General features: G+C 71.5%; 48 protein-coding genes (2 of these 48 only partly in view). 26 read left to right on the forward strand and 22 right to left on the reverse strand.

The window, feature by feature from the left end; translation table 11 throughout:
• The 8 genes from ACGFNI_RS10170 to glgB form a co-directional block, all read left to right on the forward strand.
• Positions 1–1069, forward strand: partial view of an ABC transporter transmembrane domain-containing protein gene (locus ACGFNI_RS10170; RefSeq protein ID WP_393682351.1) — the 3' portion only. The gene continues 734 nt to the left of window position 1, outside the view; only the last 1069 of its 1803 coding nucleotides appear in the window; its start codon lies off the left edge, out of view; its stop codon occupies positions 1067–1069.
• Entirely contained in the window at positions 1066–2955 is a 1890-nt protein-coding gene (locus ACGFNI_RS10175) for an ABC transporter ATP-binding protein (RefSeq protein ID WP_393682352.1), read from the forward strand. The genes ACGFNI_RS10170 and ACGFNI_RS10175 overlap by 4 nt, the downstream gene beginning before the upstream one ends.
• A 295-nt stretch (positions 2956–3250) precedes the next feature.
• Positions 3251–5275: a M4 family metallopeptidase gene (locus ACGFNI_RS10180; protein ID WP_393682354.1), complete on the forward strand. Its 2025-nt coding sequence runs from the start codon at positions 3251–3253 to the stop codon at positions 5273–5275.
• A gap of 286 nt (positions 5276–5561) precedes the next feature.
• Entirely contained in the window at positions 5562–7190 is a 1629-nt protein-coding gene (locus tag ACGFNI_RS10185) for a M4 family metallopeptidase (RefSeq protein WP_393682356.1), read from the forward strand.
• Between the two features lie 286 nt (positions 7191–7476).
• Positions 7477–9480 carry an alpha-1,4-glucan--maltose-1-phosphate maltosyltransferase gene (locus ACGFNI_RS10190; RefSeq protein WP_393682358.1) on the forward strand — a complete coding sequence of 668 codons (2004 nt, stop codon included), beginning with the start codon at positions 7477–7479 and terminating at the stop codon, positions 9478–9480.
• Entirely contained in the window at positions 9477–11195 is a 1719-nt protein-coding gene (gene treS / locus ACGFNI_RS10195) for a maltose alpha-D-glucosyltransferase (protein WP_393682359.1), read from the forward strand. The genes ACGFNI_RS10190 and treS overlap by 4 nt, the downstream gene beginning before the upstream one ends.
• Positions 11196–11482: 287 nt before the next feature.
• A complete protein-coding gene (locus ACGFNI_RS10200) occupies positions 11483–12955 on the forward strand; it encodes a maltokinase (RefSeq protein WP_393682360.1) in 1473 nt (490 codons plus the stop codon).
• Between the two features lie 376 nt (positions 12956–13331).
• Positions 13332–15590 carry a 1,4-alpha-glucan branching enzyme gene (gene glgB, locus ACGFNI_RS10205; protein WP_393683012.1) on the forward strand — a complete coding sequence of 753 codons (2259 nt, stop codon included), beginning with the start codon at positions 13332–13334 and terminating at the stop codon, positions 15588–15590.
• 114 nt (positions 15591–15704) lie between these two features.
• Here glgB and ACGFNI_RS10210 read toward each other — a convergent pair whose 3' ends face one another.
• Positions 15705–16121 (reverse strand): DUF4259 domain-containing protein, encoded by a 417-nt coding sequence (locus ACGFNI_RS10210; protein WP_393682362.1) that lies wholly within the window; start codon positions 16119–16121, stop codon positions 15705–15707.
• A 111-nt stretch (positions 16122–16232) separates the two neighbouring features.
• A complete protein-coding gene (locus tag ACGFNI_RS10215; protein WP_393682364.1) occupies positions 16233–17930 on the reverse strand; it encodes an MFS transporter in 1698 nt (565 codons plus the stop codon).
• Between the two features lie 109 nt (positions 17931–18039).
• On the opposite strand from ACGFNI_RS10215, the gene ACGFNI_RS10220 reads away from it, so the two are divergent.
• Positions 18040–18666, forward strand: a complete 627-nt coding sequence (locus tag ACGFNI_RS10220; RefSeq protein WP_393682365.1) for a TetR/AcrR family transcriptional regulator — start codon at positions 18040–18042, stop codon at positions 18664–18666.
• Positions 18667–19183: 517 nt separating this feature from the next.
• Here the strand turns inward: ACGFNI_RS10220 and ACGFNI_RS10225 are convergent.
• Positions 19184–20587 (reverse strand): cation:dicarboxylate symporter family transporter, encoded by a 1404-nt coding sequence (locus tag ACGFNI_RS10225; RefSeq protein WP_393682367.1) that lies wholly within the window; start codon positions 20585–20587, stop codon positions 19184–19186.
• 143 nt (positions 20588–20730) lie between these two features.
• Here ACGFNI_RS10225 and ACGFNI_RS10230 point away from each other — a divergent pair, with 143 nt between their 5' ends.
• From ACGFNI_RS10230 to ACGFNI_RS10250, 5 genes are all read left to right on the forward strand, one after another.
• Positions 20731–22422 carry an ATP-binding protein gene (locus ACGFNI_RS10230; protein WP_393682369.1) on the forward strand — a complete coding sequence of 564 codons (1692 nt, stop codon included), beginning with the start codon at positions 20731–20733 and terminating at the stop codon, positions 22420–22422.
• Between the two features lie 49 nt (positions 22423–22471).
• Complete coding sequence (locus ACGFNI_RS10235) at positions 22472–23152, forward strand: response regulator (protein ID WP_393682371.1); 681 nt, start codon at positions 22472–22474, stop codon at positions 23150–23152.
• A 161-nt stretch (positions 23153–23313) separates the two neighbouring features.
• Positions 23314–24027, forward strand: a complete 714-nt coding sequence (locus ACGFNI_RS10240) for a helix-turn-helix domain-containing protein (protein ID WP_393683014.1) — start codon at positions 23314–23316, stop codon at positions 24025–24027.
• A 165-nt stretch (positions 24028–24192) separates the two neighbouring features.
• Positions 24193–24972 (forward strand): ABC transporter ATP-binding protein, encoded by a 780-nt coding sequence (locus tag ACGFNI_RS10245; RefSeq protein WP_393682373.1) that lies wholly within the window; start codon positions 24193–24195, stop codon positions 24970–24972.
• Between the two features lie 61 nt (positions 24973–25033).
• Positions 25034–27595, forward strand: a complete 2562-nt coding sequence (locus ACGFNI_RS10250; RefSeq protein ID WP_393682374.1) for an ABC transporter permease — start codon at positions 25034–25036, stop codon at positions 27593–27595.
• Positions 27596–27671: 76 nt separating this feature from the next.
• Here the strand turns inward: ACGFNI_RS10250 and ACGFNI_RS10255 are convergent, their stop codons facing one another.
• Entirely contained in the window at positions 27672–28697 is a 1026-nt protein-coding gene (locus ACGFNI_RS10255; protein ID WP_393682376.1) for an ATP-dependent 6-phosphofructokinase, read from the reverse strand.
• Between the two features lie 229 nt (positions 28698–28926).
• Between ACGFNI_RS10255 and pta the strand changes: the two genes are divergently transcribed.
• The 3 genes from pta to pyk are packed head-to-tail and all read left to right on the forward strand — an operon-like array spanning position 28927 to position 33767.
• Positions 28927–31023, forward strand: a complete 2097-nt coding sequence (gene pta / locus ACGFNI_RS10260; RefSeq protein WP_393682377.1) for a phosphate acetyltransferase — start codon at positions 28927–28929, stop codon at positions 31021–31023.
• A 47-nt stretch (positions 31024–31070) separates the two neighbouring features.
• On the forward strand, positions 31071–32282 hold the full coding sequence (locus tag ACGFNI_RS10265) for an acetate kinase (protein WP_393682379.1): 1212 nt from the start codon (positions 31071–31073) through the stop codon (positions 32280–32282).
• Positions 32283–32342: 60 nt separating this feature from the next.
• Entirely contained in the window at positions 32343–33767 is a 1425-nt protein-coding gene (gene pyk / locus ACGFNI_RS10270; protein ID WP_393682381.1) for a pyruvate kinase, read from the forward strand.
• Between the two features lie 73 nt (positions 33768–33840).
• On the opposite strand, the gene ACGFNI_RS10275 is transcribed toward pyk, so the two are convergent.
• The 4 genes from ACGFNI_RS10275 to ACGFNI_RS10290 all read right to left on the reverse strand — a co-directional run bounded on the left by ACGFNI_RS10275 (position 33841) and on the right by ACGFNI_RS10290 (position 38057).
• Complete coding sequence (locus tag ACGFNI_RS10275) at positions 33841–35181, reverse strand: hypothetical protein (RefSeq protein WP_393682382.1); 1341 nt, start codon at positions 35179–35181, stop codon at positions 33841–33843.
• Positions 35171–35734 (reverse strand): DUF6114 domain-containing protein, encoded by a 564-nt coding sequence (locus ACGFNI_RS10280; protein ID WP_393682384.1) that lies wholly within the window; start codon positions 35732–35734, stop codon positions 35171–35173. The genes ACGFNI_RS10275 and ACGFNI_RS10280 overlap by 11 nt, the downstream gene beginning before the upstream one ends.
• 137 nt (positions 35735–35871) lie before the next feature.
• On the reverse strand, positions 35872–36489 hold the full coding sequence (locus ACGFNI_RS10285) for a DUF6230 family protein (protein ID WP_393682386.1): 618 nt from the start codon (positions 36487–36489) through the stop codon (positions 35872–35874).
• 593 nt (positions 36490–37082) lie between these two features.
• Positions 37083–38057 (reverse strand): tetratricopeptide repeat protein, encoded by a 975-nt coding sequence (locus ACGFNI_RS10290; protein ID WP_393682387.1) that lies wholly within the window; start codon positions 38055–38057, stop codon positions 37083–37085.
• 338 nt (positions 38058–38395) lie between these two features.
• Between ACGFNI_RS10290 and ACGFNI_RS10295 the strand changes: the two genes are divergently transcribed.
• A complete protein-coding gene (locus ACGFNI_RS10295) occupies positions 38396–39031 on the forward strand; it encodes a TetR/AcrR family transcriptional regulator (RefSeq protein WP_393682389.1) in 636 nt (211 codons plus the stop codon).
• 6 nt (positions 39032–39037) lie between these two features.
• On the opposite strand, the gene ACGFNI_RS10300 is transcribed toward ACGFNI_RS10295, so the two are convergent.
• Positions 39038–40072, reverse strand: a complete 1035-nt coding sequence (locus tag ACGFNI_RS10300) for a GDP-mannose 4,6-dehydratase (RefSeq protein WP_393682391.1) — start codon at positions 40070–40072, stop codon at positions 39038–39040.
• Between the two features lie 50 nt (positions 40073–40122).
• Entirely contained in the window at positions 40123–41286 is a 1164-nt protein-coding gene (locus ACGFNI_RS10305; RefSeq protein ID WP_393682392.1) for a glycosyltransferase, read from the reverse strand.
• 63 nt (positions 41287–41349) lie between these two features.
• Between ACGFNI_RS10305 and ACGFNI_RS10310 the strand changes: the two genes are divergently transcribed.
• The gene (locus tag ACGFNI_RS10310; RefSeq protein ID WP_393682394.1) at positions 41350–42141 is read left to right on the forward strand and encodes a response regulator transcription factor; all 792 of its coding nucleotides are present in this window, start codon (positions 41350–41352) and stop codon (positions 42139–42141) included.
• A complete protein-coding gene (locus tag ACGFNI_RS10315; protein ID WP_393682395.1) occupies positions 42138–43535 on the forward strand; it encodes a sensor histidine kinase in 1398 nt (465 codons plus the stop codon). The genes ACGFNI_RS10310 and ACGFNI_RS10315 overlap by 4 nt, the downstream gene beginning before the upstream one ends.
• Positions 43536–43560: 25 nt before the next feature.
• On the opposite strand, the gene ACGFNI_RS10320 is transcribed toward ACGFNI_RS10315, so the two are convergent.
• The 4 genes from ACGFNI_RS10320 to ACGFNI_RS10335 form a co-directional block, all read right to left on the reverse strand.
• Positions 43561–44652 carry an alpha/beta fold hydrolase gene (locus ACGFNI_RS10320; protein ID WP_393682396.1) on the reverse strand — a complete coding sequence of 364 codons (1092 nt, stop codon included), beginning with the start codon at positions 44650–44652 and terminating at the stop codon, positions 43561–43563.
• A gap of 155 nt (positions 44653–44807) precedes the next feature.
• Entirely contained in the window at positions 44808–45173 is a 366-nt protein-coding gene (locus ACGFNI_RS10325; RefSeq protein WP_393682398.1) for a hypothetical protein, read from the reverse strand.
• Positions 45174–45213: 40 nt separating this feature from the next.
• On the reverse strand, positions 45214–46368 hold the full coding sequence (locus ACGFNI_RS10330) for a hypothetical protein (protein WP_393682399.1): 1155 nt from the start codon (positions 46366–46368) through the stop codon (positions 45214–45216).
• Positions 46369–46447: 79 nt separating this feature from the next.
• The gene (locus ACGFNI_RS10335) at positions 46448–46786 is read right to left on the reverse strand and encodes a hypothetical protein (RefSeq protein ID WP_393682401.1); all 339 of its coding nucleotides are present in this window, start codon (positions 46784–46786) and stop codon (positions 46448–46450) included.
• A 256-nt stretch (positions 46787–47042) separates the two neighbouring features.
• Here ACGFNI_RS10335 and ACGFNI_RS10340 point away from each other — a divergent pair, with 256 nt between their 5' ends.
• The gene (locus ACGFNI_RS10340) at positions 47043–47582 is read left to right on the forward strand and encodes a hypothetical protein (RefSeq protein ID WP_393682402.1); all 540 of its coding nucleotides are present in this window, start codon (positions 47043–47045) and stop codon (positions 47580–47582) included.
• Positions 47583–47680: 98 nt separating this feature from the next.
• Here the strand turns inward: ACGFNI_RS10340 and ACGFNI_RS10345 are convergent, their stop codons facing one another.
• From ACGFNI_RS10345 to ACGFNI_RS10365, 5 genes are all read right to left on the reverse strand, one after another.
• Entirely contained in the window at positions 47681–49381 is a 1701-nt protein-coding gene (locus ACGFNI_RS10345) for a methylmalonyl-CoA mutase (protein WP_393682404.1), read from the reverse strand.
• Between the two features lie 166 nt (positions 49382–49547).
• Positions 49548–49880 carry a DUF3817 domain-containing protein gene (locus ACGFNI_RS10350; RefSeq protein ID WP_393682405.1) on the reverse strand — a complete coding sequence of 111 codons (333 nt, stop codon included), beginning with the start codon at positions 49878–49880 and terminating at the stop codon, positions 49548–49550.
• A 67-nt stretch (positions 49881–49947) separates the two neighbouring features.
• Positions 49948–50457 (reverse strand): MarR family winged helix-turn-helix transcriptional regulator, encoded by a 510-nt coding sequence (locus ACGFNI_RS10355; RefSeq protein ID WP_393682406.1) that lies wholly within the window; start codon positions 50455–50457, stop codon positions 49948–49950.
• A 102-nt stretch (positions 50458–50559) separates the two neighbouring features.
• Positions 50560–50880: an MTH1187 family thiamine-binding protein gene (locus tag ACGFNI_RS10360; protein WP_393682407.1), complete on the reverse strand. Its 321-nt coding sequence runs from the start codon at positions 50878–50880 to the stop codon at positions 50560–50562.
• Entirely contained in the window at positions 50877–51221 is a 345-nt protein-coding gene (locus ACGFNI_RS10365; RefSeq protein WP_227050474.1) for a DUF3817 domain-containing protein, read from the reverse strand. The genes ACGFNI_RS10360 and ACGFNI_RS10365 overlap by 4 nt, the downstream gene beginning before the upstream one ends.
• Positions 51222–51404: 183 nt before the next feature.
• On the opposite strand from ACGFNI_RS10365, the gene ACGFNI_RS10370 reads away from it, so the two are divergent.
• The 4 genes from ACGFNI_RS10370 to ACGFNI_RS10385 all read left to right on the forward strand — a co-directional run bounded on the left by ACGFNI_RS10370 (position 51405) and on the right by ACGFNI_RS10385 (position 54104).
• Complete coding sequence (locus ACGFNI_RS10370; RefSeq protein WP_393682408.1) at positions 51405–52043, forward strand: AIM24 family protein; 639 nt, start codon at positions 51405–51407, stop codon at positions 52041–52043.
• On the forward strand, positions 52043–52693 hold the full coding sequence (locus ACGFNI_RS10375; RefSeq protein ID WP_393682409.1) for an AIM24 family protein: 651 nt from the start codon (positions 52043–52045) through the stop codon (positions 52691–52693). Before ACGFNI_RS10370 ends, ACGFNI_RS10375 begins: the two co-directional genes overlap by 1 nt.
• Complete coding sequence (locus ACGFNI_RS10380; RefSeq protein WP_393682410.1) at positions 52690–53463, forward strand: AIM24 family protein; 774 nt, start codon at positions 52690–52692, stop codon at positions 53461–53463. The genes ACGFNI_RS10375 and ACGFNI_RS10380 overlap by 4 nt, the downstream gene beginning before the upstream one ends.
• Before the next feature lie 164 nt (positions 53464–53627).
• Positions 53628–54104 carry a MarR family winged helix-turn-helix transcriptional regulator gene (locus ACGFNI_RS10385; RefSeq protein ID WP_393682411.1) on the forward strand — a complete coding sequence of 159 codons (477 nt, stop codon included), beginning with the start codon at positions 53628–53630 and terminating at the stop codon, positions 54102–54104.
• Positions 54105–54144: 40 nt separating this feature from the next.
• Here the strand turns inward: ACGFNI_RS10385 and ACGFNI_RS10390 are convergent, their stop codons facing one another.
• Complete coding sequence (locus ACGFNI_RS10390; protein WP_393682412.1) at positions 54145–55572, reverse strand: ATP-binding protein; 1428 nt, start codon at positions 55570–55572, stop codon at positions 54145–54147.
• Positions 55565–56278 (reverse strand): response regulator transcription factor, encoded by a 714-nt coding sequence (locus tag ACGFNI_RS10395; protein WP_393682413.1) that lies wholly within the window; start codon positions 56276–56278, stop codon positions 55565–55567. The genes ACGFNI_RS10390 and ACGFNI_RS10395 overlap by 8 nt, the downstream gene beginning before the upstream one ends.
• A 111-nt stretch (positions 56279–56389) precedes the next feature.
• Between ACGFNI_RS10395 and ACGFNI_RS10400 the strand changes: the two genes are divergently transcribed.
• Positions 56390–57118, forward strand: a complete 729-nt coding sequence (locus ACGFNI_RS10400; RefSeq protein ID WP_393682414.1) for a PepSY domain-containing protein — start codon at positions 56390–56392, stop codon at positions 57116–57118.
• A 139-nt stretch (positions 57119–57257) separates the two neighbouring features.
• Here the strand turns inward: ACGFNI_RS10400 and meaB are convergent, their stop codons facing one another.
• Positions 57258–57671 carry the 3' end of a methylmalonyl Co-A mutase-associated GTPase MeaB gene (meaB, locus tag ACGFNI_RS10405; RefSeq protein ID WP_393682415.1) on the reverse strand. The gene runs 543 nt beyond the window's last position, so only the last 414 of its 957 coding nucleotides appear in the window; its start codon lies off the right edge, out of view — the gene reads right to left on this strand; its stop codon occupies positions 57258–57260.

Here is a 57671-nt window from a genome sequence, read left to right on the forward strand (position 1 = left end):
CGCCGCGCGGTACCGCCGGGAGTCGGACGCGCTGCGCGCCGAGGGGTACCGGGTCGGCGCGGTGACCAGCTGGATCCAGGCGCTCGGAGTGGGCCTGCCGACCCTGTTCCTCGCCGCCGTGACCTGGCTCGCGGCCCGGATGGCGGCCCAAGGCACGCTGAGCGTCGGCGAGTTGGTCGCCGTGTACGGCTATACGGCGGCGCTGGTGATCCCGGTGACGTTCTTCATCGAAGGGGGCTACGACCTCACCCGTGGCCTGGTCGCCGCCCGCCGGGTGACGCGTTTCCTGGACCTGGAACCGCCGGCCGACGGCGGGCCCGGCGGCGGCACGCCTGACGGTCCCGCGGTGCCGTCCGCGCTGCGCGATCCGGAGTCGGGTGTCGAGGTGGTGCCCGGGGAGCTGACCGTGCTGGCCGCGGCACGTCCCGCCGATTCGGCCGCGGTGATCGACCGGCTCGGCGGCTTCGCGGACTCGGCCGCCACGTGGGGCGCGGTACGCATCGACGGTGTCGGCCGCGCGCGGCTGCGCGAGCGGATCCTGGTCGCCGACAACGAGGCGGAGCTGTTCGCCGGCACGCTGCGCGAGGTGGTCTCGGGACGTCGCGGGCGGGACGCGGCGGCCGTGGCCGATGCCCTGCACTCCGCCGTCGCCGAAGACATCGTGCGCGGACTGCCGGACGGTCTGGACTCGCCGGTGGCGGCGGGCGGACGCAATCTCTCCGGTGGGCAGCGGCAGCGCATCCGGCTGGTGCGGGCGCTGCTGGCCGACCCCGAGGTGCTGCTCGCCGTGGAACCGGCGTCGGCCGTCGACGCGCACACCGAAGCGGCCATCGCCGCCCGGCTGCACGCCGCGAGGTCGGGCCGCACGACCGTCGTCACCAGCACGTCGCCGCTGCTGCTCGACCGCGCCGACACCGTGTACCACCTGGTCGGCGGCCGGGTCGCGGCGGTCGGCAGCCACCGTCAACTCCTCGCGTCGCAGCCGGAATACCGCAGGTTGGTGGCGCGCGGCGATGACGACGCCGGGGCCGCGGAACCGGACGGCGTACAGGTCGAGGAGGCCAGGTGAGCGGCGGCCAGGAGACCGCACCCGAGGGCGCGCTGCCGGTGGCGGGGCCGCGCAGGACCCGGCGCGCCGCGCTCGGACTCGTCCGCAGGGACGGCCGTGCCTTCGCCGCACTGCTCGCCCTCAACGCACTGGCGGCGGCGGCAGGTCTCGCCGGTCCCTGGCTGCTCGGCAGGATCGTCGACACCGTGCGGGCCGGTGGCGGAGTGGGCGTGGTGGACCGGCTGGCGCTGGTGCTCCTGGTCTGCGCGGTGGCCCAGTTGCTGCTGGCGCGGTATGCGCGCTACGTCGGCCACCGGTTCGGCGAGCGGACGCTGGACCGGGTGCGTACGGAGTTCGTCGACCGCGCGCTGGCGCTGCCCGCCGCGGTCGTGGAGCGGGCGGGTACCGGAGATCTGACGGCGCGCGGCACGACGGATGTCGCCACCGTCGGCAGGACGCTGCGCGACGCGGCGCCCGAGGTGTCGGTCGCCGCGGTCCAGGCGCTGTTCCTGCTCGGTGCCGTGGTGCTGCTCGATCCGCTGCTCGGCGCCTGCGGCCTTGGTCTGCTGGGCAGTTGGTTCGCCGTCCGCTGGTATCTGCGCCGGGCGCGGGAGGCGTATCTGGCGGAGGGCGCGGCCCAGTCGGCGCTGGCCGAGCTGCTGGCCGCGACGGCGGCCGGCGCCAGGACCGTCGAGGCGCTCGGCCTTCAGGAGCGCCGTGCGGCGGCCTGCCAGGAGGCGGTCGAGCGCTGCCGGCGCACCCGGCTGCGGACGCTGTTCCTGCGCAGCGTCCTGTTTCCCGCGGTGGACGCCTCGTACGCGGTACCGGTCGTGGGGGTGCTGCTGGCGGGCGGGGCGCTGCACGGCTCCGGGGTGGTGAGCCTGGGGGTGGTGGTGTCGGCCGCGCTGTATCTGCGGCAGGTGTCGGCGCCACTGGACACCGTCCTGCTCTGGGTGGAGCAACTGCAGAGCAGCGGCGCCGCGTTCGCGCGGGTCGAGGGTGTCGGCGCGGCCATGGAAGCCGCGGACGGCACGGCTTCCGGGAAGCCCGGCCCGTCCCGTACCGCCCGCCGTGCCCCGCAGGTCCCGTCGCCCTCGCCGGCCGACGGCCACCGCGACGGCCGCGACGGCCCGTACGGTTGTGCCGGGGCCGCCGACCGCATCGACGTCACCGGCGTGCGCTACGCCTACCCCGGCGGCTCCGGTGACGAGGTGCTGCGCGGCGTCGACCTGAGTGTGCGGCCGGGCGAACGGCTCGCGCTCGTCGGCCCTTCGGGCGCGGGCAAGTCCACGCTTGGCAGGCTGCTCGCCGGGGTGGACGCGCCGAGCGGCGGTTCGGTGACGGTCGGCGGGGTGCCGGTCGCCGGTCTTGCGCCCGAAGTCCTGCGGCGGCAGGTCGTCCTGGTGACCCAGGAGCACCATGTGTTCCTGGGGACGGTCCGGGACAATCTGCTGATCGGCGCCCCGGCCGCGGCCGACGCCGAGCTGCGCGCCGCGCTCGCCACCGTCGGCGCGGACTGGGCGGCGCGGCTGCCCGCGGGCCTGGACACCGAGCTGGGGGCCGGCGGTTTCCGCCCGGACGGCGCCCAGTCCCAGCAACTCGCGCTGGCGCGGGTGCTGCTGGCGGATCCGCACACGGTGATCCTGGACGAGGCGACGGCGCTGCTGGATCCGCGGACCGCCCGGCACGCCGAGCGTGCGCTGGCCGCCGTGCTGGAGGGCCGTACGGTCATCGCCATCGCGCACCGGCTGCACACCGCGCACGACGCGGACCGGGTGGCGGTCATGGAGGCGGGCCGGCTGGCCGAGCTGGGCACCCATGACGCGCTCGTGGCGGCCGAAGGTGCCTACGCGGCCCTGTGGCATTCCTGGCACGGGGACGGCGAGCTGCCGTCGCCGCGCGTCTGAGGAACCGGCTCCCCCGCCGCGTTTTCCCGCGATCTGTCCGTAATCCGGAGGTGAATTCCGAGCAACGGACGTTTTCCGGCCATTTAGTTGAAGAGACCCTGACAACGACGCCGGGACGGTGGGACTCTTCCCCGCAGCCGCCACGCGGACCCCACGGCTCACCCGCGCGGCAGTCGGCACCACGTCTCCCCCCACACGCTCCATGTGTTCTGCCTCGCTCTGCCCGGACGGCCTCCCGCCGCCCGGTCCCCCTCGGCAGCGGCCACTCCGCCGCAGCCCAGCAGAAGGAGTCAGCGTGAGACGCACCCCCCATCGGCGCGCCGTAGCGACCGGCGCACTGGTCGCCGTCACGGCGATGCTGGCCGTCGGCGTACAGGCCGGCACCGGCACGGCAGCCACCCCGCAGCCCGGCACCGAGCACGCCAAGCCGGCCCCTGGCGCCCTGCCCGCCCCGCTCTCCCCGTCCCAGCGCGGCAAGTTGATACGGGACGCCGGCGCCGCCACCTCGGCGACGGCGAAGCAGCTGAAGCTCGGCGCCCAGGAGAAACTGCTCGTCAAGGACGTCTCGAAGGACGCCGACGGCACCACCCACACCCGCTACGCACGCACCTGGGCCGGACTTCCGGTGCTCGGCGGCGACCTGGTCGTACACGAGAGCAAGGCCGGCGCGGTCAGGAGCGTCACCCAGCCGCTGCGCGCCAAGCTGACGGTCCCGACGACGACCGCGAAGGTCACGCCGTCCGCCGCCGCGTCCAAGGCCGTCAAGTCCGCGCAGGCGCAGGGCTCCGAGAAGACCAAGGCCGACCAGGCGCCGCGCAAGGTGGTCTGGGCCGCCGACGGCACCCCGCGGCTGGCGTACGAGACCGTGGTCGGCGGCCTCCAGGACGACGGCACGCCCAACGCGCTGCACGTCATCACCGACGCCACCACCGGCGCCCGGATCTTCCAGTACCAGGGCATCGAGAACGGCATCGGCAACAGCGAGTACAGCGGCAAGGTCACGCTGGGCACGTCAGGTTCGGGATCCTCGTACACGCTGACCGACAACGGGCGCGGCGGGCACAAGACCTACAACCTCAACCACGGTTCGTTCGGCACCGGCACCCTGTTCACCGACACGGACGACACCTGGGGCGACGGCACACCGCAGAACGCCCAGACCGCCGCCGTGGACGCCGCCTACGGCGCCCAGGAGACCTGGGACTACTACAAGAACGTGCACGGCCGCACCGGCATCCGCGGTGACGGCGTCGCGGCGTACTCCCGCGTCCACTACGGCAACAGCTACGTCAACGCCTTCTGGGACGACAGCTGCTTCTGCATGACGTACGGCGACGGCAGCGGCAACGCCAGCCCGCTGACGGCGCTGGACGTGGCGGGCCACGAGATGTCGCACGGCGTGACCGCGGCGACCGCGGGGCTCATCTACAGCGGTGAGTCCGGCGGCCTGAACGAGGCGACGTCCGACATCTTCGGTACGGCGGTGGAGTTCTACTCCAACACCGCCGAGGACCCGGGCGACTACCTCATCGGCGAGAAGATCGACATCAACGGCGACGGCACCCCGCTGCGCTACATGGACAAGCCCTCCAAGGACGGCGCGTCGGCCGACTACTGGTCGAGCAGCGTCGGCAACAAGGACGTCCACTACTCGTCAGGCGTCGCCAACCACTTCTTCTACCTGCTGTCCGAGGGCAGCGGCGCCAAGGACATCGGCGGCGTGCACTACGACAGCCCGACCTACGACAACAAGCCGGTTCCCGGCATCGGGCGGGCCAACGCCGAGAAGGTGTGGTTCAAGGCGCTCAGCCAGTACATGAGCGCCAGCACCAACTACGCGGCGGCCCGTACGGCCACCCTGAAGGCCGCGGCCGACCTGTTCGGCCAGGGCAGCGCGTCGTACAACACCGTCGCCAACACCTGGGCCGCGGTGAACGTCGGCTCCCGGGTCGGCGACGGCACCGACCCCGGCGGCGACAACGTCTACGAGAGCACCGGCGCGGTGCGGATCCCGGACGGCGGCGCGGCGGTGACCTCGCCGATCACGGTCAGCCGGGCGGGCAAGGCGCCCAGCGGCCTGAAGGTGTCGGTGGACATCACCCACTCCTACCGCGGTGACCTCGTCATCGACCTGATCGGTCCTGACGGTTCGAGCTACCGGCTGAAGAACGCGAGCACGTCGGACGGCGCCGCCGACGTCAAGCAGACCTACACCGTCAACGCCTCGGCGCAGGCCGCCACCGGCACCTGGAAGCTGAAGGTGCAGGATCTGTACCGCTACGACTCCGGCACGCTCAACGGCTGGAAGCTGACGTTCTGACGGTGCGACGGCACCGGGCGGCCACTTCGGTGTGGCAGTCCTGAGGCCCGACCGCCGGCACACCACAACTGAACTGCACGAACAGCGAGTTGGGCGCCGCTTCCGGAATGTCGGAGGCGGCGCCCGACTCCGTTATACGGACAGCGATCTTCTCTCTACGGACGATTTTCGGCCAACCTTGCCCGGCCCTCCTGACATGCACGCGTTCGAATGGCAGTCTTCCCGACGCACGTCACACCCGCATCGCTTTGCACCCCCACCACTTGGCAAAGTTGAAGGAGCACGCGTGACCCCCCGCATATCCCGTAAGACCCGCATTACCGGTACCGTCGTCGCCGCCGCGGCCCTGCTCGCCGCCGGCATCACCGCCGGCAGCGCAGGCGCATCGCCCGCGCAGACCGACCAGAGCGGTGCCCCCCTGAAGCTCACCGCTTCGCACCGCGCCGAGCTGCTCCGCGACGCGAGCGCGACCAAGGCGCAGACCGCCAAGGAACTGGGCCTGGGCTCGCAGGAGAAGCTGGTCGTCAAGGACGTCATCAAGGACGCCGACGGCACCACCCACACCCGCTTCGACCGCACCTACGCCGGACTCCCGGTGCTGGGCGGCGACATGGTCGTGCACACCGCCAAGGGCGGCGCCATCAAGAGCACCACCAAGTCGACGCAGAAGACCATCAAGGTCGCCTCCCTCACGCCGAAGATCGCCGCGTCCGCCGCCGCGAAGAGCGCGCACGGCACCGCCGCCAAGTCCATCAGCGCGAAGCAGACCGGCGCGCAGGCCGCGAAGAAGGTCGTCTGGGCCGCCTCCGGTTCGCCGGTCCTGGCGTACGACACGGTCGTCAAGGGCGTCCAGAAGGACGGCACCCCCAGCCGGCTGCACGTCATCACCGACGCCAACAGCGGCAAGAAGCTCTTCCAGTACGACGAGATCCACACCGGCAAGGGCGAGAGCGAGTTCAGCGGCAGCGTTGAGCTCGGCACCACCAAGGAGGGCAGCGGCTACACGCTGACCGACGGTGGGCGCGGTGGCCACAAGACCACCAACCTGGAGAACGCCGAGGACGGCGAGGGCAAGGCGTTCACGGACGACGACGACAACTGGGGCACCGGCAAGCCCGACGACCCGCAGACCGCGGCCGTCGACGCGCACTACGGCGCGGCCGAGACCTGGGACTACTACAAGGAGGTGCACGGCCGCACCGGCATCAAGGGCGACGGCAAGGGTGCCTCCTCGCGCGTCCACTACGGCGACAACTACGTCAACGCCTTCTGGGACGACAGCTGCTTCTGCATGACGTACGGCGACGGCGAGGGCAACAAGGCCCCGCTCACCGCCATCGACGTCGCGGCGCACGAGATGTCGCACGGTGTCACCTCCGCCACCGCCAACCTCACCTACAGCGGTGAGTCCGGCGGCCTCAACGAGGGCACATCGGACATCTTCGGCACCTCGGTCGAGTTCTACGCGAACAACAAGTCCGACCCGGGTGACTACCTCATCGGCGAGAAGATCGACATCAACGGTGACGGCACCCCGCTGCGCTACATGGACAAGCCCTCCAAGGACGGCCAGTCGCAGGACAACTGGGACTCCAGCACCGGTGGTCTCGACCCGCACTACTCGTCGGGTGTCGCCAACCACTTCTTCTACCTGCTGTCCGAGGGCAGCGGCGCCAAGGAGATCGGTGGCGTGAAGTACGACAGCCCGACGGCCGACGGCTCGAAGGTCGAGGGCATCGGCCGGGACAAGGCCGAGAAGATCTGGTTCAAGGCGCTCACCGAGTACATGACCTCGAACACCGACTACAAGGCCGCCCGCGAGGCGACCGTCAAGGCCGCCACCGACCTGTACAAGGCCGGCAGCGCCGAGGTCAAGGGTGTCGAGGCCGCGTGGAACGGCGTCGCCGTCAAGTAACGCCGCACACCACGGTGTTCGGAAGACCACCGGCCGCTCCGGAGCATCCGTGACGTGACCCGGAGCGTGGGCGGTGTCGGAATCCGGCGGACGGCCGGGGAGAGATCCCCGGCCGTCCGCCGTTTTCGGGCACCGCCCTTCGTCGTGCCCGCCGACGCAACGCCGCCCTCCGCCCGCCAACCGAGTGAAGGGCACCGGTCCCCCGATGCCCGCCTCCCGCCACATCCCGATGAACCGGATAGAAAGGACAAAATTCCCTAAAGCATGACAACTCTCTGGTGATCCCATGATCGGTCGCATCCCTGTCCTGGACATCCGCCCGCAGATCGACTGCGGTCGCCGCCCGGCCAAGGCGGTGGTCGGCGAGACCTTCGCCGTCTCGGCCACCGTCTTCCGCGAGGGCCACGACGCGGTCGCGGCGAACGTGGTCCTGCGCAACCCCGCGGGACGCTGCGGCCCCTGGACACCGATGCGCGAACACGGCCCCGGCACCGACCGCTGGAGCGCCGAGGTCACCCCGGACGTCGAGGGCCGCTGGACGTACACCGTGGAGGCGTGGTCGGACCCGGTCACCACCTGGCGCCGCACCGCCGCCGTCAAGATCCCGGCCGGCATCGACACCGAAACGGTCCTCGCCGAGGGCGCGGCCCTCCTGGAGCGGGCGGCGAACGATGTCCCCAAGAGCGAAGGCCGCGAGCCGGTGCTCGGCGCCGTCGACACCCTGCGCGACACCGCGCTGCCCGCCGCCACCCGCCTCGCCGCCGCCCTCTCCCCCGACGTCACCGACGCGCTCGACCGCCACCCGCTGCGCGAACTCCTCACCGTCTCCCGCCCGATGCCCCTGGTCGTCGAACGCCGCCGCGCGCTGTACGGCTCCTGGTACGAGCTGTTCCCGCGCTCCGAGGGCGCCACCACCGCGCCGGACGGCACCCTCGTCGGCGGCACCCTGCGCACCGCGGCCGAACGGCTGCCCGCCGTCACCGCGATGGGCTTCGACGTGGTCTACCTCCCGCCCGTGCACCCCATCGGCACCTCCTTCCGCAAGGGCCCCGACAACGCCCTGACCGCGGGCCCGCACGACGTCGGCTCCCCCTGGGCCATCGGCTCGCCCGACGGCGGCCACGACGCGCTCCACCCCGGCCTGGGCACCTTCGACGACTTCGACCACTTCGTCCGCACCGCCCGCGACCTGCGCCTGGAGGTCGCCCTCGACTTCGCGTTGCAGTGCTCGCCCGACCATCCCTGGGTCGAAAGGCACCCCGAGTGGTTCCACCACCGCGCGGACGGCACCATCGCCCACGCCGAGAACCCGCCGAAGAAGTACCAGGACATCTACCCGCTCGCCTTCGACACCGACTTCCGCGGCCTGGTCCGCGAGACCGCACGGCTGCTGCGCTTCTGGATGGCCAAGGGCGTCCGCATCTTCCGCGTCGACAATCCGCACACCAAACCGGTGCCGTTCTGGGAAAAGGTGCTCGGCGACATCGCCCGCACCGACCCCGACGTCCTCTTCCTCGCCGAGGCGTTCACCCGCCCGGCGATGCTGCACACCCTCGCCAAGATCGGCTTCCACCAGTCGTACACCTACTTCACCTGGCGCAACACCAAGCAGGAGCTGACCGACTACCTCACCGAGCTGTCCCGGGACAGCGCCGCGCACCTGCGGCCGAACTTCTTCGTCAACACCCCCGACATCCTGTCCGGTTACCTCCAGACCGGCGGGCGCACCGCCTTCGAGATCCGCGCGGTGCTCGCCGCCACCCTCTCCCCCACCTGGGGCGTCTACGCAGGCTACGAGCTGTGCGAGGCCACCCCCGCCGCGCCGGGCAGCGAGGAATACCTCCACTCCGAGAAGTACGAACTCCGGCCGCGCGACTGGGCCGCCGCGGCCCGCGGCACGGACAGCATCGCCCCGCTCCTCACCACCCTCAACCGCATCCGCCGCAGGCATCCCGCGCTCCAGCAACTACGGTCCCTGCACTTCCATCACACCGACCACGACGCGGTGCTCGCATTCTCCAAACGTGAAGGTCACGGCGGTGGAGCGGACACCGTCCTGACCGTGATCAACCTTGATCCACACCACACCCACGAGGCGACGGTGTCGTTGGACATGCCGGAACTCGGCCTCGGCAGGCACGAATCCCTCCCGGTGCGCGACGAGCTCACCGGCGACACCTACCACTGGGGCAGGGACAACTATGTACGCCTTGGTCCGGGCCGCTCGCCGGCGCCCGCCCATGTGCTGTCCCTGCGACCGTCCTCACCGATCGGAGGGTCACCCAATTGATCGTCAATGAGCCCGTTCACGACACATTCGAGGACACCCCGGAAAAGGACCGCGACCCCGACTGGTTCAAACGGGCCGTCTTCTACGAAGTCCTGGTGCGTTCCTTCCAGGACAGCAACGGCGACGGCGTCGGCGACCTCAAGGGCATCACGTCGAAACTCGACTACCTGCAATGGCTGGGAGTGGACTGCCTCTGGCTCCCGCCGTTCTTCACATCCCCCCTGCGGGACGGCGGCTATGACGTCGCCGACTACACAGCGGTACTCCCCGAATTCGGCGACCTGGCCGACTTCGTGGAATTCGTCGACGCCGCACACCACCGCGGCATGCGCGTCATCATCGACATGGTGATGAACCACACCAGCGACCAGCACCCGTGGTTCCAGGAGTCCCGCACGGACCCGGAAGGGCCGTACGGCGACTACTACGTCTGGGCCGACGACGACAAGCAGTACGCCGACGCACGCATCATCTTCGTCGACACCGAAGCCTCCAACTGGACCTTCGACCCGGTACGCAAGCAGTACTTCTGGCACCGCTTCTTCTCCCACCAGCCGGATCTCAACTACGAGAACCCGGTGGTCCAGGAGGAGATGATCTCCGCACTGCGCTTCTGGCTCGACCTCGGCATCGACGGCTTCCGGCTCGACGCGGTGCCGTACCTCTACGCCGAGGAAGGCACCAACTGCGAGAACCTGCCGCAATCGCACGGCTTCCTCAAGCGGGTGCGCGCCGAGATCGACGCGCACTACCCGGACACCGTGCTGCTGGCCGAGGCCAACCAATGGCCCGAGGACGTCGTCGACTACTTCGGCGACTACTCCGTCGGCGGCGACGAATGCCACATGGCGTTCCACTTCCCGGTCATGCCCCGCATCTTCATGGCGGTACGCCGCGAATCCCGCTATCCGGTATCGGAAATCCTCGCCAAGACCCCGGCGATCCCGTCCGGCTGCCAATGGGGCATCTTCCTGCGCAACCACGACGAGCTGACCCTCGAAATGGTGACCGACGAAGAGCGCGACTACATGTACGCGGAGTACGCCAAGGACCCGCGCATGCGGGCCAATATCGGTATCCGCAGGCGCCTCGCCCCGCTGCTCGACAACGACCGCAACCAGATCGAACTCTTCACGGCCCTGCTGCTCTCCCTGCCGGGATCGCCGATTCTCTATTACGGCGACGAAATCGGCATGGGCGACAACATCTGGCTGGGCGACCGCGACGCGGTCCGCACACCGATGCAGTGGACGCCGGACCGCAATGCCGGATTCTCGTCCTGCGACCCCGGCCGGCTCTCACTGCCGACCATCATGGATCCCGTCTACGGCTATCAGGTCACCAATGTCGAGGCCGCGATGAGTTCGCCGTCCTCGCTGCTGCACTGGACCCGCCGGATGATCGAGATCCGCAAGCAGAACCCGGCTTTCGGCCTCGGCAGTTACACCGAACTCCCCTCCACCAACCCGGCGGTGCTCGCCTTTCTCCGCGAGTCGCCCGGAGCCGGCGGCGCCGACGACGACCTGGTGCTGTGCGTGCACAACTTCTCGCGCTTCGCCCAGCCGACGGAGCTGGACCTCCAGCACTTCAGTGGCCGCCACCCGGTGGAGCTGATCGGCGGAGTCCACTTCCCGGCCATCGGACAGCTGCCGTACCTGCTGACCCTCGCGGGCCACGGCTTCTACTGGTTCCGGCTGCGCAAGAACGCCGGATAGGGCCTGATCCGAACGACAGGCCCTATCGCCCCGCCGGGCGCGGGACACCGGCACATCCGCCCGTACGCGGCCACCCGGCGCGTACGGGCGTCCCCTTTCCGGCGGCTTTCCACCCGTCACAGCAGGGGCCTGCCGTCCACAGGAGCAGCGGCCACCGCCCGCCCGCACACCGCCAGGCGCCCCGGACTCCGTCTGGGGGTACCCCCACCGCGCCGCCGCACAGACCAGGCCGCATTCCGGGACACTTTGCGCATCCTGTCGTGTGCCCGGGGAAAGGACGCGACGCCATGTCGGACACCGCCTCGACCCGTGCCACCGGAAATGCCGCCGACCGACCGCTCACCTCCGCCCCCGACCTGCTGCCCTCCCTGGCACCGCTGCTCGCCGACTGGGTGCCGCGGCAGCGCTGGTTCGCCGGCAAGGGACGGCGGATCACCGGCCTCACCCTGCTCTCCGCGACCGAACTGCTGCCGTGCGCCGCCGACGGCGACGAGCCCGGTCTGCTCCAACTCCTGGTACGCACCCGGCAGTCCGCGCCGCCTACGCCCGCGGCCGACAGTGACTGCTACCAGCTGCTGCTGGGAGTCCGCCCGGCGCTGCCGCCGCAGCTCACCCCCGCGCTGATCGGCCGGCCGGCCGGCGGCCCGCTCCGTGGCCGCGCGGTGTACGACGCGCTGCGGGACGGCCGGCTGTGCGGCCTGCTGCTGGAGCGCCTGCGGCTGCCGGGGCGGTTCGGGGCGCTGCACTTTTGCCGGGAGGCCGGCGCCGACATCCCCGCGGGACTGCCGGGACGGCCGCTCGCCGTGGAGCAGTCCAACACCTCGCTCGTCTTTGGAGATACGTTCATTCTCAAGGTGTTCCGGCAGATCACGCCGGGCATCAACCCGGATCTGGAGCTGCCCCGCGCGCTGGCGGACGCCAAGTGCCCGCGGGTGCCGGCGCCCGTCGCCTGGTACGAGGCCAGGCCCGCGGGGACCGGCGACGAGCCGACCACGCTCGGTGTGCTCCAGCCGTACCTGCCCGACGCGTCCGACGGCTGGCAGCTGGCACTCGCCGCGCTGGCCGTCCGCACCGACTTCACCCCCGCCGCGCGGGCCCTCGGCCACGCCACCGCCGAGGTGCACACCGCGCTGGCGCAGACGCTGCCCACCGCCGAACTTGGCCGCCCCCAACTGGAGTCGATCGCCGCCGGAATGAGCGAACGGCTGGACGTCACCGTCCGCGCGGTGCCCGCCCTGGAGCCCTACCGCACCCGGCTGCGCACCGCGTTCGACGCGCTGGCCGCCGTCGGACACGACGGGCGCGGCTGGGCCGCCCAGCGCATCCACGGCGATCTGCACCTGGGACAGACGCTGTGCTCGGCGGGCAACGGCCGCTGGTCGCTGATCGACTTCGAGGGCGAACCCGCCAGGCCGCTGGCCGAACGGCGCCGGCCGCAGCCCGCGGTGCGCGATGTCGCGGCGATACTGCGCTCCTTCGACTACGCGGCCCGCAGCGGCCCGTCCGGCGGCGACGCCTGGTCGCTGGAGTGGGCCCGCCGCACCCGCGACGCCTACTGCCGCGGATACGCCGAGGCCGGCGGGCTCGACCCGTGGTCGGCGCCCGAGTTGCTGCGCGCGTACGAGACCGACAAGGCGGTCTACGAAGTGCTCTACGAAGCCCGCCACCGCCCCGACTGGCTCCCCGTCCCGATGGCCGCCGTCCGCCGCCTGGCAGCGGGGGCCGGGCGGCCGGCGGACGGGGGCGGGCGGTGGGGGTGAACGGAGCGAAGGGGGTGAAGGGGGCGAAGAGAGCGGCGGGCGTGAAGGGGGTGGCGGGAGTGAGCGTGGTGGTGGGCGCGATAGGCGGCGGGGCGCTGCCCCCGCACCACCGGTGACCGTCCCGACCGTCCGACGCCCCGCCGAGGAGGCCCCCCACGTGACCGCCCGACCGCCGTCCCGCCGCCGCACCACCGCCCCGACCCCAGCCGCCCCTGCCGCAGCCGCACAGACCTCGGCCGCACAGACCGCGGCCACGGCGGAGGCGACCGCTCCCGCCCCGTCCGATGCCTCCGCCGCCCCTCCCGTCCCCTCCGTGTCTCCGGTGCGCGACGCGGTGCCGCCGCCGGATTCCGTGGTGGATCCGCCGGATTCCGTGGTGGCTCCGGCCGCTTCCCGGCCGGGGCGGACGGCTGCCGCCCGGCCCGAGGACGGCGGGCGCGGGGTACGGGCCGCCGAGCCGCTCTGTGACGAGGACCGCGACCGGCTGCTGGGCGGGGCACACCACGATCCGCACGGGCTGCTCGGCGCGCATCCCGTGCGCGGCGGGGTGCTCTTCCGGGTGCTGCGGCCGTACGCGACGGGCGTGACCGTCGTCGGCAAGGGGCTGCGCGCCGCGCTGCGCCCCGAGGGCGACGGGCTGTTCGCCGGCGTGCTGCCGCTGCGCGCCGTCCCGGACTACGCGTTGCAGATCACCTATCCGGACACCACCCTGACGGTGCCGGATCCGTACCACTTTCTGCCCGCGCTCGGGGAGCTCGATCTGCATCTGCTGAGCGAGGGCCGGCACGAGCAGCTCTGGCGGGCGCTCGGCGCCCGCGTCATGGAACACCAGGGCGAGACCGGCACCCGCTTCACGCTCTGGGCGCCCAACGCCCTCGGCGTGCAGGTCGTCGGGGACTTCAACCTCTGGGACGGCACCGCCTGCGCGATGCGCTCACTGGGCTCGTCGGGTGTCTGGGAGCTGTTCCTGCCCGGGATCGGCGCCGGCGAGCTGTACAAGTTCAAGATCACCCGGCCGGACGGTACGCCGACGGTACGCGCCGACCCGATGGCCCGCCGGGCGGAGTGCCCGCCCGCCAACGCCTCGGTCGTGGACGAGTCGGACCATGCGTGGCAGGACGCGGACTGGCTGGCCCGGCGCGGCGCACGGTCCGTCCACGAGGCGCCGTTCTCGGTCTACGAAGTGCACCTGCCCTCCTGGCGTCCCGGGCTGACCTACCGGCAACTGGCCACTCAACTCCCTTCCTACGTCAAGGATCTGGGCTTCACGCACGTCGAGCTGATGCCGGTCGCCGAGCATCCCTTCGGGGGGTCCTGGGGCTATCAGGTGACGGGGTTCTTCGCCCCGACCGCCCGGATGGGCACCCCTGACGACTTCCGGTTCCTGATCGACGCCCTGCACCGGGCCGGTATCGGCGTGCTGATGGACTGGGTGCCCGCGCACTTCCCCCGGGACGACTGGGCGCTGGCGGAGTTCGACGGGCGGCCGTTGTACGAGCCGGCGGATGCCTCGCGGGCCGCGCACCCGGACTGGGGCACGCTGGAGTTCGACTACGGGCGTACCGAGGTGCGCAACTTCCTCGTCGCCAACGCCGTGTACTGGTGCGAGGAGTTCCACATCGACGGCCTGCGGGTGGACGCCGTGGCCTCGATGCTCTACCTCGACTACTCGCGGACGGACGGGGAGTGGACACCCAACGAGCACGGTGGCCGGGAGAACCTGGACGCGGTGGCCTTCCTCCAGGAGATGAACGCGACCGTCTACCGCCGCTGCCCCGGGGTGGTCACCATTGCCGAGGAGTCCACGGCCTGGGACGGCGTCACCCGCGCCACGCATCACAAAGGGCCCGGGGGTGTCGGCGGGCTGGGTTTCGGCCTGAAGTGGAACATGGGCTGGATGCATGACTCCCTCGTCTACGTCTCCAAGGAGCCGGTGCACCGTAAGTACCACCACGGCGAGATGACCTTCTCCATGATCTACGCCTATTCCGAGAACTACGTGCTGCCGATCTCGCACGACGAGGTCGTGCACGGCAAGCGCTCGCTGGTGTCCAAGATGCCGGGCGACTGGTGGCAGCAGCGGGCCACCCACCGCGCGTACCTCGGCTACATGTGGGCCCACCCCGGCAAGCAACTCCTCTTCATGGGGCAGGAGTTCGCGCAGGGCGCGGAGTGGGCGGAGAGCCACGGCCCCGACTGGTGGCTGCTGGACCCTTCGTACGCGGCGGAGCCCGACCACCGGGGGGTGCGGGACCTCGTCCGCGACCTGAACCAGCGCTACGGCGACACCCCCGCGCTGTGGGAGCGGGACACCGACCCGGCGGGCTTCTCCTGGATCGATGCGCACGCCGGGGACGACAACGTCTTCGCCTTCCTCCGCTTCGCCACCGACGGATCCCCCCTCCTCGCCGTCAGCAATTTCTCGCCCGTGGTCCGGCACGCCTACCGCCTCGGCGTCCCCGATGACGTCCCGGCCTGGCGTGAGGTCCTGAACACCGACACTCCGTGCTACGGCGGCAGCGGCGTCGCCAACCCCGGCCTCCTGACACCCGAGCCCGTGCCCTGGCACGGCCGGGCCGCTTCCCTCACGCCCGCCCTGCCGCCGCTGGCCACCCTCTGGCTGCGGCCGGCCTGACGGGCGCGCCGGGGCGGCGCCGCGAAGTCCGCGGTGGCGCCGTCCCGTTGCCCGCGGTCCTGGTGCCTCTTGGCCCCGCCTCGAACCCGGCCCCGTCTCGGACCCGGCCCCGCCTCAGACCCGTTCTGCGGCGGGGCCGAGTGCCGCCCGCAGGCCGGCCACCGAGGCGCGCCACTCCTGACCGGCGTCGGACTCGTCCCAGAGTTCGGCCAGTTCGGAATCGGGCGCGAGGACCCGGTCCAGGGCGTGCACCGCCAGCCCGGCCAGTTCTTCGGACGGCTCCGGTATCGCCTGGCCGGGGCCGAGCGCCGGGGTGGAGGGGGCGGCGCCCGGCCTGGCGGCGGCGAGCAACGCGGCTGCGGCCACGGCGACTTCACCCTCCGGCGCCTCCAGGTAGCGCCGTTCCTCCGCCGCCTCGGTCAGCGCCGTACGGACCGCGAAGAGCCGGCGGCTCTCCGGCAGCCCCGCGAGACCCGCCGCGAAGTCCGCCGCGGCATCGCCGCCGAACGGATCCGTCCCCCATGTCCCCATGCCCCGCTCCTCGTTCGCCCCCGCCGCTGCCCGCGGCGGCCGGTGTTGCTCCGTCACATGCATGGTGCCAGCCGGCACTGACAATCCACGGGCGGCGGAGAACTCCGCAGGTCAGGGGCGCGGGCCGGAGGAAGGTACGGTGCCGGACGCCGCCTGGCGGGTACGTCGCGGCAGCAGGAAGGCCACCACGACGGTGCCGACGCCGAGCAGGACGGCGCCCACCATGCTGGTGTGCGCGACCGCGTCGGCGAACGCACCGCGCACCGCGTCGGCGACCGCGCCCGCCTGTTCCATGCCGAACGCCCTGGCCTGCTCGGCACCCATCTTGGGCGCCGCGCCCGCGGCTGCCTGCTTGCCGACCTCCTGGGCCACCGCGAGGCCGGCGCCGACCGAATCCTGTGCGGTCGACAGTGCGTCGGCCGGGAGCTTCGGGCCGCCCTTGGCCGCAGCGGCGGTGGCGCTGTCGGCGAGCCCGGACGAGTAGGTGCCGGCCAGGATGGAGCCGAGGATGGCGATGCCGAGGGAGCCGCCCAGTTCCAGCGAGGTGTCGTTGACGGCGCCGCCGATGCCGAGCTGGTCCTCGGGGAAGGCGCCCATGATCGCGTCGGTGCACGGGGAGAGCGCCAGGCCGATGGCGACGCCCAGGATGATCAGCGGGGCGACCAGGTCGGCGTAGGAGGACCCGGCGTCGATCCTGGTGAGCAGCGCGAGGGCGACGGTGCCGCCGACCATGCCGGCCGTGACGGTGACCTTCATGCCGAGCCGCGGGGTCAGGAACCCGGTCAGCGCCGCACCCACGAACACCGCGCCGGCCAGCGGCAGCATCCGGATACCGGTGTCCAGCGGCGAATAACCGAGGACGAACTGGAGGTGCTGGGTGAGGTAGTAGAACGCGCCGAACACGGCGAGGAAGAAGAGCGCGACGGCGAGGTTGGAGCCGGCGAAGGCGCGTCGCGCGAAGCGGCGGACGTCGAGCACCGGGCGGGGGTGGCGCAGCTCCCACAGGACGAAGCAGAGGAGTCCGACGGCCGCGACGATCGCCGCGGTGACGGCTTCGGTGCCCCAGCCGAAGTGCGGCCCCTGGATGATCATGTAGATCAGCGCGCCGGTCCACACGACGGAGAGCAGACCGCCGACGAGGTCGAGGCGCTCGCGGTGGCCCGCCTTGGACGCCGGGACCACCAGGAGCGCGCCGATGATGCCGAGCAGTGCGATCGGCACGTTGATCAGGAACGACGAGGACCAGGCGTGGTTTTCGAGCAGCGCGCCTGCGACCAGCGGGCCGACAGCGATGGCCAGGCCGGCGGTGGCGGTCCACACGGTGATGGCCAGGGCGCGTTCACGGCGCGGGAAGGTGGCGGCCAGCAGCGAGAGGGTGGCGGGCATGATCATGGCGGCGCCGACGCCCATCACCGCGCGGGAGGCGATCACGCCGCCCGAACTGTCCACGAGGGCACCGGACACCGAGCCGCCGGCGAACACCAGCAGGCCGAGGACGAGGGCTCCGCGGCGGCTGTACTTGTCGCCTATCGCGCCGAGCAGCAGCATCAGGGCCGCGTACGGGACGGTGTAGCCGTCGATGACCCACTGCAGGTCGGCGCTGCTGAGGTCGAGGTCGGCGGTCATGGCGGGCGCGGCGACGGTGAGCGAGGTGTTCGCCATCACGATGATCAGCAGGCTCAGGCACAGGACGGCCAGCGCCCACCAGCGCTTCGGATAGGGCGGCTGGGACTCCGCCCGTGCGGGCCCTGCCTCCTCGGGGGCCGGTCGGGCCGTGTCGACCGGCGTCCCGGTCCGCTTCATTCCCATGACACTCCACCTTGACGATCTTGCACAGTACTGTGCAATTACACAGGGCTGTGCAATTTACGTCATTGCACAGTGGCGTGCAAAATGGGGTGCCATCGAGGAGGAGCCCATGACGACCGGTCCGTCCAGCAGCCGCGCCTACGCCAATCGGCGGCGGATCATGGACATCGCGCTGACCGAACTCCTGCAGGACCCGGACGCGAGCATGGACCGCATCGCGCGGGCCGCGGGCGTGGTGCGGCGCACCGTCTACGGGCACTTCCCCAACCGGGAGGCGCTGGTCACCGCGCTGACCGACAGTGCGACCGCCGATGTCGCGGCGGCCTTCGACAGCGGTACGGATCCGGAGCTGCCCGCGGATCTCGCGCTGGCCCGCGCCACCGTCGCCGTCTGGCAGGTCGCCGACCGCTACCGGCTGCTGATCGCGCTCGCCCGGCGCAGCGTCACGGACGAAGGGATCCGGGCGCGACTGGAGCCGGTGCGGCGGGCCGCCGCCCAGCTGATCGCGCGGGGGCTGCGGGAGGGGTGTTTCCATACGGACCTGCCGCCGTTGGCGCTGGCGCATCTGCACGAGCACACGCTGTTCGGCATCACGCAGGCGGTGAATTACGGCGCGCTGCCGGCTCGGGAGGCGGGGGCTGCGGCGATTGCGGCGGTGCTGGCGACGGTGGGGGTGGGGGCGGAGCGGGCGGCGGAGTTGGCCTGTGTGGTGACGGGTGCGGGGGCGGGGGGCTGACGTTGCCGGGTGGGTCGGCTGGTCCGGCTGGTCCGGTGGGGCGGGGCTGGTGTCCGGTGGGTCGCCTGGTGTTTGTGGGTGGGGGTGGGGGGGGGGGGGGGGGGGGGGGGGGGGGGGGGGGGGGGGGGGGGGGGGGGGGGGGGGGGGGGGCACGCGGGGGGGGGGGGGGTGGGGGGGGGGGGGGGGGGGGGCGGGGCCGCACCGGGTCGTCTCCTCGACGCATGTGCCCTCGGCTACCAGTCAAGAGGCTGCCGGCGTTGGCACCTGTCGCTGCGGGGAGCGACCCGGTGCGGCCCCTCCGACCCACCCGGGCCTCGTACGCGGCTGACCGCCGGTGAGTCCCGTCTCCTGCGCCTCGCCCTTCGGGCATCGGTGGTCTTGGGCGGGGGCTGCCTCGTACGCGGCTGAGCAGCGGGCGGACCGGGTGCCCGGCGAGCGGCTGCGGTAGGGCGTGGATGCGCTCCAGGGGCGGGGCGCCGCATGCGCTCCGCCCCTGGAGGGTGTGGGTGTCGTCGTGTCAGACGCCGGCGGGTTGCTTCGCGTCGTCGCGCGGGCCGGGGGTGTCGGGGGACGGGGGTTCGGTGTGGGGGTCGGCGGTCAGGGATTTTTCGTCGAACGGGAGGCGGCCGGCCAGGACTTCGTCGACCCTGGACTTGTCGATCTCCTTGGTCCAGGTGCCCACCAGGACCGTGGCGACCGCGTTGCCCGCGAAGTTGGTGAGGGCGCGTGCCTCGCTCATGAAGCGGTCGATGCCGACGATGAGGCCGACGCCGTCGACGAGTTCGGGGCGGTGCGACTGGAGGCCGCCTGCCAGGGTGGCCAGGCCCGCGCCGGTGACGCCTGCCGCGCCCTTCGAGGCGATGATCATGAAGACCAGGAGGGAGATCTGCTGGCCGAGCGCCAGCGGTTCGCCCATGGCCTCGGCGACGAAGAGGGACGACATGGTGAGGTAGATGGCGGTGCCGTCGAGGTTGAAGCTGTAGCCGGTGGGGACGGTGATACCGACCACCGGCTTGCTGACGCCCAGGTGTTCCATCTTGGCGATCAGCCGGGGCAGCGCGGACTCCGACGAGGACGTGGAGAGGATCAGCAGGAACTCGCGCGCCAGGTATTTCAGGAGAAGGAAGATGTTGACGCCGGCGAACAGGCGCAGCAGGGCGCCGAGCACGACGATCACGAAGAGCAGGCAGGTCGTGTAGAAGCCGACCATGATGATGACCAGCGACTTCAGGGCGGCCACGCCGGTCTCGCCGACCACCGCGGCGATGGCTCCGAAGGCGCCGACCGGCGCCACCCACATGATCATCGAGAGCACCCGGAAGACCAGCTTCTGGAGGTGCCCGACGCCGCGCAGCACCGGCTCGCCCGCCTTGCCCAGGGACTGGAGGCCGAAGCCGACCAGCAGGGCCACCAGGAGCGTCTGGAGGACCTCGCCCTGGGTGAAGGCGGAGACCAGCGTCTTCGGGATCATGCCGAGCAGGAATTCCGACGTGCTCTCGCCGCCGCCCTCGGTCTGGGCCTGGCCCGCGTGCCGGACGGATTCGGTCAGGTGGAGCCCCGATCCCGGCTCCAGGATGTTGCCGACGACCAGGCCGATGGCGAGGGCGACGGTGGACATCACCATGAAGTAGCCGAGTGCCAGACCGCCGACGGCACCGACCTTGGCGGCCTTACGGACCGAACCGACGCCGAGGACGATGGTGCAGAAGATGACGGGCGAGATCATCATCTTGATGAGGTTCACGAACCCGGTGCCGAGCGGCTTCAGTTCGACGGCGACCCCGGGGGCCGCGAAGCCGACGGCGATGCCGAGCAGGACGGCGGCGATGACGGCGATGTAGAGGAAGTGGGTACGGTCCCGCTTCTTCTTCGGCACGGTCTTGCCGGTCGTCCCCTGGGACGGTGGGTTCTGTGCAGCCACGGCTGCCTCCTCGGTCTACGGCTGTGCGCTGATCTGCGGCTCCGGCGCACAACAAGTCCCGGCGACTATGCACGTCGGTTGTGGCGCCCGTCACCCTTGTGTACGTTTCGTTCATATAAAAGTGACCGGGCAGACTGTTACGTATGCGCCTCCCCCGTCCCTGTACACCGCGCCCGCTGCGCGGTCCGCGCAGCCTCGCCGGGCAGCTCTTCGCGATGCAGGTCCTGCTGGTGGCCGTGGTCGTCGCGGGGTGCGTGGTCTTCGCGTACGTCAGCGCGGGGCGCCAGGCGCAGGAGACGGCACGGCGGCAGACCACGGCGGTGACCCGCGCGGTGGCCGATTCGCCCGCGGTCGTGGCGGCGGCCCGCGGTGCGCATCCGACGGCCGCGCTCCAGCCGTACACCGAGCGGCTGCGCCGGGACGCGGGCGTCGACTTCGTCGTGGTCATGGCCACCGACGGCACCCGCTGGACGCATCCCGAACCGTCCGTGATCGGCAAGACCTACTACGGGCACACCGAACGGGCGCTGCGCGGCGAGACGTTCCACGAGACGTACCGGGGCGTGCTGGGCCCGTCGGTGCGCGTCATCGCCCCGGTACGCGACCCCGGGCACGGCAACCGCGTCACGGCGCTGGTCAGTTCGGGCATCACCGTCGAGTCCATCGGCGAGCAGCTGCGCGACCAGGTGCTCGCGCTGGTCGGGGTCGCGGCGGCTGCGCTGGCCATCGGAGGGCTCGGCACGTACGTCATCAACGCGCGGCTGCGGCGGCACACGCACGGGATGAACGCCGCCGAGCTGAGCCGGATGCACGACTACCACCAGGCGGCGCTGCACGCGGTGCGCGAGGGGCTGCTGATGCTGGACGGGCGGCGCAGGGTCGCGCTGATCAACGACGGCGGGCGGGAGTTGCTGGGGCTCACGGGCGAGGTGGTGGGGCGGCCGGTGGCGGAGCTGGGGCTGCCGGATCCGCTGACCGGTGCGCTGGCCGGCACCGAGCCGCGGGTCGACGAACTCCACCTCACCGCCGAGCGGGTGCTGGTCGTCAACTCCTCGCCGGTCTCGGGCGGTGAGCACCGCGGCACCGTCGTGACCCTGCGCGACCACACCGAACTCCAGGCGCTTTCCGGTGAGTTGGACTCGGTACGCGGGTTCGCCGAGGCGCTGCGCTCGCAGGCGCACGAGGCCGCGGGCCGGCTGCACACGGTCGTCTCGCTGATCGAACTCGGCCGCGCGGACGAGGCCGTGGAGTTCGCGACCGCCGAACTGGAGCTGGCCCAGGCACTGACCGACCAGGTCGTCGGCGCGGTCGCCGAACCGGTGCTCGCCGCGCTGCTGCTGGGCAAGGCGGCGCAGGCCAACGAGCACGGCGTGGAGCTGACGCTGACCCCCGACAGCCGGATCGACGACGGGCTGATCCCGCCCCGGCTGCCCGCCCGCGACCTGGTGACCGTGCTGGGCAACCTCATCGACAACGCCATCGACGCGGCGGCCCCGGACGCCGCGGCACCGCCCCGGCCGCCCGCCGACGGGCCGCCGCAGGTCCGCGTCACCGCCCGCGCGGACGGCGGCGAACTGCTGCTGTGCGTCGCGGACAACGGGCCGGGCGTCGCCGAGGAAGCGGCCGACGAGATCTTTCGGCGGGGCTGGAGCAGCAAGCCCCCGGCGCCCGGTGGGCCGGCCTGCGGCCGTGGCCTCGGTCTGGCCCTCGTGCGGCAGGCGGTGCGGCGCAACGGCGGCACCCTCACGCTCGGCACGGCGGCCGGCGGCGGCGCGCGGTTCACCGTGCGGCTGCCGCTGCGCGCCCTGCCCGGAGCGCGGGACGGCGTCTCATGAGCGGGCGGTGCGGCCCCGCCGGGTGCGGGGATGGGAGAAGGTGTCCGCGATGACCACAGCCGATATCCGGGTCCTCGTCGTCGAGGACGACCCGGTCGCCGCCGCCGCGCACGCCCTGTACACCGGGCGGGTACCGGGCTTCACGGTCTCCGGGACCGTGCACTCCGGCGCCGACGCGCGCCGCCACCTCGACCACCGCCCCGTCGATCTGCTGCTGCTCGACCTGTACCTGCCGGACGGGCACGGCCTCCAGCTGATGCGCAGCCTGCGCGCGGCGGGGCACGCGGCCGACATCATCGCGGTCACATCGGCCCGCGATCTGACGATGGTGCGCGAGGGCGTCTCGCTGGGCGTGGTGCAGTACGTGCTCAAGCCGTTCACCTTCGCCACCCTGCGCGACCGGCTGCTGCGCTACGCCGAGTTCCGCGCCACGGCGGGCGAGGCCAGCGGCCAGGACGAGGTGGACCGGGCGATCGCGGCGCTGCGCGCCCCGCGGCCCGCCGCGCTGCCCAAGGGGCTGACCTCCGCCACCCTGCGGGCGGTCACCGACGCGCTGCGCGCCGCCGATGACGGACTGTCGGCCACGGAGGCGGCGGCCGGGGTCGGCATCTCGCGGATCACGGCCCGCCGCTATCTGGAACATCTGGTGGAGGCCGGCCGGGCGGCGCGGGCCCCGCAGTACGGCCAGGTCGGCCGGCCCGAGCTGCGTTACCGCTGGTCGGGGCATTGACGTCGGCGGTCTGAGGGGCGGCGTGCGCGCCGTGCCAGAGCCGCCCGGTGGGCGCATCCGGCCGCGACCGCGTCCGAAAAGCCCCTTGCGCCGTACGTTCCTACGACTTTCACGCTTGGGCGTACGCACCATAGGTGCCGCGATCCGGTGTCACCTACCGTGTGCCGGTGACTACGCATGCCGCAGAGCCCCGCAGGCCCCCCTTCGACGCCGAGGCCGCCCGGCGGCTCCGCGAGGCGCTCGGCATGACCCCGGCGCACGTCGCGTACGGCATCCGGGCCGCCTTCGGCATCCCGGCCACGGCGGCCACCGTCGTCTCCTGGGAGCTGGCCGAGACCTCGCCCACCGAGGCCGAACTGAGCGCGCTGGCCGGGGCGTTGTGGTGTGCGCCCGCCGACCTGATCGGCGTCCCCTGCACGCTGCGCGAGTACCGCTTCGCGCGGGGCATGGCGGTCGCCGATCTGGCCCTGCGGACCGGCATGGACGCCGCCGCCTATCGGGAGCTGGAGGAGGGCGGGGCCTGGCACGGCAGTGACCGGCAGGCGACCGCGCTCGCCGACGCGCTGTCGCTGCCGCTGCCCGCCCTGCTCCGCTTCACGGGCCGCCAGGAGCGCCTGGCCGAGCTGCTGCACAGCGCGGTGACCGCCCGCTGGCAGCCGTACGTCCGGCCGGTCGGCAGGCTCGTGCCGCTGCCCAGGGAGCGGCTCCAGGAGGTGCTCCAGCACCTGCACGACGAGTACCAGTCGACGATGGTCGCGTCCCTCAACTGGGGCGGCGGGGGCAGCGCCACCTCGTCGGGGAAGGCCGGCCGTGCCTTCCTCGACGGCATCCTGGATCACTTCTGGGCGCGGGCGGGCGACGCCGGGGAGGGCTGACGCGCCGTCGGCCGCAGGACGGACCGCCGTCCCCCCAGGGGATGACGCGGGGGGCGCGCGTGGCACTTCCGGCCGGTCGGGCTTTCGGTCCTGCCGGGTGACGTGCGCGATGACGTGCACATTCAAGAATGGAGGCATCACCGTCCCCCCTCTCCAGGAGTCCCCGTGTCCTACGCGGCTGCCCCCACCCCCGCCCGCACCGCCTCGGCCGTCGCCGCCCGCGCGACGGACCTGAGCAAGGTCTACGGCCAGAACGACACCCGGGTGGTGGCGCTGGACTCGGTGTCCGTCGAGTTCGGCAAGGGCCGCTTCACCGCGATCATGGGCCCTTCGGGTTCCGGCAAGTCCACGCTGATGCACTGCATGGCGGGCCTGGACTCGGTCTCGTCCGGCTCGGCGCGGATCGGCGAAGCGGAGCTGGCGTCGCTCGGCGACAAGCAGCTCACGCGGCTGCGCAGGGACCGGATCGGCTTCATCTTCCAGGCGTTCAACCTGCTGCCGACGCTGACCGCCGAGGAGAACATCACGCTGCCGATGGACATCGCGGGCCGCAAGCCCGACCGGGAGTGGCTGCGCAACGTCATCGAGACCGTCGGCCTGTCCGGGCGGCTCGGGCACCGGCCGGCCCAGCTCTCCGGCGGGCAGCAGCAGCGGGTGGCCGTCGCGCGGGCGCTGGCCGCCCGGCCGGAGATCATCTTCGCGGACGAGCCGACCGGCAACCTCGACTCCCGCTCGGGCGCCGAAGTCCTCGGTTTCCTCCAGGAGTCGGTCCGTGCGATGGGCCAGACCGTGGTGATGGTCACCCACGACCCGGTCGCCGCCTCGTACGCGGACCGGGTCGTCTTCCTCGCCGACGGCCGGATCGTCGAGGAGCTGTACGAGCCGACCGCGGACGCCGTCCTGGACCGGATGCGGATGTTCGACTCCAAGAGCCGTACCAGCTGACCCCGCGCGGCGCCGCCGCACCCGCCCCATCCGCGCCACCGGACCCAGGACTGACACCACCATGTTCCGCACCGCACTGCGCAACGTCTTTGCGCACAAAGCCCGTTTGCTGATGACCGCGCTCGCGGTCCTGCTCGGCGTCGCCTTCGTCGCCGGCACCCTCGTCTTCAGCGACACCGTCGGCGAAGCCGTCAAGAACGCCTCGTCCAAGAACCTGAAGGACGTGGCGGTCTCCGTACAGGCCGTCACCCCCGACGACGCCGAACCGCCGGAAGACGGCAAGCGGTCCACCGCACTCGACAGCGCGCTGGCGAAGCGCATCGGCGCGCTGCCCGGCGTCGCGGCCGTACGGACCGACGTCACGGGTGAGGCGACCCTCGCCGACAAGGACAACAAGCCGATCGGCGACAGCTGGCAGAACCGCGCCGCCAACTACCAGCCGGGCAAGGACGGTCAGGACAGCCGCTACCCGCTGGTCAAGGGCCGCGGCCCGGCGAACGGGAGCGAGATCGCACTGGCCGAGTCCACCGCGAAGACGTCGGGCTACCGGATCGGCGACACCGTGCGCTTCGCCGTCGACGGGCCGGTGCAGACGAAGAAGCTGGTCGGCATCGTCGCGACCGACGACCCGAAGGTGACCGCGGGCGGCACCCTGGCGCTCCTCGACACGGCGACGGCCCAGAAGCTGTATCTGCACCCCGGCCAGTTCGAGGAGCTGGTGGTGGCGGCGGACCCCGGCACCGACCAGCAGGCGCTGACCGCGAAGATCCGCACGCTGCTGCCCAAGGACCGCGCCCAGGCCGTCAGCGGCACCCAACTCGCCGCGGACCAGGCCAAGAGGATCGCGTCGCAGAACGAGGCGCTGAGCACGACGCTGCTGACCTTCGCCGGTATCGCCCTGTTCGTCGGCATCTTCATCATCGCCAACACCTTCACCATGCTCATCTCCCAGCGCAGCCGCGAAATCGCGCTGCTGCGTGCGGTCGGTGCCTCCCGGCGTCAGGTCGTCCGCTCGGTGCTGATCGAGGCCGGTCTGCTGGGCCTGGTCTCGTCCGTCGTCGGCTTCGCCCTGGGCACCGGCATCGCGGTGGGCCTGCGCGCGGTGCTCAACGCCAACGGCGCCGGCCTCCCCGGCGGCCCGGTCATCGTCACCTCGACCAGCGTGATCGCCGCGCTGGGTGCGGGTGTCCTGGTGACCGTCCTGGCCGCCTGGCTGCCCTCCCGCAAGGCCGCGAAGATCGCCCCGGTGGAGGCGCTGAACAGCGTCGAGGCGGCGCCCGCGCCGCGCAGCCTGGTGATCCGTAACTCCATCGGCGCCGTCATCGGGGGCCTCGGCGTGGCGATCATGTGCTACGCCTCCACTCTGAAGACCACCGACGACATGCCGGTCGCCATGGCGGGCGGCATCCTCACCGTGACCGGCGCGATCGTCCTCGCCCCGCTGCTGTCCCGGCCGCTGGTGTCGCTGGCCGGTCTGGTCACCGTCCGGCTCTTCGGGATCGGCGGCAAGCTGGCGAAGGAGAACGCACTGCGCAACCCGCGGCGCACCGCCGCCACCGCGTCGGCGCTGATGATCGGTCTCGTCCTGATCACCGGCATGACGGTCCTCGGCAGCTCGGTGCAGCAGGCGATGGACGCCCAGGTCACCCGCGAGCTGAGTGCCGACTACAAGGTCACCACGTCGAACTTCGCCGGGCTGAAGATCGAGCCGTCCCTCAAGGTCGCACAGCTCCCCGGCGTCGAGGCGATGGCCCCGCTGCGCAAGACCGGCTTCCAGTCCGGGAACGGCTTCGCGAACGTGACCGGCACCGATCTCGCCGCCATCGGCAAGGTCGCCCGGCTGTCCTTCACCGACGGTTCGCTCACGGCGCTCCAGAACCTCGGCGCCCGGGGAATCGCTGTCTCTCGGACCACGGCCAAGGAGAACGGCTGGCACACCGGCGACACCCTGACGGCGACGTTCGATGAGCACAAGCCGAAGGCCCGGCTGAAGGTCGCCGGAGTCTACGAGGACAACGACACCGTCGGCGGGTCGCTGGCCGCCACGTCCCTGGTGGATCCCTACCTCTTCACCCAGCAGAACGACGAGTTGCTGGTCAAGGCCAAGGGCGGCAGGACCGAAGGGCTGGAGACGCAGATCCGCCACGCGCTCGGCGACAGCCCGCTGCTCAAGGTCCAGGACCCCGACGCGCTCCGCAAGGAGCAGGCCGGTCCGATCGCGATGCTCGTGAACATGGTCTACGGCCTGCTGGGAATGTCCGTGGTGATCGCGATCGTCGGTGTCGTCAACACCCTCGCCATGTCGGTCTTCGAGCGGACCCGCGAGATCGGGATGCTGCGGGCGATCGGGCTCTCCCGCAGCGGCATCAAGCAGATGGTGCGCCTGGAGTCGGTGGTCGTCGCCCTGTTCGGCGCCGTACTCGGCATCGGGGTCGGGATCTTCCTCTCCTGGGCCGTCGGCTCCATCATGAGCAACGGGCTCGCCGACTACACGCTCCGGCTGCCGTGGGACCGGCTCGGCCTGTTCCTTCTGCTGGCGCTTGCGGTCGGCGTCCTGGCCGCGCTGTGGCCGGCCCGCCGGGCGGCCAAGCTGAACATGCTGGAGGCGATCGGCGCGGAGTGACACCGGTACGCCGACGGCGGCACGCTCCCCTCACCGGGGGGCGCGCCGCCGTTTTCGGTACTGCGGGGCCGGGGCTCTAGAACACCGACTCGGCCTCCTGCATGCGGTGCGCGGGCACCCGCTTCAGTTCGGTGACCGCGTCGGCGAGCGGCACCATCGTGATGTCGGTGCCGCGCAGCGCGGTCATCTTGCCGAAGTCGCCGCGGTGGGCGGCCTCGACGGCGTGCCAGCCGAAGCGGGTGGCGAGCACCCGGTCGTAGGCGGTGGGGGTGCCGCCGCGCTGGACGTGGCCGAGGATGACCGGGCGGGCCTCCTTGCCGAGGCGCCTTTCCAGCTCGGCGGCGAGGGCGTTGCCGATGCCGGAGAACCGCTCGTGGCCGAACTGGTCGATGGCGCCCTTCTTGTAGTCCATGGTGCCCTCGGCCGGGTGCGCGCCTTCGGCGACGCAGACGACGGCGAACTTCTTGCCGCGGGCGAAGCGCTCCTCGACCATCGTGACCAGGTCGTTCACATCGAATCCGCGCTCCGGCAGGCAGATGCCGTGGGCGCCGCCCGCCATGCCGGACTCCAGCGCGATCCAGCCGGCGTGCCGGCCCATGACCTCGACGACCATGACCCGCTGATGCGATTCGGCGGTGGTCTTGAGCCGGTCGATGGCTTCCGTGGCGACGCCGACCGCGGTGTCGAAACCGAAGGTGCGGTCGGTGGAGGAGATGTCGTTGTCGATGGTCTTGGGGACGCCGACGACCGGCAGCCCGGCGTCCGACAGCATCCGGGCGGCGGTGAGGGTGCCCTCGCCGCCGATCGGGATGAGGACGTCGATGCCGTAGTCCTTGGAGTGGTCCTTGGCGTTCTCGCAGGCTTCGCGGAGCCGGGCGCGCTCCAGCCGGGACGAGCCGAGGATGGTGCCGCCGCGGGCGAGGATGCCGCTGACCGCGTCGAGGTCGAGCTTGCGGAAGCGGCCGTCGAGGAGCCCGGCGAACCCGTCCTCGAAACCTATGACCTCATCGTCGTGCCCCGTCAGGGCGCGGTGAACGACGGACCTGATCACAGCATTCAGGCCGGGGCAGTCGCCGCCTGCGGTGAGGACTCCGATACGCATCGTGCTGTGTCTCCTGTGCTCGCTGTCGGACGTGTGAGCCGGTCCGATTGTTTCACGGCGCCGTGGCACCCGTCCTCACTCGCCCGGTACCCCTGCGCTCTCCGGCACCGCGGTCCCGGGGAAACTGGGAGAGCGACGTATCCACAGCCGCGGGTATTGTCAAGAAGGCGAGCCCACCATAACGGCTGAATTTGACCATGCCAGCAACGGAATGGATCGGAGAGCACGCGTGACGCGCAGCGTGTACGTGACCGGTATCGACCGCGGCGACGGCCGCCAGGTCATCGAGCTGGGAGTCATGGAGCTCCTCACCCGCCACGTCGACCGGGTAGGTGTCTTCCGCCCGCTGGTCCACGACGGACCCGACCGGCTGTTCGACCTCCTGCGGGCGCGCTACCGGCTGACGCAGCCCGCCGAGACCGTCTACGGCATCGCGTACGACGAGGCCGCCGCCCTCCAGGCCGAGCAGGGCACCGACGAGCTGGTCTCCCGGCTCGTCGAGCGCTTCCACCGGGTGGCGCGGGAGTACGAGTACGTGCTGGTGCTCGGCTCGGACTACGCGGGCAGCAGCCTGCCGGACGAGCTGAGCCTCAACGCCCGCCTCGCCAACGAGTTCGGCGCCGCGGTGATCCCGGTCGTCGGCGGCCAGGGCCAGGAGGCCGAGTCCGTACGCGCCGAGGCCCGTAACGCCTACCGCGCCTACGACTCGCTGGGCTGCGACGTCGTCGCCCTGGTCGTCAACCGCGTCGCCCCCGGCCTGCGCGCCGCGGTCGCCGAGCGTCTCGCCGCCCGGCTCCCGGTGCCCTGCTACGCGCTCCCCGAGGACGGCGCGCTGTCCGCGCCGACCGTCGCCCAGATCGTGCACACGCTCGGCGCCGAGGTGCTGCTCGGCGACGATTCCGGGCTGGCCAGGGACGCCCGCGACTTCGTCTTCGGCGGCGCGATGCTGCCGACCTTCCTCAAGGCGCTGACCCCCGGCTGCCTGGTGGTGACCCCCGGGGACCGTGCCGACCTCGTCGTCGGCTCGCTCGCCGCGCACAGCGCGGGCGCCCCGCCCATCGCCGGTGTCGTCCTCACCCTCGACGAGCGCCCCGGGCCCGACATCATGGCGCTGGCGAGCCGGCTCGCCCCCGGCACCCCGGTCATCTCGGTGCCCGGCGGTTCCTTCCCCACCGCGGGCGAGCTGTTCGCCATCGAGGGCAAGCTCAACGCCGCGTCGCCGCGCAAGGCCGAGACCGCGCTCGGCCTGTTCGAGCGGCACGTGGACACCAGCGAGCTGACGAACCGTATCTCCGTCGCCCGCTCCGGACGGGTCACCCCGATGATGTTCGAGCACGAGCTGATCGAGCGCTCCCGCTCCGGCCGCCGCCGCGTGGTGCTGCCCGAGGGCGGCGAGGAGCGGGTGCTGCGCGCCGCCGATGTGCTGCTGCGCCGCGACGTCTGCGACCTGACGCTGCTCGGCGACGAGGAGGCGATCCGCAAGCGCGCCGCCGAGCTGTCCATGGACCTGGCGGGCGCCCAGATCATCGACCCGCAGTCCTCGCCGCTGCGCGAGCGGTTCGCCGAGCGGTACGCCGAGCTGCGCGCCCACAAGGGCGTCGGCTACGAGCTGGCCTTCGACGTGGTCGCCGACGTCTCGTACTTCGGCACGCTGATGGTGCAGGAGGGCCTGGCCGACGGCATGGTCTCCGGCGCCGTGCACTCCACCGCCGCGACCATCCGCCCCGCCTTCGAGATCATCAAGACGAAGCCGGGCGCCCAGATCGTGTCCTCGGTCTTCTTCATGTGCCTGGCCGACCGGGTCCTGGTCTACGGCGACTGCGCGGTCAACCCGGATCCGGACGCCGAGCAGCTCGCCGACATCGCCATCCAGTCGGCCGCCACCGCCGCCCAGTTCGGCGTCGAGCCGCGGATCGCGATGCTGTCGTACTCCACCGGCACCTCCGGCTCGGGCGCGGACGTCGACAAGGTGCGCAAGGCGACCGCGCTGGTCCGTGAGCGCCGTCCCGACCTGCTGGTCGAGGGGCCGATCCAGTACGACGCGGCGGTGGACGCGGCGGTCGCGCAGACCAAGCTCCCCGAGTCCGACGTGGCGGGCAAGGCCACCGTGCTGATCTTCCCTGACCTCAACACCGGCAACAACACCTACAAGGCCGTGCAGCGGTCGGCGGGCGCGGTCGCCGTCGGCCCGGTCCTCCAGGGCCTGCGCAAGCCCGTCAACGACCTCTCGCGCGGCGCGCTGGTCCAGGACATCGTCAACACCGTGGCCATCACGGCCATCCAGGCGCAGGGCGCGCAGCCCGGTGCCGGGCACACCGCCGACTGACGCCGCCCCTCCCCCACGATCCCCGCACCCCATCCGGAAAGCCCTCCATGACTGCCACCGCCTCCCGCGTCCTCGTCCTCAACTCCGGCTCCTCGTCGGTGAAGTACCAGTTGCTCGACATGACCGACGGCAGTCGCCTGGCGGCCGGGCTCGTCGAGCGCATCGGGGAGGAGACCTCGCGCCTGACCCACCACCCGCTGGCGAACGGCGGCGAGGCGCGCGAGACCGAGGGCCCGATAGCCGACCACGAGTCCGCGCTGAAGGCGGTGGCCGACGAGCTGTCCGCCGACGGTCTCGGCCTGGACTCGCCGGAGCTGGCCGCGATCGGGCACCGGGTGGTGCACGGCGGCCTGAAGTTCACCGTGCCGACGGTGATCGACGACGTGGTGCTCAAGGAAATCGAGCGTCTGATACCGGTCGCGCCGCTGCACAACCCGGCGAACATCACCGGCATCAGGACGGCCCAGCGGCTCCGCCCCGACCTGCCGCAGGTCGCCGTCTTCGACACCGCCTTCCACACGACCATGCCGGAGTACGCGGCCCGCTACGCCATCGATGTGGAGACCGCCGACGCGCACCGCATCCGCCGCTACGGCTTCCACGGCACCTCGCACGCGTACGTCTCGCGCAAGACCGCGGCGCTGCTCGGCAAGGACCCGTCCGAGGTCAATGTGATCGTGCTGCACCTGGGCAACGGCGCCTCGGCGTCCGCGGTGGCCGGCGGGCGCTGCGTGGACACCTCGATGGGGCTCACGCCGCTGGAGGGCCTGGTCATGGGCACCCGCTCGGGCGACATCGACCCGGCGGTGACCTTCCACCTCAAGCGGGTCGCCGGGATGTCGGCCGACGAGACCGACGAGCTGCTCAACAAGAAGAGCGGCCTGGTCGGGCTGTGCGGCGACAACGACATGCGGGAGATCCGGCGCCGCATCGACGCGGGCGACGCGCGCGCGAAGCTCGCGTTCGACATCTACATCCACCGTCTGAAGAAGTACATCGGCGCCTACTGCGCGGTGCTGGGCCGGGTGGACGCGGTGGCGTTCACCGCGGGTGTCGGCGAGAACGCCGCCCCGGTGCGGGAGGCCGCTGTCGCCGGCCTGGAGGAGATGGGCCTGGCCGTGGACGCCTCGCTCAACGCCGTGCGCTCCGCCGAGCCCCGGCTGATCTCGCCCGAATACGCCAGGGTCGCGGTCGCGGTGGTGCCGACCGACGAGGAGCTGGAGATCGCCCAGCAGACATACGCCCTGGTCAGCGCCTAGTCCTGGTGTTTCCCCCCGGGGGAATATTCCGCTCCGAAACAAACCGATAGGATTCAGCCCATGCGCCGTTCGAAAATCGTCTGCACCCTGGGCCCCGCCGTCGACTCCTACGATCAGCTCAAGACGCTGATCGAGGCCGGGATGAACGTGGCCCGCTTCAACATGAGCCACGGAACCCACTCGGAGCACGAGGAGCGGTACCACCGCGTCCGCAAGGCGTCCGAGGAGACCGGCCGCGCCGTCGGCGTGCTGGCCGACCTCCAGGGCCCCAAGATCCGCCTGGAGACCTTCGCCGACGGCCCCGTGGAGCTGGTGCGCGGCGACGAGTTCGTCATCACCACCGAGGACATTCCCGGCGACAGGACCATCTGCGGCACCACCTACAAGGGGCTGCCCGCCGACGTCTCCAAGGGCGACCCGGTCCTGATCAACGACGGCAACGTGGCCCTCCAGGTCGTCGAGGTCGACGGCCCGCGGGTGCGCACCATCGTCATCGAGGGCGGGGTCATCTCCGACCACAAGGGCATCAACCTCCCCGGCGCCGCGGTGAACGTCCCCGCGCTGTCCGAGAAGGACATCGAGGACCTCAAGTTCGCCCTGCACATGGGCTGCGACATGGTGGCGCTGTCCTTCGTCCGGGACGCCAAGGACGTCCAGGACGTGCACCGCGTCATGGACGAGGTGGGCCGCCGGGTTCCGGTGATCGCCAAGGTCGAGAAGCCGCAGGCGGTCAACAACATGGAAGAGGTCGTGATGGCGTTCGACGCCGTCATGGTCGCCCGTGGTGACCTGGCGGTGGAGTACCCGCTGGAGAAGGTCCCGATGGTGCAGAAGCGCCTGGTGGAGATGTGCCGCAGGAACGCCAAGCCGGTGATCGTGGCGACCCAGATGATGGAGTCGATGATCACCAACTCGCGGCCGACCCGCGCCGAGGCGTCCGACGTCGCCAACGCCATCCTCGACGGCGCCGACGCGGTCATGCTCTCCGCGGAGTCGTCGGTCGGCCAGTACCCGATCGAGACCGTCAAGACGATGTCGAAGATCGTCGAGGCGGCCGAGGAGGAGCTGCTGTCCAAGGGCCTCCAGCCGCTGGTGCCCGGCAAGAAGCCGCGTACGCAGGGCGGTGCGGTGGCCCGCGCGGCGTGCGAGATGGCGGACTTCCTCAACGGCAAGGCGCTGGTGGCCTTCACCAAGTCCGGTGACACGGCCCGCCGGCTCTCCCGTTACCGCGCCGCCCAGCCGATCCTGGCCTTCACCACCGACGCGGCCACCCGCAACCAGCTCGCGCTGAGCTGGGGCGTGGAGACCTTCGTCGTGCAGCACGTCGACAACACCGACGCGATGGTCGACCTGGTCGACGCTGAGCTGCTCAAGCTCCAGCGCTACAGCCAGGGCGACACCATGATCATCACGGCCGGTTCGCCCCCCGGCGTCCCCGGCACCACCAACATGGTGCGGGTGCACCACCTCGGCGGCGAGAGCTGACCGCCCGCCGAAGGCGCTGAAGCAACGGCGGTGGGCCGCCCCCTTCGAGGGGACGGCCCACCGCCGTTTTCGCTCAGTCGGTGATGTTCTGGTGCATGCCCGGGACGTGCAGGGTGCCGCCGAACTGTCCTGCCTGCGCGATCTTCACCTTGGTGAAGTACGCGAACGGGACGTTGATGGGCGGCGGGTGCTCCGGGTCGAAGACGATCGGGATCAGCCCGAAGAGGTTGCCCTCAAGGCGTTCCGTATACATCGTGACCTGGCCGTCGCGGATCGTCGACGTCGAGCCCTTGGCGGCCTGGACGTGGTACTTCTTGCCGTTCGGGCCCGCCACGATCTGGTGCAGATCGCCGATGTCGACGCTGCCGGCCGTGAACTTCAGGGCCTGCTTGGTCCGCCCGTCCGGCGTCTTGAGGTTGACCACGCCCTTGTAGTCCAGGTCGCGCAGGGTCAGCGCGCTGGACTCCAGCTGCCAGGGCTCGTTCGGGACGGTGCCGGGCGGCTGCTCGTCGCTGCCGTCCGACTTCTTCTCCACGACGCACGGGAACGGCTTCTTGCCGTCCGCGTCCGGCGCACCCGCCGACGGCGAGGGCAGCGCCTGATCGGCCTTCTCCTTGGCGTCCTTCGCCTCCTTGGCGAGCTTGTCCGCGGAGCCGGCCGCCTCATCGGCGGTCCTGCCGAGCTTGTCCACCGTGTCCTTGACCGGATCGGTGCCCTTGCCCGCGTGCGGGGCCGCGTCGTCCTTCGTGGCCGTGCCGTCCGTGGACTTCGGTGCCGTGGCGGAGCCGGACGGCGAGGCGCCGGGCGAGGCGGTGGCCCCGTCGTCGGCCTTCTCCTCGGCCCTCTCCTGCGCCTTCTTCGGATCGAGGGCGTCCTCGATCTTCTTGCCGACGCCCAACGGGTCGTACCAGGGGTTGTCCTCGTCCGCCGTCGCGGAGGGCGAGGCACTGTCCGACGGCTCGGCCGACGGCGTGGGGCTTTCGCTCTTGTCCTTCGACGCGGACGGCGAGGGCGAGGGCGACGTCCCGGCATCGCCGGACGGGGTGGCATCCGGCTCCTTGTCCCCTGACGCCTTCTTCTCCGCCGCTTCCTTCGCGGCCTCGGCTTCCTTCTTGGCCTTCTCGGCCTTCTCGGCCTTGGCGGCCTTCTTCGCCGCCTGCGCTTCCTGCTCCTGTGGGTCCGGAGCGCTCACGCACGGGCCGTCCTTGAAAGGGCTCTTGGGCGCCTGCTTGGCCATCGCCAGCTGGGGCGTCAGGCCCATGCCCATGAGTACGGCCGACGGCATCGCGGCGATGGCGATCGCCTTGCCCGCGGGCACGTGGAACCGCGTCAGCAGCGGCTTCCTCGGTGCCGCGTGCCTCGGCCCGGATCTCGCCCCGGCGGCTGCGTTCTCGTGCAGCTCGTCACCCGGCACGGTGCCTCCCGTTCGTTCCGTTGGTCGGGCTCGTTCCTGACAGGTCGTCCAGTGCGTTGCCCGATCCCGAACCGGCGCCGGCCGTGGCGGGTTCCGTGTCGCCCAGCGGTCCGACGGGCCGCCCGCGCGCGGGCGTACCGGCGTCGCCCCCGGCCGCCTTGGCGGGAGCCCAGGAGACCGCGAGCGCCCCGCCGATCAGCCCCAGCAGGAAGCCGATCAGGAAGGCGCCGAAGTTCGAGACGACCAGGGAGACGAGTGACAGCAGGATCGCCGCCACCCCCGCGAAGACGCGCGAGGCCGGCTGGAACCACATGGTCAGGCCGAGCACGACCAGCAGTACGCCGATGATCAGCGAACCGGCGCCGGCGGTGGTGGCCAGGCGGACGGTCAGGGAACCGATCGTGAGATTCGCGTAAGGGATGTACATGATCGGGATGCCGGCCAGCAGAGTCAGGAAGCCGCCCCAGAACGGGCGGTGTCCGCGCCACTCCCGGAACGAAATGCGCTTCCGGCCGATGGTCTCGATCAGCCGTGGTCGCGTGTCGGCGCTCATGTGGTACAGCTCCTCGGGACTGGCAAATCGGTGGTTCTGAGCGGAATGCGTACTGCACGGCACTGCCGTCGTACGGGCACGGGATGCACGGGGCACCGGCCTCGGGGTACGCACCCCGCGCCCGCACGCTCAGCGTGTCAGTAGCACTCGTTCTTGCCCTTGCTGACCTTCATCTGCAGGCCGCTGAGCTTGAACGTGCCGGCGGTGGTCGCCCACGCCGTCTGCCTGACGCCGGTCAGCGTGGCCGTGTCGGCTTCCTGGGCGAACGAACCGGGGTCGGCCTTGTCGCCCTTCTTCATGCCGGGGCCCTTGGACGTCGACCCCGCGGCAACACCGATGTTGATGTTCTTGAAGGTCGCGTCGGCGTCCAGCTGGTCCAGGTCGATGTAGAGGTTCTTCGCCTGGACCGGCGTGTCACCGCCACCGGCCATCAGCTTCATCGACACATCGCCGAACACCGGCACCGGCACGACGACCGACTGGCACAGGTTCTTGATCTTGGCGTCGGAGAACGCCGAGACCGCCACCGGAACCTGCTTGCCGTTCTTCTGGGCGTCGACCGCTCCGTACTGGACGAACCCGGTGCCGTCCAGCCGGTCGGTGCTGACCTTGAACTGCTGGCCGGACACGCTGAACGATGCCGCGAGCGCGCCCTGCGAGAGGGCGACGCCTATCGCGGCGGTCGCCGCGACACTCGGCACCATGACGACGGCGAACCGCTTCCATCTGGTCCCGCCACGAGCCAGGGACTCCATGACTTTCCTCCTTCTCGGACGTACATCTCCGGATACCGGCGGCCTCAGGGGGAGAACTGCCGTACCTGGGATGGGAGAAGTGCTACGTCCTCGGGAAGGAGAGCGCCCGTACTCGGAGGCGCTTGACGTTTCCGAATACCGGCGATCACCCCCGAGCGACAACCACTGGCCACGCTCTCGCGCAACCTCCGGACAGGCTCTGCCGGTTGGGCAAAGACCCCCCTGTCCACGGCCGGCAGCACTGCCGCCGGCCACTCGGTGGGGTTCCATGCGACCCGCGGCGCCGGCCGGATGCCGGACTGCGGGAATGGACCGAGCGTGGCCGATCGTGGTGCATTCCACGCCGCCGCACAAGGGGTTCGTTACTTGCGAGTAACGGACAGATAACCGGACTGCGACCGGCTGATATCGCACGGGTACGCAGGGTCGTCGCTCACAGCGAAGAAACATGGGGCAATTGCGGACACAGAACCGCGCAACACCCCAGGGGATTTACTCCAAGTAACAGCGGCCACGATTACCAAGATTTGGCAAAGCGTGGCCGCTGTTCCGTTTGCCTCCACGGCACACGGCGGGACGGGAGCGAGGGAGCGTCAGAAGAGCACCCGGGCCAGCGCGGTACGCGCCGACGTCACCCGCGGGTCGTCCGTCCCGATCACCTCGAACAGTTCGAGCAGCCGCACCCGGGCCGCCTCGCGGTCGTCACCGAAGGACCGCTTCACCGCGTCGACCAGCCGCCCGAAGGCGTCCTCGACGTGCCCGCCGACCAGATCGAGGTCGGCCGCCCGGATCTGCGCCCGCACATCGGCCGGGTTCTCCGCGGCCTCCTTACGGACCTCGGCGGGGACCAGATCCTGCACCCGGCGCAGCAGTTCGGCCTGCGCCAGGCCGAGCTTCGCCTCGGGGTTGGCCGGGTCGTCGGACAGCACGTTCTTGTACGCCTGGACCGCACCGCCCAGATCGCCGGAATCCAGCGCCTGGTTGGCCGCCTCCAGCGCGGCGTCGTACGGGCCGACGGGCACCGGCGCCTCGTCCGGCGCGTCCTGAACACCCGCGGCCTGCGGGTCGACGGGCGCGCCCACGATGCCGAATTGCTGCTCGGCGGCCTGCACCAGCTGGTCGAGCACCTGGCGGATCTGCGACTCGGGCGCCGCGCCCTGGAACAGCGGGATCGGCTGGCCGGCGACCACCGCGAAGACCGCGGGGATGCCCTGCACACCGAACTGCTGGAAAAGCATCTGGTTCGCGTCGACGTCGATCTTGGCGAGCACGAACTTGCCGGCGTACTCGGCCGCCAGGCGCTCCAGCAGCGGACTCAGCTGCTTGCACGGCTCGCACCACTCGGCCCAGAAGTCGATGACGACCGGAACCTCTGTGGAGCGCTGCAGGACGTCCAGCTGGAACCCTGCTTCGTCGACGTCGAACACCAACGGGGCACCGCTCACGGGCGCCTCGCCCGTACGGGCCGCGTCGGCGCGCGCCTGCTCCGCCTTCTGCTTCGCTTCCCCGGCCGCCTTCACCGCTGCGAGGTCGACGACTCCACTCATGGACATGTTGCGTGGCTGCATGGGTCCATCCTCCCCCCTGCGCGGTCCGTTCCGGAAAGCGATGCGGAAAATCCGGCCCGCCCGGCGGTCCCGGATCCTCTCCCGGGCTCCCCGGCCGTCCGTACGCTCCGCCGGAATGCCGGCGTACGTCCGGGCCCGGTGCCCGATACGGCCCCCGAAAGGGCCGCCCCTGCACGGCCGTAGGTCCCCACCCAGGCCAGTGATCGTCGCTCTTACGCTACGACCCGTAGCGTAACTGTTCGGGGTCCTGGCCCGGCACCCCCCTCAGGACCAGCGGGCCGTGATCTGTCTCACGAGCAGCGCCTTCCGGCCGCCTACTGGCCGGTATGGTCGCCCGCATGCCGCACTCCGCCCGCCCGCACAAGGCACGCACCGGCCGCCCCCGCAGCGCCGAGACCGACCGCGCGATCCTCGACGCGACCCGTGCCGCCCTCGTCGACCTGGGGTGGGGCAAGCTCAGCATGGGCGATGTGGCGGCCCGTGCCAAGGTGGCCAAGACGACGCTCTACCGGCGCTGGGCCAACAAGAACGAACTGGTCGTGGACGCGGTCGCAGTCCTCTTCGACGAACTCGAACTCCCCGACAGCGGCTGCCTCCAGGCCGACATCAAGGACGTCGCCCTGCAATTCGGGGCGCTCCTGGAACGTCCCGAGACCAAGACCGCGCTGATGGCCGTGGTCGCCGAGTCGACGACGGACGCGGCGCTGCGCGAGCGGATCCGCGCCGCCATCGTCGACCGGCAGATGCGCCTGGTGATCCTGGGCCGCGAGCGCGCCCAGGCCCGCGGCGAACTGCCGCCCGACGCCCCGGGGCCCGAGGGCGCACGGGCCGCGGCGGACGCGGTGGGCCTGATCTTCGACGTCATCGCCGGCGCGATCGTGCACCGCACCCTGGTCAGCGCCGAGCCGGTGGACGACGCCTGGGCCCACCGGCTCGCGACCGTGCTGCTGCTGGGGCTGACGGGTCTCGGCTGACGGCCGTCAGACCTGGTAGCGGTCCGCCCGGAACAGCCCCAGGTTCGCGGCAACCCAATCCGACGTCCGCTCCAGGCCCTCCTCCAGGGACACCTCGGGCCGCCAGCCGGCCCACTCGCGGGCCCGGGAGTTGTCCGACAACAGCCGCTCGACCTCGCTGCCCGAGGGGCGCAGCCGCCCGGCGTCCACCACTACCTCCGCCTGCCTGCCGGACGCCGCGATCAGCGCTTCGGCGAGCGCGCCGATGGCGATCTCCCGGCCGGTGCCGAGGTTGACGACGTGCCCCAGCGCCCGGTCGCAGTCGGCCAGCGCCAAGAAGCCCGCCGCGGTGTCCGTGACGAAGGTGAAGTCCCGGGTCGGGGTGAGCGAACCGAGCTTGATCTGCCGTGCGCCGGAGTGCAGTTGGGCCAGGATCGTGGGGATCACGGCACGGGCCGACTGCCGGGGCCCGTAGGTGTTGAAGGGGCGGACGACCGTCACCGGCAGCTCGAACGCGTGCCGGTGCGAGAGCGCCAGCATGTCCGCGCCGATCTTCGAAGCGGAGTAGGGCGACTGCGGCTGGAGCGGGTGGTCCTCGGAGATCGGCGCGGTCAGCGCGGTCCCGTAGACCTCGCTGGTGGAGGTGTGCACCAGGCGCCGCACCCCGTGCCGGCGGCACGCCTCGGCGACGTTCTCGGTGCCGACGACGTTCGTCTGGACGTAGGCACCGGGCGAGTCGTAGCTGTACGGGATCCCGATCAGCGCGGCCAGATGGAAGACCGTGTCGCAGCCGGCCACCGCGTCCATCACCCGGCCCGCGTCCCGCACATCGCCCGCCAGCATCTCGACGGCGCCACCCGGCGCCAGGTGGTGGGCGAGATGTCCCTTCTCCGCATACGGCTTGTAATGCACCAGGGCACGCACCTGTGCGCCCCGCTCGACGAGCAGATCCACCAGCGTCGAGCCGATGAACCCCTCGGCGCCGGTGACCAGCACCTTCCGGCCCTGCCACGGCCCGGCGCCGTGGGTGCTGTCGCTGTTGCTGTTGCTGTCGCTGTTCATGCTGACTCCTTCATGTTCCTGGGTGGCATCGGACGCATCGGACGCCGGATTCATCGGACGGATATCGGGTGGGTGAGGAACTGCGGCTGCGGGTGACCGGCCAGGGCCAGGGCCTTGGCGGCCAGCAGGTCGGCGGCGCTGCTGTGGGTGCCGGGGTCGGCGGCGGCGCCCATCGCCGCGAGCCGGTCCTGATCGGCCAGCAGCGGGGCGGTCAGCGCGTCGAGACGCTCCGCCGAGGTCTCCGCGTCGGCGAGCAGCAGCGCAGCCCCGGCGTCCGAGAGCACCCGCGCGTTGTGCGTCTGGTGGTCGCCCGGCGCGTGCGGATAGGGCACCAGGACGGCGGGCATGCCGATGGTGGCCAGCTCCGCGACGGTCGCGGAGCCCGCCCGGCACACCACCAGATCGGCGGCGGCGTAGGCGAGATCCATCCGGTCCAGGTACGGCACCGCATCGGCCACCGCCGCGCCGCCGTTCGCGGCCAGCCGCGCCCGCGTCTCCTCCAGCGCCGCGGGCCCCGTCTTGATCAGCAGCCGCAGGTCCTTGCGGGCACGGTGCCTGGCGGCAAGGCCCACCGCGGCATCGGTGAGCCGGGCGGCGCCCAGGCTGCCGCCGTTGACCAGCAGCAGCCGCACCCCGTCCGGGACACCCAGCTCCCGGCGGGCGGTCGGCCGCAGCGCCTCCCGGTCCAGGTCGGCCAGCGGCCCGACCAGCGGCATCCCGACCGTCTCCGCCCGCTCGCCGCCCGCGAGATACGGGCGGCTGCGGTCGAAGGCGAGGGCGAGGTGCGGGGTGAGGCGGGCGGCGAACCTGTTGGCCCGGCCAGGCACCGCGTTGGACTCGTGGACCAGGCTCGGCAGCCCGGCCAGACGCGCCCCGACGATGACCGGCGCGCTCGGGTAGCCGCCCATGCCGACGGCGACCTGGGCACCCTGCTCCTTGAGGATCGCGCGGCACTGGGCGCCCGATTTCAGCAGCGCGGCCGGCAGCAGGTAGCGCCTGGCACCCAGCGAGGGGTCGAAGGGGATCATGTCGACGGTGTGCAGCCGGTATCCGGCCTGCGGGATCAGCCGCGTCTCCAGACCGCGCTCGGTGCCGACGAAGGAGATCACCGCGTCGGGTACGGCCCGGCGGAGCGCGTCGGCGAGGGCGAGTCCGGGGTAGATGTGGCCGCCGGTGCCGCCCGCACCGATCACGACGGAAAGTGGTGTGCGCATGGCCGCCACGCTCGCGATACGCCCTAAGAAGCTTCTAAGAGCACGGTTTGGCAGCCTGGTCCCATGCCGTCAACGCCGTCCCCGCAGCCCGCGCCGCACCGCCCTGCCCGCCCGCCGTCCGCCGCGGAGCCCGCCGCCGCGCCGTCCGGGGCCGCCGGTCCCGGCGCGGCCGGCGGGCCACGGATCCTCGTCGTCGACGACCAGCCGGAGGTACGCGCCGCCGTCGAGGACGGTCTCGCCGTCGAGGGGTACACGGTGCGCGGCGCGTCCGACGGCCTCGCGGCGCTCTCCGAGGTCGCCGCCTGGCAGCCGGACGCGCTGGTCCTGGACGTGATGATGCCGGTCCTGGACGGCCTCGCGGTCTGCCGCAGGCTGCGCGCGCTGGACGACCGGACGCCGATCCTGGTGCTGACCGCGCTGGACTCGGTCAGCGAGCGGGTGGACGGCCTGGACGCCGGCGCGGACGACTACCTCGTCAAACCCTTCGCGCTGGACGAACTGGTCGCCCGGGTACGGGCGTTGCTGCGCCGGGCCGCCTCCGGGAGCGCCGAGGACACGACCCTGTCCTTCGCCGACCTGGTCGTCGACCCGGTCACCCGCACCGGACACCGCGCGGGCCGCCCCCTGGAGTTCAGCCGCACCGAATGGGCGCTGCTGGAGCTGCTGTTGCTGCACCCGGGGCAGGTGATGCCGCGCGAGGTGATCCTGGAGCGGGTGTGGGGCCGCGACTTCGGCCCCGACTCCAACTCGCTGGCCGTCTACGTCGGTTACCTGCGCCGCAAGCTGGAGGCCGGCGGCGAGCCCCGGCTCGTGCACACCGTGCACGGCGTCGGCTACCGCCTGGACCGGGTGTGAGCGGCAGTCGCGGCCTCGGCGCCCGCTGGCGGCGGCGCCGGCCGCTGCGGGCACGTCTCGCACTGGCCGCATCGGCCGCCGTGGCACTGGTCGCCGTCGGTGTCTGCGCCGCCGCCTTCCTCATCATCCGCGTCCAGATGACCCGCCAGCTCGACCTGAACCTGTCGCAGACGGCCGGCCAGGTCAGCAAGGAACGGCGCAACTGGGGGCCGACGGCGAGCGACGACTCCTGCCGCTACCAGGCCGTGCCGTGCGTCCAGATCGTGCCGTCCGACCCGGCCCGCGACCCGCGCGGGCGCTACGGCCTGCCGGTCGGCGAGGCCACCCGGCAGGTCGCGGCCGGGCACCACGCCGCGTACTACAGCAAGCTCACGGTCGGCGGGCACCCGGTCCGGATGTTCACCACCCGCCTGCCGGGCACACAGGAGGCGCTTCAGGTCGCGCTGCGCTCGGACACCGTGGAGCGGGGCGTGCGGCAGGCCGCGTGGGCGCTGTCCCTGGTCGGCGCCACCGGTGTGCTGCTGGCCGCCGCGCTCGGCTACTGGGTCTCCCGCACCGGGCTCGCGCCGGTCGCCCGGCTGACGGCGACCGCCGAACGGATCGCGGCCACCCGCGACGCCGGGCACCGCATCGAACTGCCCACCGGACCGGCCGGACGCGAGGACGAGGTGACCCGGCTCGCCGCCAGCTTCAACGTCATGCTGGGCGAGCTGGAGCAGTCCGTCGCCGCACAGCGCCGGCTGGTCGCGGACGCCTCGCACGAGCTGCGCACCCCGCTCACCGCGCTCCGCACCAACGCCGAACTCCTGGCCCGCTCGGGCCGGTTGACCGAGGCGCAGCGCGAGCGGGCGTCCGCGGCCCTGGGCCGGCAGCTGCGCGAGGTCACCACCCTCGTCAACGACCTGATCGAGCTGGCACGCGACGAGGAGCCGCAGCCGCTGGTGGAGCAGGTGCGGCCGGCGGCGCTGCTGGCGCACGCGGTCGGTGTGGCCCGCGAGCACTGGCCGGAGATCGCCTTCGCACTGCACACCGACCCGGCGGCCGACGACCTCACCGTTCCCGGCGTGCCGGCCCGCCTGGCGCGGCTGCTGTCCAACCTCCTGGACAACGCGGCGAAGTTCTCCCCGCCCGGCGGCCCGGTGGCGGCCGGTCTCGCCGTCGTACCGGGCGGCGTGGAGCTGACCGTCCGCGACCACGGCCCCGGCATCGCCGCCGCCGACCTCCCGCACGTCTTCGACCGCTTCTACCGCGCCGACGCGGCCCGCGCCCTGCCGGGGTCGGGCCTCGGCCTGGCCATGGCCCGGCAGATCGCCCGCGCGCACGGCGCCGTCCTCACCGCGGAGGCGGCACCGGGCGGCGGGGCGTGCTTCCGGCTACGCATCCCGGTCCCGTAGGCCAGGCGCGCCCCATCGTTCTCCGCTACTTCCGCCAGGCACAACTCCCCGGCGTGGCCCGCCCGTCCGCGACCATCCGGTCCGCCGCGGCGGCCGGGACCATGCCGCTGTGGCCACGGCGGCAGACCACCGTACGGTCTCCGTACCCGGCGAGGTCGACCAGGATCTGGTCCCAGTGCCGGTACTGCACGTCGTGCCCGGAATCGGCATAGCTGCGGACCTTCGGCGTGCCCGGCAGATGTGCCTTCCAGGTCGCGAGGGTGCTGGGCGGCACGGTGGTGTCCTTCTTGCCGCTGTAGAGGTACACCGGCGCGGTCAGCCGTGACAGGTCGGGGCCCGGGCGCCCGCAGTAGAGCTTCTGCTCGTGCACCTGCGGCGCCGGGTCGGCCTTCTGACCGCGCTGGTTGTAGGTCCTGGCGCCCTCTTCGTACGCGGTGTCGGCGAAACCGGGGATCTGCCGCGTCGGACTGTCGTCCGGGAAGGCCCACCACTTGCGCGGGTCGGCGATCTGGCCTTCGACCTCCTTGGCGAGCGCGTCGTCGCTCACCCCGCAGTAGTCCGGCTTCGCGCCGTACGGCGGCAGCGCGGCGGCCAGGTGCAGCGCCCGGATCCGGCCGGGCGCCCGCGCCGCCAGCTCCGCCGCGTACGGGCCGCCGCCGGAGATGGCGACCACGGTGACCTTGCCGACCCCGATGCGGTCCAGGACCTGAAGCGCGTCATCGGCGAAGTCGGCCTTGCCCAGCTTCGGGTCGTACGCCGTGTCGCCGAAGCCGTTGCGTTCGACGGATAGCAGCCGCAGCCGCAGCGATTCGCGGGTGCTGCGGAAGAAGTCGGTCATGTGGGCGGCCCGCGCGCTGGTGCCGGTCCCGCCGATGAACAGCACCGGGCGGCCGTCCCGCGGCCCCTCGTCGATGTAGTGGGCGGTACGCCCCGAGTCCAGCCGCGCGGCCCGGACCTCGGGCCCGAGCGAGTCGAACTCGTCCTGAACGCGGGGCCGCTGAGCCTCCGCGGCGTGCGGGACGGACGACGGCGCCGCACCGGCGACGGACCCGCCGAGCAGCACCGCCGCAAGGGCGGCTGCGGACGTCGCGAGCGCGGTACGGGCTGATCTCTTCACAGGTACTCCCGGACATTCGAGGCGGCAGGACGGCGTCCGCCTACCCCGAACTCCCGGGAAAACGCCTGGTGGAGGGGGAGGGGTGGGGCGGGGTGGCGGTTTGGGGCGGCCGGTTGGCGCCTTCGACCGTGCCATTGGCAGGGCTCTGCGGCAGGTCACCCGCCGGGGGTGCGGCGGGGCTGCTCATCGGGGTCCTGGGCCGCCTGCGCCGCCCTCTCCTCGACCTCCGCACGCACCGCCTGGCGGTCCTGCGGGGACATGGACCGCCAACTGTCCCGCATCCCCGCGGTGCCGTCGGTGAGCGCGCGGTACCCGGACGGATCGTCCAGGACATCCTTCAGTTCGAGCCGCCCGCCGAGCATCTTGCGTGCGAGGTCCTGGAGGGCGGGCGGGGCGGCGGGGTTGCCGCGCACGGCCCGCAGCGCAGTGGTGAGGTGCGCGTTCTGCTCATCGGAGAGGTCCTTCTCCTCGATGGGGTAGTCGCGGTCGCCGGGGCCGGTGACGTCGTTCCTGGTGTTCATGGGGTGGGTTCCTCTCAGCAGCGGCCGGTCGGCGTCAGCATCAGCCGAAGGTGTTACGGACGCGCGCGGTCTCGTCGTTGCCGTCCGTGGCAGCGGCCTCGTTGTCGGGAATGCCGTCCGCGAGCCGGGACCGCGTGCCGCTCGCCGGTGTGGCGGGCGACGGGCCCGGAGCTTCGGAGGGGGACGGTGAACGCGTCCCGCCTTCGGGCGAGTGGGCGCCGGATTCCGGGGAGTTGGAGCCGCCGTCGGCCGAGCCGCCGTCACCGGCGCCCTCACCGCCCCCCTCGGCGGGCGCCTCCTTGTCCTTGTGCCGGATGTCGTAGACGTTCTTGACGCCCTCGGCCCACTCCTGCTCCCCCTTCGCAAACTGCTTGCCGCCCTCGGCGAAGTCACCCTCCATGATCTTGCCGGCGCCCTCGGCCGCGTGGAAGGCGCCGGTGCCGACCTTGCCGACGTCCTTGACCTTGTCGCCGGCGCCCGTGACGTCCCAGCTGCCTTCCTTCTCGTCGAACGCCACCAGGGGCTTCGCCCCCGCCTTCACCACGTCCTCGCCCGAGAACTCCTTCGCCCCGAAGTAGCTCTGGATGCCCTGCGAGGCGATGTTCTGCCCGGCGCCCTTGAGCATGTCCTTGCCGATGTCCTTGCCCAGGTCCTTCAGGAGTTCCGAGGCGGACTTGACCACCTTCTTCTCCAGGGCTTCCTTGACGGCCTGGACGATCTTCGTCTTCGCCTCGCTGATGATCCGGCGGACGACCACCCTGGTGGTCGCCGTGGCGGCAGCCGCCCCGGCCTCGGAGGCCCCCAGCGTGACCGGAGCGGCGGCCTGGGCCATCGCGAGCTCGACCAGCAGCGCGAGGAGCTGCACGATCACCGCGATTTTCATGACCATCACGATCGTGGCCACCACCTGGAGCACCACGGCAAGCACCTCGGCCGCCTCCGCGACATCGTCGAGATGGCCGTCGCTGAGCTTCCTCCACTTGTCACCGAACGCGTCGATCGCCTCACCGGAGTTGGCGCCCTGCACCGCGTTCGCGGCGGTGGCGCCCTGCTGCTGGTACTGGCGAACGGCGGCGGCGAAGCTGCTCCACGCCTCGGCCGCGTCCCGCATCTTGTCCTCGTCGACATTGGGCCACTGGAAGCCCAGCAGGTCCAGGACCCAGTCGACCTCGACAGGAAGCATGATGGTGGCCACGGTGAGTCACTCCCCGGGAAGCGCAAGTTCGTTGATGTGGTGGAGAGGCGCGGAACGGGCGATCCGGCCCGATACGGCGTCAGTTCGCGAATTTCGGGCGATCCGCCGCATATTTGGCGAGGTGATCGTGCTGCTCCTGCTCGGTGGAGTCGTACTGCGCGCCCATCGCCGTGAGCTTGTCGCCGATCGTGGAGATCTCCGCACCGAGGTGCGGCATCGACTTGGCGATTCCTTCGCTCACCGGCTTGTAGAAGTCATTGAACATTTTGACGAATTCGTCGCTGCCCCACTCTTCAGCCTCTTTGAGTGTGGCTTCCAACTTCTTTGCGGCCTCACCGAAATCGGAACCGATGTCCTTGAATGCACCGCCCTGCGCCTTGAGGACGGCCGGGTCCACGTCGTAGCCGGAGCCTGCCACGAGCCCTCCTTGATCTGCGTGACTACGGACCGGATAAATCCGATGGCATACGGTATCGGATGTCCGCGACCACCAGGCAGCAGAGCGTGAAGGTCAACTTCACACCTGGCGCACCGAGTTCTCACGCAAGAGCACTGCCGGTCAACGGCTCCCCTGGCCTCCACGAGCGAATAGAGACGGAAATACCGCCATGTCATATTCCGCACGGCTGGCAGACGTAAAGAGAGCATGGGGGCGCTGCATCCCCTGGCTCAGCATGGCGCTCATCTTGGTGCTCGGCGGTGGGCTTGCCTATATGGGACTGCTCCAGACAGGCACCATCGGCCGCCACGGAACGTTCACAGTCGAAGAGTGCCACCTTGAGTTCACCCACCACCACGGCTCCGGCAAAAAGGGCTCCAGCAGCACTTCCACATCCGAAAATCACCGATGCACCGGGACATTCCGCTCGGACGACGGCAAAACCATGCTCGACAATGCCGGCATGAATTTCGGGAAGGAGGAGACCTACACCAAAGGGCACACCTTCACGGTTCAGCAGAGCAGCGGTGACCTCACGCCCCTCAGCCCCGGCGGGGCAACGACGACATTCCGCCTTGCCTTCGTGTGCCTCCTGGTGATCGCCGTGGTGCTGTTCTGGACCCGCACGCGCCTCGACAAGAACGGCATGAACCTGAAGGACACCTGGCGTTCGACGAAGGGCACGGCGACCCGCGCGAGCGTGGTCACCCTCGCGGCGACGGCCGTCGTCGGCGCGGCGCTCAGCCCCGTACTCACCTCCGCCCTGATCGGCTGAGCCGACGGCCCTCACCCCACCCGCCACCCCACAACAACGGCGGCGCACCCCAACGATGCGCCGCCACCAACCAACCGCCCCCTACCGGACGTTCAGGCTCAGAAGCCCGCCGGCTCCGTGTAAACGCCCCACTCGTCCCGCAGCACCCCGCAGATCTCGCCGAGCGTCGCCTCGGCCCGTACGGCCTCCAGCATCGGCTCGATCATGTTGCTGCCGTCCCGGGCCGTGGCGAGCATCGCCTGGAGTGCGGACCGCACCCGGGTGTCGTCCCGGGCCGCCTTGCGGTCGGTGAGGGCCTGTACCTGGTCCCGTTCGACTTCGTGGCTGACCCGCAGGATCTCCAGGTCGCCGGTGACCGAGCCGTGGTGGCAGTTGACGCCGACGACCCGCTTGTCGCCCTTCTCCAGGGACTGCTGGTAGCGGAAGGCGGATTCGGCGATCTCGCCGGTGAACCAGCCGTCCGCGATGCCGCGCAGGATGCCGGAGGTGATCGGGCCGATCGGGTGCCGGCCGTCGGTCACCGCCCGCGCCCCGCGCTCCTTGATCTGCTCGAAGATCTTCTCGGCGTCCGCCTCGATCCGGTCGGTCAGCGCCTCGATGAACCACGAACCGCCCAGCGGGTCGGCGACGTTGGCGACGCCGGTCTCCTCCATCAGCACCTGCTGGGTGCGCAGCGCGATCTCGGCGGCCTGCTCACTGGGGAGCGCCAGGGTCTCGTCGAGGGCGTTGGTGTGCAGGGAGTTGGTGCCGCCGAGTACGGCCGCGAGCGCCTCCACCGCTGTGCGGACGACGTTGTTGTACGGCTGCTGGGCGGTCAGCGAGACGCCCGCGGTCTGGGTGTGGAACCGCAGCCACTGCGCCTTCTCGCTGCTCGCGCCGTACACGTCGCGCATCCAGCGGGCCCAGATCCGGCGCGCCGCACGGAACTTGGCGATCTCCTCGAAGAAGTCGAGGTGCGCGTCGAAGAAGAAGGACAGGCCGGGCGCGAAGGTGTTGACGTCAAGGCCGCGGGAGAGCCCCAGCTCGACGTAGCCGAAGCCGTCGGCGAGGGTGTACGCCAGCTCCTGCGCGGCCGTCGCCCCGGCCTCGCGGATGTGGTAGCCGGAGACCGAGAGCGGCTTGTACGCGGGGATGCCCTGCGCACAGTGCTCCATGAGGTCGCCGATCAGCCGCAGATGGGGTTCGGGCTGGAACAGCCACTCCTTCTGGGCGATGTACTCCTTGAAGATGTCCGTCTGGAGGGTGCCGTTGAGTACACCCGGGTCGACGCCCTGCCGCTCGGCGGCGACCAGGTACATGCAGAAGACGGGCACGGCGGGACCGCTGATCGTCATCGATGTCGTGACGTCGCCCAGCGGGATGTCCCGGAACAGCACCTCCATGTCGGCGGCCGAGTCGATGGCGACGCCGCAGTGGCCGACCTCGCCGAGCGAGCGCGGGTCGTCGGAGTCCCGCCCCATCAGCGTCGGCATGTCGAACGCGACGGAGAGGCCGCCGCCACCCGCCTCCAGGATCATTTTGTAGCGCTCGTTGGTCTGCTCGGCGTTGCCGAAGCCGGCGAACTGGCGGATGGTCCAGGTCCTGCCGCGGTAGCCGGTCGGGTACAGGCCGCGGGTGAAGGGGTACTCGCCCGGCCACCCGATCCGCTCGAAGCCGTCGACGGTGTCCCCGGGGCGCGGCCCGTAGACCGGCTCCACCGGATCGCCCGAGAGCGTGCTGAAGTCCGCGTCGCGCGTGCGGGCGGAGTCGTACCGGGCCTGCCAGCGACGGCGGCCTTCTTCGATCGCGTCGGCGTCCATACCCACGAATTTACTAGGACGTCCTAGTAATTGTCGATGGCTGGAGGCGGTGCCGTGCGGCATCGTCGCCGCCCTCAGCCGCAAGGAAGGCCGCAGAACCGCCCCTGAACAGCACGAACGCGCCCGCCCCCGGGAGGGGAAGGGCGCGTGGCGGGAGTGGCTGCCGTCAGACCTTGACCGGCTGCGGAGCGGCGTCGGCGAGCAGCGGCTCGACCTCGCGGACGACCTTGCGCTCGACGAAGAACGCGGCGGTCGGGATGGTGCCGGCGATCAGCACCCACAGCAGCTTGCCGAACTTCCACTTCGCCTTGGAGCCCAGGTCGAAGGCGAAAACCAGGTAAATGATGTAGAGCACGCCGTGGATCTGGGAGACGACGAGGGTCAGATCCTTGCCCGTGTCGAAGCCGTACTTGGCCACCATGCAGGCGCACAGGATGAGGAGCATGACGGCGGTGACGTAGGCCATCACCCGGTAGCGGGACACGACGCTTCGCTTCATGCCCCCGAGCGTAACCGCATGTTCCGGGGCGATCTTCGCCGCCCCCGCCGTGTGGCTGACGACGGGCTCAGCCCTCGTCGAAGTCCCCGGCGGCCACCCGCAGCGGCCTGAGCATCGCGAAGATCTCCCCGCACTCCTCGGCGTCGTACGCGCCCAGCCCGAAGTCCATCGCCATCAGGTCGTGGGTGGCCGCGTCGCACATCTCGCGCCCCTTGTCGGTGATGGACGCGAGGGTGCCACGGCCGTCGTTCGGGTTCGGCCGCTTGGCCACCAGGCCGGACCGCACCAGCCGGTCGACGGTGTTCGTCACCGAGGTCGGGTGCACCATCAGCCGCTCGCCGATCTTCGACATCGGCAGCTCGCCGGCCTTCGAGAAGGTGAGCAGCACCAGTGCCTCGTAGCGCGCGAACGTCAGCCCGTACGGCTTGACCACCGCGTCCACTTCGGACAGCAGGATCTGGTGGGCCCGCATGACCGAGGTGATCGCGGCCATCGACGGCACTGCGCCCCAGCGCTGCTGCCACAACTCGTCGGCGCGGGCGATGGGATCAAAGGCAAGACTGAGCGGCTTCGACACGCAGCCGACCCTACCCGGCGGTCATATGGCGGTCAGCCACGTCTCGGAATCCGGGCAGGGGCGGCATCGCGCCCGGCGCGCGGACGGCGCCGGGCCCTGTGGTCAGCTCGTGGATTCGCCCGTGGACTCCCCCGCGGCGAGATACCGCTCCACGGTCTCCACCTTGGAGGTCAGGCCGTCGGTCACCCCCGGCCTGATGTCGGCCTTCAGAACCAGCGAGACCCGCCCCGCGCGTGCCTCGACGGCGGCCACCGCGCGCTTGACGACGTCCATCACCTCGTCCCACTCGCCCTCGATGGAGGTGAACATGGCGTCGGTGCGGTGCGGCAGGCCGGATGCGCGGACGACCCGTACGGCGTCGGCCACGTATTCCCCGACGTCCTCGCCGACACCCAGCGGACTCACCGAAAAGGCGACGATCATGCGTTGACCGTGCCTTCCCTGCGGGCGCGGGCGGCGATGACCGAGCTCTCGGCCTCCCGCTTGAGCTTGCGCTCGGCGAAGAAACCGCCGGTGGGCAGCACGGAGAGGATGAAGTAGAGGGCGGCGGTCTTCAGGTTCCACTTGGTGCGGTTCCAGGCGTCGAGCCAGAAGACGACGTACAGGACGAACAGCACGCCGTGCACCATGCCCATGACCATGACACCGTCGAAGCTGGTGGTGCGCTTGAGCACCGAGCAGCACAGCAGGAGGAGGAAGGAAATCGCCTCGGGGGCGGAGACCAGGCGGAGCCGGTGCAGGGCGGCGGCGGTCTTGATGTCCACGGGAACCTCGTTCGGGTGGCAGGGGGGAGTCAGCACAGCTTGTGCAAGAGTTCACAAGCTGTGGTCCATTGTTACAGCCGCCTCCGCGATCACCGCGTCGGGGGCGGGTCGGGGTGCGGTCCGGGACGGATCAGGGGCGGTGGGCCTCCCGCGGCGGGCCCTTCGCCGACTACGGTCACAGGCGTGGCTCAGTTTCGGCTCCAGGGGAGCAAGGTGCTCGCCGTCGATATGACGGGCGATGCCGTCAAGGCGAAGAACGGCGCGATGGTCGCGTACGACGGTCAGATGTCGTTCAAGAAGATGACGGGCGGCGGTGAGGGGCTGCGGGGCATGGTCACCCGGCGCCTGACCGGCGAACAGATGGCCGTGATGGAGGTGAAGGGACAGGGCACCTGCTATTTCGCCGACCGCGCGAGCGAGATCAACCTCGTGCAGCTGCACGGCGAGAAGCTGTTCGTCGAGGCGAGCAACCTGCTGTGCACGGACGCCGCGCTGCGCACCGGGACGACGTTCACCGGCCTGCGCGGCGCCTCGCAGGGCAACGGCCTGTTCACCACCACCGTCGAGGGCACCGGCCAGGCCGCGCTCACCTCCCACGGGCCCGCGGTGGTGCTGCGGGTCACCAAGGAGTACCCGCTCCAGGTCGACCCGGGCGCGTACATCGCGCACACCGGCAATCTCAAGCAGCACTTCCAGTCCGGGGTGAACTTCCGCACGTTCATGGGCGAGGGCTCGGGCGAGGCGTTCCAGATCCGTTTCGAGGGCGAGGGCCTGGTGTACGTACAGCCCAGCGAGCGCAACACCGTCGGCGGTGAGCTCTGATGCCGTTCACGGTGCTCAACTCGCGCATGGTGGAGGCCGGGATCGGGCCGGGCGAGCGGCTGTTCAGCCAGCGCGGCGCGATGCTCGCCTACCGCGGCGAGGTCTCCTTCACCCCCAACATCCAGGGCGGCCAGGGCGGCATCGGCTCGATGATCGGCCGCCGGATCGCGGGCGAGGCGACGCCCCTGATGACGGTAGAAGGCAGCGGCTCGGTGATGTTCGGCCACGGCGGGCATCACGTCCAGGTCATCGACCTGGCGGGCGAGACCCTGTACGTCGAGGCCGACCGGCTGCTGGCCTTCGACGGCACCCTCCAGCAGGGCACGATGTTCATGGGCTCGCAGGGCGGGGTGATGGGCATGGTCCGCGGCCAGGTCACCGGCCAGGGCCTGTTCACCACCACCCTCAAGGGCCACGGCTCGGCCGCGGTGATGGCCCACGGCGGCGTCATCGAGCTGCCGATCACCCCGCAGCGCCCGGTCCACGTCGACCCGCAGGCGTACGTCGCCCACCGCGGCGAGGTACGCAACAAGCTGTCCACCGCCCTCGGTTGGCGCGAGATGGTCGGCCGCGGCTCCGGCGAAGCCTTCCAGCTGGAACTGTCGGGCCAGGGCACCGTGTACGTACAGGCGTCGGAGGAAAAACTGTGACCGCTCCCGTCATCCACGACGTCCACACGCTCCCGGGCAACGACAACGTCAACCCGTATTCCTTCAGCGTGGATCTGCAGGGCCAGTGGTTCCTCCAGAAGGGGAAGATGATCGCCTACTACGGGCGGATCGAGTTCCACGGCATCGGGCACGGTCGCCTGGACCGGCTCATCTCCACGAGCTTCCATTCGCCGTTGCACGCCGCGGACTGGGTGGTGGCCGAGGGCCAGGGCAAGATGCTCCTCGCCGACCGGGCCTTCGACGTGAATTCCTACGACCTCGACGAGGGCAACCTCACGATTCGCTCCGGCAATCTGCTCGCGTTTCAGCCATCTCTGTCGCTGAAGCAGTCGATCATTCCGGGCTTCCTCACCCTGATCGGCACGGGCACGTTCGTGGCCGCGTCCAACGGTCCCGTGGTCTTCGCCGAGCCACCCATCCGGGTGGATCCGCAGGCCCTGGTCGGCTGGGCTGACTGCCCCTCCCCGTGCCACCACTACGACCACCGGTACCTGCGGGGATTCCTGGGCGAGCTGCGGGCGCGCACCGGCATCGGGGGCGCCTCGGGAGAGGAGCACCAATTCGAGTTCGTGGGGGCGGGCACGGTGCTGCTCCAGTCGACGGAGCAGCTCATGCCGGAGCTGGCGACGGGCGAGGTGCCGGCGGAACCGGGGGTTCCCGGCGGGGGAAACCCCGGCGGGCAAAGTGGCTCACATGTGCCGCAGTTGCCCGGCAACCTCGGTGGCCTCTCACGTCGCTTCGGGCTGTGAGCGGTAGTCTGCGCACGGTCGGCTCGAACGCCTGACCAACGCCGAGCCGGAATCCCTGTCGGGCCGGGACCGGCATCCGCCGCCCCGTCCGAATCCTTTCGCTCCCCCTCCGGCAGCCCCTCCCGATTAATTCACTATTCAACTTTTACGGGTAGAATTCCTCCATGACGACCGACAGCGACACCCCCTGGCTGACCGACCAGGAGCAGCGTGCCTGGCGCACTCATCTGGACGTCAGCAGGCTGCTGATGCACCAGCTGGAACGCGATCTCCAGCCGTTCGGCCTGACCAACAACGACTACGAGATCCTCGTCAACCTCTCCGAGGCCGAGGACCGACGGCTGCGGATGAGCGACCTCGCGACCAGCACCCTGCAGTCCAAAAGCCGTCTCTCGCACCAGATCACGCGCATGGAGAACGCCGGCCTCGTCCGCCGCGAAAGCTGCGAGTCCGACCGCCGAGGGCTCTACGCCGTACTGACCGACGAGGGCTGGGACACCATGCGCCGGGTCGCCCCGCACCACGTCGAGTCGGTGCGCAAGCACTTCATCGACCTCTTCACGCCGGAGGATCTCGCCGCGCTCCGCACCTCGCTCACGCCGGTCGCCGAGCATCTGCGGGAGCACCGCGGCAGCCTCTGACCGTCCGCCGCGGCCCGCCCGCCGGGCCGCGGCACCGTGCTCAGCGGGCCACCGGCAGCCGCAGTTCGAAGACCGAGCCCTCGCGTACGGCCAGCGAACCGCCGTGCCGCACCGCGACGTCCCTGGCGATGGCCAGGCCGAGTCCGGCGCCGCCGTCGTCCCGCGCCCGCGCGTCGTCGAGCCGTACGAACCGCTCGAAGATCCGCTCGCGTTCGGCCTCCGGCACGCCGGGCCCGTCGTCGTCGACCCGCAGCACCGCCCACTCCCCCTCGCGGACCAGCTCCGCCCGCACCGAGGCGGCGGCGTGCCGCTGCGCGTTGTCCAGCAGGTTGCCGAGCACCCGCCCCAACTGGCCGCGCGAACCGGACACTTCCGCGCCGTCCAGCCGCCCGACCCGCACCGGGATCCGGTCGTTCACCCGCTGCGAGGTGTCCTCCCGGACCATCGCGGCCAGGTCCACCCGGGATCCGGTCGGCTTCTCGCCCGCGTCGAGCCGTGCGAGCAGCAGCAGGTCGGCCGCCAGGTGCTGGAGCCGCACGGTGTCCTCGACCGCGCCCGGTACGTCCAGCAACTCCGGGTGCGCGACACCCACTTCGAGCTGCGTACGGAGGCTGGCGATCGGGCTGCGCAGCTCGTGGGAGGCGTCGGCGACGAACCGCCGCTGGCGCTCCACGGACGCCTCCAGCGCCGCCAGCGTCTCGTTGGTGGTCCGCGCCAGCCGCCCGATCTCGTCCTGCGCCGCGGGCACCGGCACCCGCCTGCTGAGGTCCGCACTGGCGGTGATCGCGGCCATCTCGCCGCGGATCCCCTCGACCGGCCGCAGCGCCCGCCGGGTGACCAGCCAGGTCACCCCCGCCACGACCAGGAGCAGCAGCGGCAGCCCGATGAGCATCGCGCCGCGCACCGTGCCCACGGCGTCCTGTTCGGGGGTGAGCGCCGAACCGGCCCGCACGGTGACCTTGCGGCCTCCGGTGTCCTTGGCCTCCACCGAGGCGAAGCGGTAGCCCTCGGTCCGGTCGCCCACGGTCGCCGTGCCGTCCCGGAAGTCCACGTCGTCGTCGACCTCGCCCGGCTTCGGCCCGTCGGCGTCCTCGTCGTCGTCCGCCTCGTCCTCGTCCCCCGACGCGTGTGCCGCCGCGCCGCCCGCCCCGTGGCCCGGCTTCGCGATCCGCTTCCCGTCGACCGCCCGCACGTCGTCGCCGACCGCGAGCACCCGGCCGTCCTCGTCGGTCACCACCACCGGGTGCTCGTCCCCGTCCGGCAGATCGAGATCGCCGTCCACGGACCCGGTGGCGATCCGCTCCGCGACGCCGCGCGCCGCGACCTCGGCCTCCAGGCCCGCCTGGTCGTGCAGATTGCCACGCAGCACCAGCAGCAGCGCCACCCCGGCCGCGACCAGCGCCAGCGCCACCACCAGCGTCGCGCCGGCCGTCGCCTTGGCGCGTACGGATCCCAGCCGGCTACGCACCGGTCACCAGCCGGTATCCCGCGCCGCGCACCGTGGCGATGTACCCGGCGCCGAGCTTGCGGCGCAGCGCGCTCACGTACACCTCGATGATGTTCAGGTCGCCCTCGTAGGCGAAGTCCCAGACGTGCTCCAGGATTTCCGGCTTGGAGACCACCTCGCCCGCCCGCAGCGCGAGCTGTTCGAGTACGGCGAACTCCTTGGCCGTCAGGGACACTTCGGCGCCGTCCAGCGTCACCTTGTGCGACCCCTGGTCGATGCTGAGCGCGCCGACCCGCAGCACCGGCGGCGCGCTCTGCCCGCGCCGCCGCAGCAGCGCCTTGACCCGGGCGACCAGCACCACGTACGAGAACGGCTTGGTCAGATAGTCGTCGGCGCCGGTGTCGAGGCCCTCGGCCTCGTCGTACTCGCCGTCCTTGGCGGTCAGCATCAGGACCGGTACGTCGTTGCCCGCGGCCCGCAGCGCCGCGCACACGCGGTAGCCGTTCAGGCCCGGCAGCATGATGTCCAGGACGATCAGGTCGTGGCCGCCCTCGCTCGCGCGCTGGAGCCCTTCCAGGCCGTCGTGGACGACGTCCACCGCGTATCCCTCGGCCATCAGCCCCTTGGCCAGCGACAGCGCGAGCCGCTTCTCGTCCTCCACGATCAGCAGGCGGGAGGGGCGGCGCGCGGCGCCCGCGGGGCGGTAGGAGGTGACCGGTGGCAGCATGCGCCCCAGCTTGCCACCCCGTTCCTGAAGCGTTCTTCAGGGACCTTCAGCTTGGCTTCAGCTTCGTTCAGCCACTGTGTGGTCACTGCCGAACACAGGGGAGAACACACCATGAAGCGCCACATCCTCATCGCCACCGCCGCCGCTGCCGCCCTCATCGCCGGAGGCACCGCGACCGCCGTCGCCGTCAACGGCTCCGAAGGTCCGGGCAGCCCGCAGTCCGGGGCGCAGACCTCGGCGCAGCTCGCGGCGACGGCCGGCGGCACGGGGGGCGACACCCAGCAGACCCGGGCCGCCGACGGCCGCTCCAGCATCCCGATGCGGGACCACGACGAGGACGGCCAGGAGGACGTCCGCGAGGCCGCCGCCGCCAAGGTGAGCGCCCCGCAGGCGGCAGCCGCCGCACTGAAGGCCGTCCCCGGCACGGTGACCGGCCTCGACCTGGACGCCGACCGTCCCGGCCTGGTCTGGGACGTGGACCTGCTCGGCAACGACGGCAAGTGGCACGAGCTGACCCTCGACGCGGGCAACGCCCGGGTACTCAACCAGCACATCGACCACGAGGACGACGACGACCACGGCCAGGGCCAGGTCAGGCGCCAGCTGAAGGGCGCGACGATGGACGCGGCCGGCGCCGCCCGTGCCGCCGCCGAGGACCACGGCACCGTGACGTCCGTGGACCTGGACGACGACCACCGCGCGAAGGCCGTCTGGGAGGTCGAGACCGTCACCAAGGACGGCAAGGAGCACAAGCTCCTGATCGACCCGCAGTCCGGTGCGCTGACCATCGCGCCCGCGCACGACGCGGACGACGACGACAACGACGGCCAGGACGACTGACCCGGCTCCGGCCACCACGGCCGCTCCGGGCCCCGAACCCGAAGCGGCCTGACCGCGAAACGGCGAACCCCGGGTGTGGGCCCCGGGGTTCGCCTCGTCGTCGTGGGCGGACCGGGCGATGGCCGTCCGCCGTCGCGGATCAGCCGGTGGTCAGCCCCTCGACCAGTTCGTCCGCCGCCCGGTAGGGATCCGTCTCGCCGGCCACGATCCGCTCCGCCAGCGCCTCCAGACGCCGGTCGCCGCTCAGGTCCCCGATCCGCTCGCGCAGCGCCGTGACGGCGATCGTCTCGACCTCGTGCGCCGCCCGGGACCGCCGCCGCTGCGCCAGGACCCCGTGCTCCTCGCTCCACGCCCGGTGCTTCTCCAGCGCCTCGACGACCTCGTCGATCCCCTCGGCCCGGGACGCGACGGTCTTCACGATCGGCGGGCGCCAGTCGCCGGCCGCCCGCGAGGCGCCGAGCCCCAGCATGTGGTTCAGCTCCCTGGCCGTGGCGTCGGCACCGTCCCGGTCCGCCTTGTTGACGACGTAGACGTCGCCGATCTCCAGGATTCC

Source organism: Streptomyces sp. NPDC048644 (assembly GCF_043199105.1).
GTDB lineage: Bacteria > Actinomycetota > Actinomycetes > Streptomycetales > Streptomycetaceae > Streptomyces.

Excerpts from the sequence above, each read along its gene's own strand:
- ACGFNI_RS10190 (WP_393682358.1), top strand. The coding sequence starts at position 7,477 with ATGATCGGTCGCATCCCTGTCCTGGACATCCGCCCGCAGATCGACTGC.
- ACGFNI_RS10255 (WP_393682376.1), bottom strand. The coding sequence starts at position 28,697 with ATGCGTATCGGAGTCCTCACCGCAGGCGGCGACTGCCCCGGCCTGAAT.
- ACGFNI_RS10385 (WP_393682411.1), top strand. The coding sequence starts at position 53,628 with ATGACGACCGACAGCGACACCCCCTGGCTGACCGACCAGGAGCAGCGT.
- ACGFNI_RS10360 (WP_393682407.1), bottom strand. The coding sequence starts at position 50,880 with ATGATCGTCGCCTTTTCGGTGAGTCCGCTGGGTGTCGGCGAGGACGTC.
- ACGFNI_RS10395 (WP_393682413.1), bottom strand. The coding sequence starts at position 56,278 with ATGCTGCCACCGGTCACCTCCTACCGCCCCGCGGGCGCCGCGCGCCGC.
- ACGFNI_RS10250 (WP_393682374.1), top strand. The coding sequence starts at position 25,034 with ATGTTCCGCACCGCACTGCGCAACGTCTTTGCGCACAAAGCCCGTTTG.
- ACGFNI_RS10295 (WP_393682389.1), top strand. The coding sequence starts at position 38,396 with ATGCCGCACTCCGCCCGCCCGCACAAGGCACGCACCGGCCGCCCCCGC.
- ACGFNI_RS10215 (WP_393682364.1), bottom strand. The coding sequence starts at position 17,930 with ATGGGAATGAAGCGGACCGGGACGCCGGTCGACACGGCCCGACCGGCC.
- ACGFNI_RS10290 (WP_393682387.1), bottom strand. The coding sequence starts at position 38,057 with ATGCAGCCACGCAACATGTCCATGAGTGGAGTCGTCGACCTCGCAGCG.
- ACGFNI_RS10400 (WP_393682414.1), top strand. The coding sequence starts at position 56,390 with ATGAAGCGCCACATCCTCATCGCCACCGCCGCCGCTGCCGCCCTCATC.
- ACGFNI_RS10310 (WP_393682394.1), top strand. The coding sequence starts at position 41,350 with ATGCCGTCAACGCCGTCCCCGCAGCCCGCGCCGCACCGCCCTGCCCGC.
- ACGFNI_RS10230 (WP_393682369.1), top strand. The coding sequence starts at position 20,731 with ATGCGCCTCCCCCGTCCCTGTACACCGCGCCCGCTGCGCGGTCCGCGC.
- ACGFNI_RS10220 (WP_393682365.1), top strand. The coding sequence starts at position 18,040 with ATGACGACCGGTCCGTCCAGCAGCCGCGCCTACGCCAATCGGCGGCGG.
- ACGFNI_RS10340 (WP_393682402.1), top strand. The coding sequence starts at position 47,043 with ATGGCGCTCATCTTGGTGCTCGGCGGTGGGCTTGCCTATATGGGACTG.
- ACGFNI_RS10235 (WP_393682371.1), top strand. The coding sequence starts at position 22,472 with ATGACCACAGCCGATATCCGGGTCCTCGTCGTCGAGGACGACCCGGTC.
- ACGFNI_RS10305 (WP_393682392.1), bottom strand. The coding sequence starts at position 41,286 with ATGCGCACACCACTTTCCGTCGTGATCGGTGCGGGCGGCACCGGCGGC.
- ACGFNI_RS10280 (WP_393682384.1), bottom strand. The coding sequence starts at position 35,734 with ATGAGCGCCGACACGCGACCACGGCTGATCGAGACCATCGGCCGGAAG.
- ACGFNI_RS10210 (WP_393682362.1), bottom strand. The coding sequence starts at position 16,121 with ATGGGGACATGGGGGACGGATCCGTTCGGCGGCGATGCCGCGGCGGAC.
- ACGFNI_RS10325 (WP_393682398.1), bottom strand. The coding sequence starts at position 45,173 with ATGAACACCAGGAACGACGTCACCGGCCCCGGCGACCGCGACTACCCC.
- ACGFNI_RS10345 (WP_393682404.1), bottom strand. The coding sequence starts at position 49,381 with ATGGACGCCGACGCGATCGAAGAAGGCCGCCGTCGCTGGCAGGCCCGG.
- ACGFNI_RS10200 (WP_393682360.1), top strand. The coding sequence starts at position 11,483 with ATGTCGGACACCGCCTCGACCCGTGCCACCGGAAATGCCGCCGACCGA.
- ACGFNI_RS10285 (WP_393682386.1), bottom strand. The coding sequence starts at position 36,489 with ATGGAGTCCCTGGCTCGTGGCGGGACCAGATGGAAGCGGTTCGCCGTC.
- ACGFNI_RS10265 (WP_393682379.1), top strand. The coding sequence starts at position 31,071 with ATGACTGCCACCGCCTCCCGCGTCCTCGTCCTCAACTCCGGCTCCTCG.
- pyk (WP_393682381.1), top strand. The coding sequence starts at position 32,343 with ATGCGCCGTTCGAAAATCGTCTGCACCCTGGGCCCCGCCGTCGACTCC.
- ACGFNI_RS10300 (WP_393682391.1), bottom strand. The coding sequence starts at position 40,072 with ATGAACAGCGACAGCAACAGCAACAGCGACAGCACCCACGGCGCCGGG.
- ACGFNI_RS10350 (WP_393682405.1), bottom strand. The coding sequence starts at position 49,880 with ATGAAGCGAAGCGTCGTGTCCCGCTACCGGGTGATGGCCTACGTCACC.
- ACGFNI_RS10375 (WP_393682409.1), top strand. The coding sequence starts at position 52,043 with ATGCCGTTCACGGTGCTCAACTCGCGCATGGTGGAGGCCGGGATCGGG.